57 protein-coding genes and 1 pseudogene (1 of these 58 running past the window's edge) are annotated in these 57,671 nt (G+C 43.3%); 22 read left to right on the forward strand and 36 right to left on the reverse strand.

What is annotated here, in order from left to right; genetic code table 11:
* Positions 1 to 414: 414 nt before the first annotated feature.
* The 5 genes and pseudogenes from HWQ23_RS27435 to HWQ23_RS33750 form a co-directional block, all read right to left on the reverse strand.
* Complete coding sequence (locus tag HWQ23_RS27435) at positions 415 to 660, reverse strand: DUF7219 family protein (protein ID WP_292835692.1); 246 nt, start codon at positions 658 to 660, stop codon at positions 415 to 417.
* Positions 661 to 1,168: 508 nt separating this feature from the next.
* Positions 1,169 to 1,735: an NADPH-dependent FMN reductase gene (gene ssuE / locus HWQ23_RS27440; RefSeq protein WP_292793726.1), complete on the reverse strand. Its 567-nt coding sequence runs from the start codon at positions 1,733 to 1,735 to the stop codon at positions 1,169 to 1,171.
* Complete coding sequence (locus HWQ23_RS27445; RefSeq protein ID WP_292835694.1) at positions 1,732 to 2,370, reverse strand: beta-class carbonic anhydrase; 639 nt, start codon at positions 2,368 to 2,370, stop codon at positions 1,732 to 1,734. The genes ssuE and HWQ23_RS27445 overlap by 4 nt, the downstream gene beginning before the upstream one ends.
* Before the next feature lie 27 nt (positions 2,371 to 2,397).
* Complete coding sequence (ssuD, locus tag HWQ23_RS27450; protein ID WP_292835697.1) at positions 2,398 to 3,558, reverse strand: FMNH2-dependent alkanesulfonate monooxygenase; 1,161 nt, start codon at positions 3,556 to 3,558, stop codon at positions 2,398 to 2,400.
* A 354-nt stretch (positions 3,559 to 3,912) separates the two neighbouring features.
* Positions 3,913 to 4,032, reverse strand: a pseudogene (locus HWQ23_RS33750) (IS982 family transposase); the annotation flags it as partial.
* Positions 4,033 to 4,347: 315 nt separating this feature from the next.
* Between HWQ23_RS33750 and msrB the strand changes: the two are divergent.
* On the forward strand, positions 4,348 to 4,842 hold the full coding sequence (msrB, locus tag HWQ23_RS27455) for a peptide-methionine (R)-S-oxide reductase MsrB (protein WP_292835700.1): 495 nt from the start codon (positions 4,348 to 4,350) through the stop codon (positions 4,840 to 4,842).
* A gap of 401 nt (positions 4,843 to 5,243) precedes the next feature.
* Here the strand turns inward: msrB and HWQ23_RS27460 are convergent, their stop codons facing one another.
* The 4 genes from HWQ23_RS27460 to HWQ23_RS27475 all read right to left on the reverse strand — a co-directional run bounded on the left by HWQ23_RS27460 (position 5,244) and on the right by HWQ23_RS27475 (position 8,128).
* On the reverse strand, positions 5,244 to 5,432 hold the full coding sequence (locus tag HWQ23_RS27460) for a hypothetical protein (RefSeq protein WP_292835703.1): 189 nt from the start codon (positions 5,430 to 5,432) through the stop codon (positions 5,244 to 5,246).
* A 127-nt stretch (positions 5,433 to 5,559) separates the two neighbouring features.
* Positions 5,560 to 6,198: a rod shape-determining protein MreD gene (mreD, locus tag HWQ23_RS27465; RefSeq protein ID WP_292835706.1), complete on the reverse strand. Its 639-nt coding sequence runs from the start codon at positions 6,196 to 6,198 to the stop codon at positions 5,560 to 5,562.
* A 25-nt stretch (positions 6,199 to 6,223) separates the two neighbouring features.
* Entirely contained in the window at positions 6,224 to 7,018 is a 795-nt protein-coding gene (gene mreC, locus HWQ23_RS27470) for a rod shape-determining protein MreC (RefSeq protein ID WP_292835709.1), read from the reverse strand.
* Between the two features lie 102 nt (positions 7,019 to 7,120).
* Entirely contained in the window at positions 7,121 to 8,128 is a 1,008-nt protein-coding gene (locus tag HWQ23_RS27475; protein WP_292835711.1) for a rod shape-determining protein, read from the reverse strand.
* A 372-nt stretch (positions 8,129 to 8,500) separates the two neighbouring features.
* On the opposite strand from HWQ23_RS27475, the gene HWQ23_RS27480 reads away from it, so the two are divergent.
* A complete protein-coding gene (locus HWQ23_RS27480) occupies positions 8,501 to 8,863 on the forward strand; it encodes a single-stranded DNA-binding protein (protein ID WP_292835714.1) in 363 nt (120 codons plus the stop codon).
* A 58-nt stretch (positions 8,864 to 8,921) separates the two neighbouring features.
* Here the strand turns inward: HWQ23_RS27480 and HWQ23_RS27485 are convergent, their stop codons facing one another.
* Positions 8,922 to 9,662: an SIMPL domain-containing protein gene (locus HWQ23_RS27485; RefSeq protein WP_292835716.1), complete on the reverse strand. Its 741-nt coding sequence runs from the start codon at positions 9,660 to 9,662 to the stop codon at positions 8,922 to 8,924.
* Between the two features lie 29 nt (positions 9,663 to 9,691).
* Here HWQ23_RS27485 and HWQ23_RS27490 point away from each other — a divergent pair, with 29 nt between their 5' ends.
* From HWQ23_RS27490 to murI, 7 genes are all read left to right on the forward strand, one after another.
* Positions 9,692 to 9,832, forward strand: coding sequence for a hypothetical protein (locus HWQ23_RS27490; RefSeq protein WP_292835719.1), 141 nt, complete (start codon positions 9,692 to 9,694; stop codon positions 9,830 to 9,832).
* Between the two features lie 57 nt (positions 9,833 to 9,889).
* Positions 9,890 to 10,351: an EVE domain-containing protein gene (locus HWQ23_RS27495; protein ID WP_292835722.1), complete on the forward strand. Its 462-nt coding sequence runs from the start codon at positions 9,890 to 9,892 to the stop codon at positions 10,349 to 10,351.
* 534 nt (positions 10,352 to 10,885) lie between these two features.
* Positions 10,886 to 11,059, forward strand: a complete 174-nt coding sequence (locus HWQ23_RS27500; protein ID WP_292835725.1) for a hypothetical protein — start codon at positions 10,886 to 10,888, stop codon at positions 11,057 to 11,059.
* Positions 11,047 to 12,525, forward strand: a complete 1,479-nt coding sequence (locus HWQ23_RS27505) for a cation:proton antiporter (protein ID WP_292835727.1) — start codon at positions 11,047 to 11,049, stop codon at positions 12,523 to 12,525. Before HWQ23_RS27500 ends, HWQ23_RS27505 begins: the two co-directional genes overlap by 13 nt.
* Positions 12,526 to 13,483: 958 nt before the next feature.
* The gene (locus HWQ23_RS27510) at positions 13,484 to 15,397 is read left to right on the forward strand and encodes an N-acetylmuramoyl-L-alanine amidase (protein WP_292835730.1); all 1,914 of its coding nucleotides are present in this window, start codon (positions 13,484 to 13,486) and stop codon (positions 15,395 to 15,397) included.
* A gap of 526 nt (positions 15,398 to 15,923) precedes the next feature.
* Positions 15,924 to 17,828 (forward strand): N-acetylmuramoyl-L-alanine amidase, encoded by a 1,905-nt coding sequence (locus tag HWQ23_RS27515; RefSeq protein ID WP_292835733.1) that lies wholly within the window; start codon positions 15,924 to 15,926, stop codon positions 17,826 to 17,828.
* 129 nt (positions 17,829 to 17,957) lie between these two features.
* A complete protein-coding gene (gene murI, locus HWQ23_RS27520) occupies positions 17,958 to 18,821 on the forward strand; it encodes a glutamate racemase (RefSeq protein ID WP_292835736.1) in 864 nt (287 codons plus the stop codon).
* 68 nt (positions 18,822 to 18,889) lie between these two features.
* Here murI and HWQ23_RS27525 read toward each other — a convergent pair whose 3' ends face one another.
* Positions 18,890 to 19,087 (reverse strand): hypothetical protein, encoded by a 198-nt coding sequence (locus tag HWQ23_RS27525; protein WP_292835739.1) that lies wholly within the window; start codon positions 19,085 to 19,087, stop codon positions 18,890 to 18,892.
* A 948-nt stretch (positions 19,088 to 20,035) separates the two neighbouring features.
* Between HWQ23_RS27525 and sds the strand changes: the two genes are divergently transcribed.
* Positions 20,036 to 21,007 carry a solanesyl diphosphate synthase gene (gene sds, locus HWQ23_RS27530; protein ID WP_292835741.1) on the forward strand — a complete coding sequence of 324 codons (972 nt, stop codon included), beginning with the start codon at positions 20,036 to 20,038 and terminating at the stop codon, positions 21,005 to 21,007.
* A 340-nt stretch (positions 21,008 to 21,347) separates the two neighbouring features.
* Here the strand turns inward: sds and HWQ23_RS27535 are convergent, their stop codons facing one another.
* Complete coding sequence (locus tag HWQ23_RS27535; RefSeq protein ID WP_292835744.1) at positions 21,348 to 22,472, reverse strand: THUMP domain-containing class I SAM-dependent RNA methyltransferase; 1,125 nt, start codon at positions 22,470 to 22,472, stop codon at positions 21,348 to 21,350.
* 320 nt (positions 22,473 to 22,792) lie between these two features.
* Between HWQ23_RS27535 and HWQ23_RS27540 the strand changes: the two genes are divergently transcribed.
* Positions 22,793 to 24,196, forward strand: coding sequence for a hypothetical protein (locus HWQ23_RS27540; RefSeq protein ID WP_292835747.1), 1,404 nt, complete (start codon positions 22,793 to 22,795; stop codon positions 24,194 to 24,196).
* Positions 24,197 to 24,544: 348 nt separating this feature from the next.
* Here the strand turns inward: HWQ23_RS27540 and HWQ23_RS27545 are convergent, their stop codons facing one another.
* Positions 24,545 to 25,435, reverse strand: a complete 891-nt coding sequence (locus HWQ23_RS27545) for a UTP--glucose-1-phosphate uridylyltransferase (protein ID WP_292835749.1) — start codon at positions 25,433 to 25,435, stop codon at positions 24,545 to 24,547.
* A gap of 10 nt (positions 25,436 to 25,445) precedes the next feature.
* Entirely contained in the window at positions 25,446 to 26,627 is a 1,182-nt protein-coding gene (gene hemW / locus HWQ23_RS27550; protein ID WP_292835752.1) for a radical SAM family heme chaperone HemW, read from the reverse strand.
* A gap of 251 nt (positions 26,628 to 26,878) precedes the next feature.
* Between hemW and HWQ23_RS27555 the strand changes: the two genes are divergently transcribed.
* A complete protein-coding gene (locus tag HWQ23_RS27555) occupies positions 26,879 to 27,955 on the forward strand; it encodes a PIN/TRAM domain-containing protein (RefSeq protein WP_292835755.1) in 1,077 nt (358 codons plus the stop codon).
* 299 nt (positions 27,956 to 28,254) lie between these two features.
* Here the strand turns inward: HWQ23_RS27555 and HWQ23_RS27560 are convergent, their stop codons facing one another.
* A complete protein-coding gene (locus tag HWQ23_RS27560) occupies positions 28,255 to 28,728 on the reverse strand; it encodes a hypothetical protein (protein WP_292835758.1) in 474 nt (157 codons plus the stop codon).
* Between the two features lie 207 nt (positions 28,729 to 28,935).
* On the opposite strand from HWQ23_RS27560, the gene hetZ reads away from it, so the two are divergent.
* The 3 genes from hetZ to HWQ23_RS27575 all read left to right on the forward strand — a co-directional run bounded on the left by hetZ (position 28,936) and on the right by HWQ23_RS27575 (position 33,744).
* Positions 28,936 to 30,141 (forward strand): heterocyst differentiation protein HetZ, encoded by a 1,206-nt coding sequence (gene hetZ / locus HWQ23_RS27565; protein WP_292835761.1) that lies wholly within the window; start codon positions 28,936 to 28,938, stop codon positions 30,139 to 30,141.
* Positions 30,134 to 31,111, forward strand: a complete 978-nt coding sequence (locus HWQ23_RS27570; protein ID WP_292835764.1) for a PatU — start codon at positions 30,134 to 30,136, stop codon at positions 31,109 to 31,111. Before hetZ ends, HWQ23_RS27570 begins: the two co-directional genes overlap by 8 nt.
* Positions 31,112 to 31,413: 302 nt before the next feature.
* Positions 31,414 to 33,744 (forward strand): transglutaminase TgpA family protein, encoded by a 2,331-nt coding sequence (locus HWQ23_RS27575; RefSeq protein WP_292835767.1) that lies wholly within the window; start codon positions 31,414 to 31,416, stop codon positions 33,742 to 33,744.
* 22 nt (positions 33,745 to 33,766) lie between these two features.
* On the opposite strand, the gene HWQ23_RS27580 is transcribed toward HWQ23_RS27575, so the two are convergent.
* The 9 genes from HWQ23_RS27580 to HWQ23_RS27620 form a co-directional block, all read right to left on the reverse strand.
* Entirely contained in the window at positions 33,767 to 34,117 is a 351-nt protein-coding gene (locus tag HWQ23_RS27580) for a DUF5615 family PIN-like protein (RefSeq protein WP_292835770.1), read from the reverse strand.
* 4 nt (positions 34,118 to 34,121) lie between these two features.
* Positions 34,122 to 34,451 carry a DUF433 domain-containing protein gene (locus HWQ23_RS27585; protein ID WP_292835773.1) on the reverse strand — a complete coding sequence of 110 codons (330 nt, stop codon included), beginning with the start codon at positions 34,449 to 34,451 and terminating at the stop codon, positions 34,122 to 34,124.
* Between the two features lie 101 nt (positions 34,452 to 34,552).
* Positions 34,553 to 34,891: a type II toxin-antitoxin system PemK/MazF family toxin gene (locus tag HWQ23_RS27590; RefSeq protein WP_292835776.1), complete on the reverse strand. Its 339-nt coding sequence runs from the start codon at positions 34,889 to 34,891 to the stop codon at positions 34,553 to 34,555.
* Positions 34,891 to 35,127, reverse strand: a complete 237-nt coding sequence (locus tag HWQ23_RS27595; RefSeq protein ID WP_292835778.1) for a ribbon-helix-helix domain-containing protein — start codon at positions 35,125 to 35,127, stop codon at positions 34,891 to 34,893. The genes HWQ23_RS27590 and HWQ23_RS27595 overlap by 1 nt, the downstream gene beginning before the upstream one ends.
* A 122-nt stretch (positions 35,128 to 35,249) precedes the next feature.
* A complete protein-coding gene (locus HWQ23_RS27600) occupies positions 35,250 to 36,047 on the reverse strand; it encodes an ABC transporter permease (protein ID WP_292835781.1) in 798 nt (265 codons plus the stop codon).
* 1 nt (position 36,048) lies between these two features.
* A complete protein-coding gene (locus HWQ23_RS27605; RefSeq protein ID WP_292835784.1) occupies positions 36,049 to 36,846 on the reverse strand; it encodes an ABC transporter permease in 798 nt (265 codons plus the stop codon).
* A gap of 4 nt (positions 36,847 to 36,850) precedes the next feature.
* Positions 36,851 to 37,807: an ABC transporter ATP-binding protein gene (locus HWQ23_RS27610; protein ID WP_292835789.1), complete on the reverse strand. Its 957-nt coding sequence runs from the start codon at positions 37,805 to 37,807 to the stop codon at positions 36,851 to 36,853.
* A gap of 83 nt (positions 37,808 to 37,890) precedes the next feature.
* Positions 37,891 to 38,409, reverse strand: coding sequence for a GNAT family N-acetyltransferase (locus tag HWQ23_RS27615; protein WP_292835792.1), 519 nt, complete (start codon positions 38,407 to 38,409; stop codon positions 37,891 to 37,893).
* Between the two features lie 80 nt (positions 38,410 to 38,489).
* Entirely contained in the window at positions 38,490 to 39,170 is a 681-nt protein-coding gene (locus HWQ23_RS27620; protein ID WP_292835795.1) for a uracil-DNA glycosylase, read from the reverse strand.
* 194 nt (positions 39,171 to 39,364) lie between these two features.
* On the opposite strand from HWQ23_RS27620, the gene HWQ23_RS27625 reads away from it, so the two are divergent.
* Entirely contained in the window at positions 39,365 to 40,063 is a 699-nt protein-coding gene (locus HWQ23_RS27625) for a phosphoribosyltransferase (protein ID WP_292835798.1), read from the forward strand.
* 372 nt (positions 40,064 to 40,435) lie between these two features.
* On the opposite strand, the gene HWQ23_RS27630 is transcribed toward HWQ23_RS27625, so the two are convergent.
* The 4 genes from HWQ23_RS27630 to HWQ23_RS27645 form a co-directional block, all read right to left on the reverse strand.
* Positions 40,436 to 40,957, reverse strand: coding sequence for a GrpB family protein (locus HWQ23_RS27630; RefSeq protein ID WP_292835801.1), 522 nt, complete (start codon positions 40,955 to 40,957; stop codon positions 40,436 to 40,438).
* Positions 40,958 to 41,160: 203 nt separating this feature from the next.
* Positions 41,161 to 42,186, reverse strand: coding sequence for a tetratricopeptide repeat protein (locus HWQ23_RS27635; protein ID WP_292835804.1), 1,026 nt, complete (start codon positions 42,184 to 42,186; stop codon positions 41,161 to 41,163).
* Positions 42,187 to 42,911: 725 nt separating this feature from the next.
* Positions 42,912 to 43,766 (reverse strand): cyanophycinase, encoded by an 855-nt coding sequence (locus tag HWQ23_RS27640; protein WP_292835807.1) that lies wholly within the window; start codon positions 43,764 to 43,766, stop codon positions 42,912 to 42,914.
* A gap of 405 nt (positions 43,767 to 44,171) precedes the next feature.
* The gene (locus HWQ23_RS27645) at positions 44,172 to 44,375 is read right to left on the reverse strand and encodes a hypothetical protein (protein ID WP_292835809.1); all 204 of its coding nucleotides are present in this window, start codon (positions 44,373 to 44,375) and stop codon (positions 44,172 to 44,174) included.
* 317 nt (positions 44,376 to 44,692) lie between these two features.
* On the opposite strand from HWQ23_RS27645, the gene HWQ23_RS27650 reads away from it, so the two are divergent.
* On the forward strand, positions 44,693 to 46,630 hold the full coding sequence (locus tag HWQ23_RS27650) for an acetate--CoA ligase family protein (protein WP_292835812.1): 1,938 nt from the start codon (positions 44,693 to 44,695) through the stop codon (positions 46,628 to 46,630).
* A gap of 489 nt (positions 46,631 to 47,119) precedes the next feature.
* Here the strand turns inward: HWQ23_RS27650 and HWQ23_RS27655 are convergent, their stop codons facing one another.
* The gene (locus HWQ23_RS27655) at positions 47,120 to 47,686 is read right to left on the reverse strand and encodes a PadR family transcriptional regulator (RefSeq protein ID WP_292835815.1); all 567 of its coding nucleotides are present in this window, start codon (positions 47,684 to 47,686) and stop codon (positions 47,120 to 47,122) included.
* 469 nt (positions 47,687 to 48,155) lie between these two features.
* Between HWQ23_RS27655 and HWQ23_RS27660 the strand changes: the two genes are divergently transcribed.
* Complete coding sequence (locus HWQ23_RS27660; RefSeq protein ID WP_292835818.1) at positions 48,156 to 48,569, forward strand: hypothetical protein; 414 nt, start codon at positions 48,156 to 48,158, stop codon at positions 48,567 to 48,569.
* 320 nt (positions 48,570 to 48,889) lie between these two features.
* Here HWQ23_RS27660 and HWQ23_RS27665 read toward each other — a convergent pair whose 3' ends face one another.
* From HWQ23_RS27665 to HWQ23_RS27685, 5 genes are all read right to left on the reverse strand, one after another.
* Positions 48,890 to 50,083, reverse strand: a complete 1,194-nt coding sequence (locus HWQ23_RS27665) for an NADH:flavin oxidoreductase/NADH oxidase (protein ID WP_292835821.1) — start codon at positions 50,081 to 50,083, stop codon at positions 48,890 to 48,892.
* A 119-nt stretch (positions 50,084 to 50,202) separates the two neighbouring features.
* On the reverse strand, positions 50,203 to 51,474 hold the full coding sequence (locus HWQ23_RS27670) for an RNA-guided endonuclease InsQ/TnpB family protein (RefSeq protein WP_292835824.1): 1,272 nt from the start codon (positions 51,472 to 51,474) through the stop codon (positions 50,203 to 50,205).
* Between the two features lie 685 nt (positions 51,475 to 52,159).
* A complete protein-coding gene (locus HWQ23_RS27675; RefSeq protein WP_292835826.1) occupies positions 52,160 to 52,876 on the reverse strand; it encodes a molybdopterin-dependent oxidoreductase in 717 nt (238 codons plus the stop codon).
* 7 nt (positions 52,877 to 52,883) lie between these two features.
* The gene (locus tag HWQ23_RS27680; protein ID WP_292835829.1) at positions 52,884 to 53,480 is read right to left on the reverse strand and encodes a cytochrome b/b6 domain-containing protein; all 597 of its coding nucleotides are present in this window, start codon (positions 53,478 to 53,480) and stop codon (positions 52,884 to 52,886) included.
* Positions 53,481 to 53,800: 320 nt separating this feature from the next.
* A complete protein-coding gene (locus HWQ23_RS27685; protein WP_292835831.1) occupies positions 53,801 to 54,109 on the reverse strand; it encodes a hypothetical protein in 309 nt (102 codons plus the stop codon).
* A 92-nt stretch (positions 54,110 to 54,201) separates the two neighbouring features.
* Between HWQ23_RS27685 and HWQ23_RS27690 the strand changes: the two genes are divergently transcribed.
* On the forward strand, positions 54,202 to 54,345 hold the full coding sequence (locus tag HWQ23_RS27690) for a hypothetical protein (RefSeq protein ID WP_292835834.1): 144 nt from the start codon (positions 54,202 to 54,204) through the stop codon (positions 54,343 to 54,345).
* Positions 54,346 to 54,733: 388 nt separating this feature from the next.
* Here the strand turns inward: HWQ23_RS27690 and rpmA are convergent, their stop codons facing one another.
* Both rpmA and rplU read right to left on the reverse strand, forming a co-directional pair.
* Positions 54,734 to 55,030 carry a 50S ribosomal protein L27 gene (gene rpmA / locus HWQ23_RS27695; protein ID WP_179068071.1) on the reverse strand — a complete coding sequence of 99 codons (297 nt, stop codon included), beginning with the start codon at positions 55,028 to 55,030 and terminating at the stop codon, positions 54,734 to 54,736.
* Positions 55,031 to 55,060: 30 nt separating this feature from the next.
* Positions 55,061 to 55,468, reverse strand: a complete 408-nt coding sequence (gene rplU, locus HWQ23_RS27700) for a 50S ribosomal protein L21 (protein ID WP_292835863.1) — start codon at positions 55,466 to 55,468, stop codon at positions 55,061 to 55,063.
* A gap of 200 nt (positions 55,469 to 55,668) precedes the next feature.
* Between rplU and HWQ23_RS27705 the strand changes: the two genes are divergently transcribed.
* The 3 genes from HWQ23_RS27705 to HWQ23_RS27715 form a co-directional block, all read left to right on the forward strand.
* Positions 55,669 to 55,800: a hypothetical protein gene (locus HWQ23_RS27705; RefSeq protein ID WP_292835837.1), complete on the forward strand. Its 132-nt coding sequence runs from the start codon at positions 55,669 to 55,671 to the stop codon at positions 55,798 to 55,800.
* Positions 55,801 to 56,032: 232 nt separating this feature from the next.
* Positions 56,033 to 56,266, forward strand: a complete 234-nt coding sequence (locus tag HWQ23_RS27710) for a Nif11-like leader peptide family natural product precursor (RefSeq protein ID WP_292835840.1) — start codon at positions 56,033 to 56,035, stop codon at positions 56,264 to 56,266.
* A 317-nt stretch (positions 56,267 to 56,583) separates the two neighbouring features.
* Positions 56,584 to 57,671, forward strand: partial view of a nucleotidyltransferase domain-containing protein gene (locus tag HWQ23_RS27715; protein ID WP_292835842.1) — the 5' portion only. Its footprint extends 1 nt past the window's final position; 1,088 of the gene's 1,089 nt are visible here — the first part of the coding sequence; it begins with the start codon at positions 56,584 to 56,586; the stop codon is cut by the window's right edge — 2 of its three bases fall inside, at positions 57,670 to 57,671.

A 57,671-nucleotide genomic window follows, 5' to 3' on the forward strand; every position in this document is an offset into this window, starting at 1 on the left:
CGTTAATATACTCCATCATCCCATACTGTATTGTACTCAAGCAGGAACCGCTATAGTAATCAGAAAACAGCGCGATTGTAGGGGATTAATCTGCTAGTTCCTTAGCGATCGCTTCGGCGTCAGTAGTAATCATAAGAAAATACCCAAAACGGATGGAAACCACGCTCGCTTAGACAGTGGAGGAAATCGGAACAGCAATTTTAATTGCTGTGATAGTAGCATACGTTTTTTGGTAAAATATAATCACAGTAAAATTAGCTCAACGCAGGAAGTTAACTCGTTTCCAAGGCTTATGCTAGTAGCTGAGTTGTCTAGCGAGTAGCAACGTAAATTGAGTCATGGGGTGTGGGAGTGACTCCCTACTCCCCGTGTGAGTCGTGGTCTAAATACCTGAAAATTGCTGTAAAAGATAATTCACTCAATTTCTAATGCCTTTTTGGCATGTTTCAACTGTTTCCAGAGAATATGAATTTGTTTGTAAGCTTCTTCTGGAGAAAGTTTGCCACCAGTTTGTAGGTTACAGATGTAGTTCACACGTTGAGCAAACTCTTGGAGATTAGCGTTGAATACCAAATACTCTGGCTTAAACTGCCCATAATATGAACTACGAGGATATAGAAAATCGCACAGTTCCGATAGAAAATCAGATTTCGGATTCATACAAGTTGAGATTTATTAGGTAATAGCAAAATTAAAAACACTCTCTTATATCATGATTGCCATTTTAAACTTTCAGAGGAAAAGTAGTAGATGAGTAAATTTCACTCATCTACTACAGGTAGAGTTAGGAGACAATTTGCATATTTATAACATCTTGTATGGGAAAAATCAGAAATTATAGCGGTGTATTTAAATAAACTAGAAAGGTTTGGAGACAGGTCTTGGGGTAGTCTATAGCGCTTATCATTTGTATGCAATACACTCTTGGCCTCTCTTTTATTAAAAGAGGAGGTTTGAATCTTACTCCCCAACGCTACAAGGGTTGGGGTTGGGGGTTAGGTTTCTATTGGACTGAGATGAGAAGCGGGATATTCAAATGAATATCGCTATAAAAGTCTAGATTTCGAGAATAATTTTATGTTGCTCTGATTAACTTTTAAAAAAAAGGTAGCACAGGGGTAATTTTTACCCCTCTGCTACCAGCAAACGGAGGTATAAACTTGACTATTTAATTGGCATGAACCAATTCTTGAGGCGCTGCGGCATCATATTCTACAGCTTTAACAAATTCCTTGAGAACATCTTTGAGTCTTTGCTCAATTTCCTCATCTAACAGGACGCTGTTATCAGCTTGTCGTTGAATTTGTTTGTCTACCGCATAAATAGTAGCTAGGATATGCCGCGCTCCTAATTCAGATAAGACAGGTTTAAGAGCATATTCAATTGCCAATAAGTGAGCGATCGTCCCACCAAGGGCAATTGGTAACACGGGTTTACCTGTCAATGATTTTTGGGGCAGCAAATCTAGAAATGTTTTCAGCACTCCTGTATAAGCAGCTTTGTAAATTGGGGTGGCAATAATCACACCATCTGCTTTTGCTAATAAAGCTTTTGGCTGTTCTAAAGCAGGGCTGTCATATCGTCCAAAAATTAAATCTTCAGCAGGCAAATCCCGAACTGAAATAATGTCTACATGCAAGCCTTCTTGTTGTAAAAGCTTGGCAGTGTATTCGACAACACCATAGGTTCTAGATGGATGGGTTGGACTACCAGCGATCGCTAAAATATGAGTCATTCAATTAAACTCCCAATTTCTAAAACGGGTTCAGTATGTTTCGTGGTTTTGGTCTTCATAGCTGATGCTGTATTAACCTTCTCACTCAGACGTTTGTAGGGACGGCGCAAACTCATACTCTCTACTTCCCAGATGTAGCCATGAATAACTACATCCTGGGGAATTAAAGCAGAATTACGCAGCAATTCAACCTGCTGTGTGCAGATTTCATCCACATCGGTAAACGTTTTGATCCATTTGGAAAAAACGCCTTTTGGTAGCTTCAACTCTGGCAAAGCAGGATCGACACTAACTTGATCCACGTCAATACCTTGATTTCGCAATACCTCACTGAGAAAGTCTCCTGATGCTGTCATCATGCCACATTCGGTATGATTAATAACGATGATTTCTTTTGTGCCAAAAAACTGTGTAGTTAACATCGCTGACCGAATAGCATCATCTGTAACTAACCCCCCGGCATTACGGAAAATATGAGCATCTCCTTCACCAATTCCTAATACTTTCTCCACAGGTAAACGTTCGTCCATGCAAGCTAGCACCCACAAGCGTTTATTGTTAGGTATCCCCAACTGACGACGCAATGCCCACGCTTCTTTTTCTGAGATTTTTTGGTCAATTTCTTGGTGCAACATGGCTGGTAATCTACTAGTTCTTAATTACTAGGATATGGACGTTGCTCTTTGTTGAGGCTGCTGCTTAGGGAAATCTTCATTTGCCACAATCTCGCCAAATGGACTCAAGACATGTTGTTTCTCCACTGGCGGCAGATTTTCTAATGGCAGATGGGGAAATAGAAGTTCTGCGACTCGATAAGCTTCCTCTAGGTGGGGATAGCCAGAGAGGATAAAGGACTCAATACCCAAAGCAGCATATTCCAACATCCTGGCAGCTACGGTTTGGGGATCGCCTACTAAGGCCGTTCCCGCACCACCCCGCACCAAACCAACTCCCGCCCACAGGTTCGGGCTTATTTCTAATGCCTCACGATTACCGTGGTGTAATTGAGTCATCCGCCGTTGTCCTTCTGAATCCATGCGGGCATAAGCTTTTTGAGCTTTAGCGATCGCTTCGTCATCCACATACCGAATTAAGTCATTCGCCGCATCCCAAGCTTCACTCTCGGTTTCCCGTACAATCACATGTAGGCGAATCCCAAACCGCAAAGTCCGCCCTTCTAATAAAGCAAGTCTGCGAACTGATGCAATCTTCTCGGCTACTTGCTGTGGTGGTTCGCCCCAAGTTAGATAGACATCTACATGCTTGGCAGCAATTTTTTGAGCAACCGCAGAAGAACCGCCAAACCACAAGGGCGGATATGGCTTCTGAACGGGTGGAAACAGCAGTTTACCATCCTGAATGTTGAAATAGTCGCCCTGAAGATTGGCTTGTTCACCACTAGCGATCGCTCGCCATACTGTCAAAAATTCATCTGTTAATTCATAGCGCTGATCGTGATCCAAATGCAAGCCATCTCCCGCTAACTCCACAGGATCGCCCCCTGTCACCACATTAATTAGCAACCGTCCTCCAGAGAGGCGATCAAAAGTCGCCGCCATCCGCGCTGCTACCCCAGGTGATACCAAGCCGGGACGAATCGCCACCAAAAAACGCATCTGTCGCGTCAGTGATACCAGCGTTGACGCTACAATCCAAGCATCTTCGCAAGAACGTCCCGTGGGCAGCAATGCCCCTGTATAACCAAGGTCATCCACCGCTTGGGCTATCTGCCGCAGATAAGGAAAGCTTACTGCCCGTCCGCCTGTAGCAGTTGCAAGGTAACGTCCGTCGCCGTGGGTTGGGATGAACCATAGTAGCTGCATGAGTCTTGTCCTTTTAAACTACGATAAGTCGATAGAAATACCGTGTTTTGTTTATAGTTCTGAAAGTAGCACATATTCTACTTAATTAAGCAAGAAGTTTTCAGAAAACTACGGTATCTCTATCAGACCAATGTATATTAAGCCGTGTTCAATCGGCTGGCGATCGGAAAAATTGGGTATCGGGCATTGGGTATTAGTTATTTCTTCGTCTCTCCCCTGCTTCCCCTACATCTATGCACGACATCTAACACACATCCAGGTGTACTGTCCAAAATCAGGTCAAGTTGATCGGATTCCCGTTCAGTATTTTCTTGAACGCATTGCGGCAGGTTAAACTAACGTGAGTTTGATCAACTAAAAAACGGCACAAGGAAGGGCAGGTAAGTCTTTGGGATAAATATCAAGTAAGGGTTTTTCAGGCAAATAAGTCTAAGCAGCTAAACCAGCCATCAAGTTGACCCCGAACCCAATAACGCAACTATCCACGTTGAATCACCCTCTACAGCCATCACGTTTTGATGCCTAATTAAAATCCCCATTACAAAACGTAATTGCGAATTGGTTTAAGCTTTATTGACATTGATCTACTCTTATTGACAAGATGCGCTTACCCTGAGATATCAACGAAGTAGGTCTGGGTAGTTCATAAATAATTTGTTGTTTCTTAGCTAATTTTAATCAGTTTATCAGGGCTAATTCAGGGCGATCGCTGATTATAGTTATGAATGTAGTGAATCCCGTACTGAAGTTGATTGCCCAGTTAAGGGGAAAATAGAAAATAATAGATATATGGACAAACGCTATTTTTTACAGGCTAGTGCAGTAATAGTCGGCACAGCATTGTTATCAAGGTATATCAATTGGGAGTCAGAAGCGATGACAACTTCTAATAGTGGATTTGAAATTACCAAACCAGAGTCAGAGTGGCGCACGATTTTAACGCCAGAACAGTTTAGTGTATTGCGTAAGCATGGGACTGAACGCCCTCACACTAGCCCATTGGATAAAGAATACGACAATGGGACTTATTTTTGTGCCGCGTGTGAACAGCCACTGTTTACATCTGATACAAAATTTAACAGTGGTACTGGCTGGCCCAGCTTTTTTAATCCAATTGAAGGTGCGATCGCTCTAACTGTAGATAAGTCGTTGTTTATGACCAGAACTGAAGTGCATTGTAGTCGCTGTGGTGGTCATCTGGGTCATGTTTTTGATGACGGCCCTGCACCCACTGGTAAGCGCTACTGCATGAACGGTGTTTCGCTGAAGTTTGTTCCTGCCTAATTTAGTTGCTTCGGCGTAGCCTGTCGTCAACACATCGCACGCACTAACCTAAATTATCAGATTTTGGCGCTTGACCAAGGGTGAATAAACTTTTGACAACAACTTCTCCTACTCAATGCTAGTGGACGAAGTATTGTCAATTTAAAGAAATGCAACTCTTGGTCTTCGCTAGAGCTATCTACCTAATTCGTCCTATTTGTTTGGGTCGTTTTTCTCCTTTTTGTCTTTGGGATCTTTTTTAGGTTTTTTAACTTCTTTATTACTTTTTCTTTCTTTCGACATCAGCGTTCTCCAACTAGGTTAATCAGTCAAAGCTTCCATATTGTACCGTCAGGAAATCAGGATATGACTTACCTAATATTCTTTTAAGGCAAAAAAGAAAGCATCAGACATGAATGCTACTAACTACCATGATACGGTGTTGTTTGATTCGCTGTCGCTTGAATCCATATTGCCAGAATTGCGGCTAGACAACAGATAGAGACGTTGCAGCCGCACAAGTCGTCCTCATCAGAGGATGTGCATCTGTCAGGCAGACGGTTAAGATGCTTGTTGTTCCCGTAGCGGCGCGTTAGCACAGGTAAATTCATTGGAATTCCAAAGACGCAAGAATCCCACGGCTTTTAGTTAAACTGAGCGAACGCGGTAGCGTGTCGTAAGACAAGCGATAGTTTAACAGCTGCGGGAGTGTCAATTAACCTATCCCCTATCCCCTTGTTAACCCCTAACTCCCTTTACTAATTGTTCCAACAATTTTATCCTCTGCCACCAACGATTTAGGGGATAATAGACTACAGGTGCCCACAGACTACTAAGAATGGCAGAAGCTAGGGCGACACGCTGGTAATATGTCCAAATATCTGTTATTTTGCGCTGATCGCCGAGCAAAGTTAATTGCAACCCAAAGATAGTTTCTGCCAAAACTGCCATACCAAAGACAATTACTGCAATCGAAATAAAATCTTCTTCGATAAAACGCTGTTTCTGGAGCAGACTAGTTAAAATTCCCACTATACCTAAACTAAGGGCATGAGTAGGGTTAAGTGATGTCATTGAATCTTGAAGTAGCCCCAGAACTATACCTGCCAATGCTCCAGAAAACACTGGGCGCTTCACACTCCAAGCCACCACCCAAATTAACAGCCAATTAGGGCCAATTCCCAATAATTCCATCCCTGGCAGGCGGGTTGGCAATAATAATAAACATAACAGTACAGATCCAACCGTCACTATCCAACCCAACAACTGACGTATACCGGGATGCCAACGAGAAAGCGGCGGGATTTGGAATTTCGATTTTCGCTCTGACGATTTTGGCTTTCTCTGCCTGCTGTTACCAAATGCAGGAATCTTCATTTTTCTATAGATTTGCTCAAAAAATTTACTTAGACTTTTGCGGCGCTTGATTTTCCGACTCTTGGTTTTCTGGCTTTGGATAAACAGCTACCCAATCGAGAGAGTTGATTGGCGGAAACAGCTCAATTTTCGCCACTGATGCGGGAAGTTTCTTTAAATCCAGCGATTTAATTCGTCCTACAGCCAAGCCAGATGGAAATTTCTGACTATAAGTAGATGTGGAAACTAAATCTCCTACTTTGACATTTGGGACTTTTTCATAAAACTCCAGCACAGCTTCTGCAGAAGAATCTCCTCGCAAAACGCCTTTAGCTGCCGTGCGGCTAACTGATACACCCACTTGACTCTTGAGGTCACTGATTAACAACACGCGGCTAGTATTGGGAGTTACACTCTCCACTAGACCGACCAATCCGCCATCTGCCTTGACTATGAAGCCTTCACCAATCCCCACATTCGCACCGCGATTCAGGGTAACTTGTTGCCACCACTGGTCAGCACTACGTCCTATCACCCGTGCTGGAATTGGCCGTGATGCCAGTGGCTCTTTTTCCACATAGCCCAATAAATCTTGTAGCTTTGTCTTTTGACTTTCCAAATCTACTATACGGGTTTGCAATTCTAATATCCGGGCATCTCTAATACCTTCTTCTGGAGTTGGCCCTGACTGCAACATCTCTAACGGACGGGTAATTGCCTGGTATGTTTCAAACACCAGTTCACCTTGAGTCTGTCGCAATATCCAAGCACTACCAACTACTAGAGCTAACAACCCGATTTGTAACCCTTTACGATCCCACCAACGCCGTATTGTAACCATATATACCTTTGTATACTTATACAAATTAAGTTCTACTTGGATTCTATTTATATAGAACCCAAATAGAACTCAAATAGAACTCAAATATGATATTTTCTTTTGCTACATATTGCGAGAGCTTTCGGTGACAACTCGTTCCAACTGTTTGAAGTTTTCTAACACACGGCCTGTTCCCAGCACAACACAGCACAAAGGATCGGCAGCAATGTGGGTAATAATTCCTGTTTCATGGCTAATCAGGGTATCTATGCCTTTGAGCAAAGCACCGCCACCAGCTAACATAATACCTCTGTCAATAATATCTGCTGCCAGTTCTGGAGGTGTGCGTTCCAGTGTCCGCTTCACAGCTTCTATAATTACTGATAGTGGTTCCAACATGCTTTCACGGATTTCTGGGGCTTTGATTGTTACAGTTCGCGGTAGACCAGAAAGCAGGTGTAAGCCTCGGACTTCCATCATGGCTTCATTATCATCATTAGTAGGATAGGCAGAACCAAGCCGAATCTTGATGTCTTCGGCAGTACGTTCACCAATGACTAAGTTATGAACTTTTTTAATATACTGAATGATCGCTTCAGTCAGTTCATCTCCAGCAATGCGTACTGATTCGCTGATTACCGTACCCTGAAGACTTAGCACCGCAACTTCTGTTGTACCACCACCAATATCGATGATCATGTTGCCAGTCGGTTCAGCAACAGGTAGTCCTGCACCAATTGCCGCAGCTATAGGTTCATCGATTAAATATACTTTTCTTGCTCCTGCTTGATGAGCTGCATCCATCACAGCTCGCCTTTCTACTCCTGTGACGCCACTGGGAATACCAATGACAATCCGGGGTAAAATTAGGGATCTGCCTTCATTTACACGCTGAATAAAGCTTTTCAGCATCAGCTCGGCTATATCGAAATCAGCGATTACACCATCACGCAAGGGGCGGAGGGCAATCACATTTCCAGGTGTGCGACCGAGCATTTTTTTGGCTTCTTCTCCCACTGCTAGTGCTACCTTTTCGTTGACATCGATCGCAACTACAGAAGGTTCTTGCAGTACAATACCTTTACCAGATACATAAACCAGGGTGTTAGCGGTACCGAGGTCGATACCCATATCCCATGATGTGCGAAAGTTCCTAAAAATACCCACGCGTCTCTAAGCCCCCTATGTGCGATACTTTTTGACTACAACGGAAAGAGTTAATCGTGCCGGATTTGATGAAGTTTTTATCCTGAGTTGAGTAAACTAGACTATATTTTTAGATGATTCCCAGGAATATTTACTATCTCTCAAGCTTCAATTTTTTGATATTCTCTGGTTAACTAAGTATATCCGTATACTTTTATGTGTTTCTCCAAGTAGTATGTATAATTTTTCAATTAAACTATATTGTTAACTGTTTAACACATTATTTTCAAGAGTTTCACAATTCGCTATGATAAAAGTCGGAATTAATCAGTACTCCTGTACTAAGAGGTAACGCATATGAGTATCAATATTGTCACCCTTGTTGGTCGTGTAGGTAGCGACCCTGATATAAAATATTTTGAATCAGGTAGTGTTAAGTGTAGATTGACACTAGCTGTTAATCGTCGCACTAAAGAAGGCGAACATACCGACTGGTTTAATTTAGAACTATGGGGAAAAACGGCGGAGGTAGCAGGTAATTATGTACGCAAAGGCAGACAAATTGCTGTCAAAGGTTCCTTAAAGTTTGACACATGGAGCGATCGCCAAACAGGAGCAAACCGATCCTCTCCAGTTATCCAAGTAGATCAACTAGATTTATTAGGCTCTAAGCGCGACGGAGAAGGCGGTACAGCAGATACGTCTTCAGAACATTTCTAATTTATCATTGGTCATTAGTTCTTAGTAATGCTAATGACCAATGACCAATGACTAATGACTAATAACTAATTTGCAACGTCACCGATGCTTCTACTTCCTGTTCACCGCCAATTACAGGGGTGGAAGCATCAGCTGACTTGGCAGCCTCAGCCCGTAAAAACATGGGTGGTCGAGGTGGAGTCGGATTATTAACTTGAATGCTCACTATTTCTTTGGATTTGAAACCCAAGGCACTGAAAACAGCATCAGCTTGCTGCCGCGCGTCTTGAGTAGCTTCTTTTAATGCTTGCTTTTGAGCAGCCGCGATCGCTTGATCATTCGCAACAAAACTAATGCCGTTAATTTGTGTTGCACCGGCTTTCACTGCATCATCCAATAATGTACCAGCTTGCTCGGTAGGAATACGAAAACTCACGGTGTTATTGGCAGCATAGCCTGTAATCCTCTGCACATTATTGGTGTAGCTGTAAACTGGGTTGAGACTGATACCAGTAGTTTGTAATTTTTCGACATTTTTGCTTTTGAGAAACGCAACTACAGCAGATGACCTCCGGGCGGCTTCTTGCTGTACCTCCTGTGCTGTTTTCCCTTGAATCTCCACTCCTAAACTTACTTGCGCCAGGGTTGCAGGAGTTGTTTCCACTCCGCGACCACTGACACTAAGGGTTCGCCACAATTTCTCCTTTTCTTGTGCCAACGCAGGTAGTACAAAAGTTGCACATAAAAGCATTGCTAAAGGCAGTATTTTCCACAAGTTCCCATTTGGAAACTGAAAACCGGGTAAAGCGGCTCTAGTCATCAGATTTGCACTCCTCAAAGTATTCACAGATGTTTTTAACAAGCGTATGTAACAATCTTGCAGTGGCCGTTGAGAGTCAACGGCTACCCCAAGTTTTTCACAACTTAAGTGCGATCGCACTTATCCGATTTGTATGTTCTTACTTTGACACTGCGATCGTCAAATGCTGAAATGGTTACATTTTTGGAAACTCAAAAAATTACACTAGCCTTTTTGGAGATTTTGCCGTGGCGTATTGGCTGCTGAAAACTGAGCCGGAAAATTATTCTTACTTTGATTTGGAACGGGAGGGCAGTACAGTTTGGGATGGAGTCAACAATTCTCTAGCGCTAAAACATCTACGTACCATGCTTCTTGGTGACGGACACTTTGCTCAACGGGGGGAACCCCCGCACGCAAGTGTCCTCGACTTGGCGTTAATTTATCACACAGGCAAAGAACGGCAAGTCATCGGTTTAGCAGAGATAGTTAGTCAACCCTATATCGATCCAGCACTCAATGACAGCAAACGGGCAGTTGTAGATGTACGGGCATTACGAAGAGTACACCAACCCGTTACCCTAGCCCAAATCAAACAGGATGGTAAATTCACAGACTTTGATTTGCTGCGACTTCCGAGACTGTCTGTAGTCCCGGTTGGGGAAGTCTACTGGCAGCCCTTGATTGAGTTGACAAATGGTACAAATTAATACCAGGTTAAAAAAACAATGGGACAATTCATAAACATTGGTGTCAACTTAAGCCTTGGCGAATAGAATTCGCGGCTATACAAACGAACGCGAACAGCGTCTGGCAGAGAAGTCCACCTCCGTGGACTAATACAAAATCAAACCGCAACGCGAGAGTCATTAGTTATTAGTAAGAAAGTCCTTGCTCAAGGCAGGCAAGCTCAGTGACCATCGTAGACATCGCATTCAAAAAAATTTACTTAATTTCACCTGGATTATTCTGAAATTTCCGGTAGTAAATTAATTCATAAGCTCATTACAACAATTGCTGCAATCATTTAAGCGTTTCTTATACATGGAAGAGGATTTGTTGCAAAGTATTAACCATTTGCAGCAACTGCTTATAGATTTGTAAGAAATGCTTAAGGGTTTCTTATATATGGAAGAGCATTTGTTGCAAAGTATTAAGCGTTTGCGGCAACTGCTTATAGATTTGCAAGAAATGCTTAAGGGTTTCTTATATATGGAAGAGCATTTGTTGCAAAGGTTTAAATTTTGATAGATAAAACTAGGGTGCATTACGGCTTAAGCGATCGTAGTCCTACCGTTACTGCCACAGCATTAGCTTTGACTATTGCCAATCACCTCTCCATTGGCACAGATAGATGTTTTTCAGAAACGCGTCAGAATCAAAGAGAAGGATTTTCACAGAACCCATGCATTTGTTAGATCCAATCAGCTTCACTTTTCCTCTGCTGGCCAGCGCAACACAAGCCGCAGACAGTTCAATGGTAGTCGCAGCAGTGCTACTAAGCTTAGTAGTCATTTATCTTGCTAGCAAAGTTGGTGGAGAGTTATCAAACCAAGTGGGTTTGCCGCCTGTCTTAGGCGAACTCGTAGGTGGTGTGGTAGTTGGCATCTCTGTTTTCCACCTTTTGGTGTTTCCAGAAGGCGGCACAGACAGTTCTAACTCTTTGATCATGTCCTTCCTTCAAATCACTGCTGGTTTAACCCCTGAAGCCACTCCAGCCGTGTTTGCAGCGCAATCCGAGGTGATTTCGGTTTTGGCAGAATTGGGTGTGATCATTCTGCTATTTGAAATCGGCTTGGAGTCGAACTTAAAAGACTTAATGGCAGTTGGTATCCAAGCTACCGTCGTCGCAGTAGTGGGGGTAGTAGTACCCTTTGCAGCTGGGACTGTGGGACTGATGACTTTGTTTGGTATCGATGCTATACCCGCAATTTTTGCTGGGGCGGCTTTGACTGCCACTAGTATTGGGATGACTTCCAAGGTGCTGTCAGAGTTGGGGCGACTCAATTCTAAAGAAGGGCAGATTATTTTAGGTGCTGCCGTAATTGACGATGTGTTAGGAATCATCGTTTTAGCGGTAGTTGCCAGCCTAGCTAAAGATGGCGTGGTGGATGTAAGTAAAGTTATTTATTTGATTATCAGCGCCACTGGTTTTATCTTGGGAGCAATCTTACTGGGGAATGTTTTCAATAAGTCCTTTGTGGCGATCGCTGATCAACTCAAAACACGCGGTGGACTGGTAATACCAGCATTCATCTTCGCTTTTGCAATGGCATACCTTGCCGCCATCATCCACTTAGAAGCAATTCTAGGAGCTTTTGCGGCAGGTTTAGTCCTAGAAGAGACAGATAAGCGTAAAGAACTGCAAACGCAAGTCTGTCCCATTGCCGATATGTTAGTGCCAATTTTCTTTGTGACTGTTGGGGCAAAAACCGATTTGGGAGTATTAAACCCAGCAATTCCCGACAATCGTGAAGGTCTAATTATGGCAACTTTCCTGATCACAGTAGCCATTCTCGGTAAAGTAATCACAGGTTTAAGCGTGTTTGGTCAACCGGAAATCAACCGTTTAGCGATCGGTGTAGGGATGATACCTAGAGGCGAAGTCGGGTTAGTGTTTGCTGGTGTCGGCGCTGCCAGTGGCGCTCTCTCGAAACCATTAGGGGCAGCAATTATCATGATGGTTATCTTGACAACCTTTTTAGCTCCTCCTTTGTTACGATTTGTATTTCCAGACCCAAAAACCGTAGACGGAGGCTCAGAGCAACTAATTTTAGATGGTTCCTCTGGGACATCGTTAGTAATTGAACCACCTCCGTCGAGGGTGCCAGCATCAAATGACAGCGGCAATTTGGAAGTAACCCCAGATTCTGGCGATCGTTAATCATTGGGCAAACAGGGCAATTCAATGCAAGGATTTTGGTGAAGCAGCGCGGTCTTGGGGGTTTCCCCCATGAGCGACTGCTGAACCCGAAGGGATTGACGATAGCGCCACGGAGAGCGAGTCCGCGTACTCCTGCGGAGGACAAGCTAGCAAGAGCGTCTGTCTGCGACACGCTATTCGCGTTCGTAGAGAGCTTGGATTAAATTTCAATTCTTTAATCCAAAATCCGTCTTAAAAAGTTTGCTCAACGGGGGGAACCCCCGCACGCAACTTTTGTCTCCGACACGCTCTTCGCGTTCGCAAAATCTAAATTCTAAAATTCTCATTCTCCCCCATCTCCCAAAGGCTATCTCAAGTGCCTTGGGATGCTGCCATTGTGCAGTGGAAACTTCTCTCCCCAAATCTCCGTCCCGTGTGATTGTAGAATAATCGTTTGTTTGTAATTTCTACCAGCATTCAGAATGTTACTTATTTCCGTTTCAGTTGTCAGTCCTCGGCTTGTGGAACTTTATCTGAATATTTTCTAGGTAATTGGGAGTAACACCCGTAAATTTTGCTAGATCATCTGACAGTAATGGGAATAATTTACTCAGTGCATCAATGGCAACAAAGAACAAATACTTATCAGTGAACGGCTATCAGTTATCAGTTTTCTAGCTTTATTGGGAGTCAAAGTCCCCCACCTCTACAGGTGGAAGGTTTCACATGGGGATTTAGACCCAATATGAAACTTGATAACTGATTTAAGTGTCTACTTACAGCAGTTTTCAAGTATTTAGACTACTACTGAGACGGGAGTGGGGAGTGGTGTAGTTCAATTACTTGAAAAGTACTGTAATAACAGCTTAAAAATCAAAAAAGGCATCAAAGGTCAAGTTGAGGTGGTGACAGTGTGGATGATTTACCAATAAGTTGAGATATTGACGGCTGCCATGAACGTGAATTAGGAGAAAGGACTGTGAAATTACACTGGTTACTAGCCAGCACTATTGGAACTATCTTCATGCTATCGTCGCCAGCAATGGCTGCGAGACTTGAATCTTGGCGCTTTGATGCCAATCAAAACAGGCTGGAAATTAATACTGTGGGAACAGTTCAACCCCAGGCACAGCTAATTTTCAACCCGACTCGGCTGGTAATTGATTTGCCAGGAACCACATTTGGGCGTCCGCAGCTAACCCAACAGGTGGGCGGTGGAATTCGCTCGATCCGTGTTGGGCAGTTTGATACAGATACAACACGTATAGTCATCGAACTGACTCCTGGTTATACTCTTGACCCCAAACGAGTCCAATTTGTTGGTACAGGCGAATCCCCTGCGGGGACAGTTCCTGAACGCTGGACGGTGCAATTACCTAAGCCAGAAGTCGATAAAGTTGCCTCATTTCCCAGAAGTGCTTACAGTGTTGTTACTCCAAACTCTGAGCCTCAACCTGGTATTTCAAGGGTTGCCACTACTACACGAGGGGCGACTCAACTTGAGAACTTACAAGTAACAGGCGATGGGTTGTTCATTCGCACCAGTGGTGGTAATCCTCGGATTCAGGTAATTCGCAGCCGCGATCGCGCTACCATCTTCATGGATATCTCTGACGCATCTTTATCACCACGTCTGGCGCAACAGAATAATATACCCGTTAACAAATATGGTGTTAGCCGCGTTGAATTTACCTCATTACAAACCCAACCTCCTGGCGTCCGCCTGGCTTTGCGGGTAGATAAAAATAGCCCAGACTGGCAAATAACTAATAGTAACGGCAGTGGTTTGGTAGTTCTACCTAGTCGCGTTGTCAGATTGCCTGGAAGTAGTAATTTAAACAACCTACCGGCCAATCAGTCAGAACCCATTTCCTTTGGCAGCAGACTATCTGCCAACAACTCGCCAGCAACAATTGAGTCTGTGCAACTAGCTGATAATGGCAGACAACTGCTAATTAGAGGCGATCAACCTTTATCTGCTACGGGAGTCTGGGATAGAGCCTCTGGTCTGTTCCGTGTCACAATTCTCAATGCTAACCTAGCTAAGAGAGTCACAGGCCCTACCTTTGCTGCCAATAGCCCCATTCTCCGGGTACGTCTGCAACCCCAAAAACCCAACACTGTCATTGTCTTAGTTCAACCAGCAGCCGGAGTGCAAATTGGGCAACCCAAGCAAATCGGCGGCCAGCTTTTGTCTCTACCCATACAAAGCTCTCGGCGTGTTGTCGCCCTCCCTGGAAGACCCCCCTTTGCTTTACCTGGGCTACCACCGCCAAACCGGGGGCCATTCCCAGACTCAAATAATCCCAATCCCCAGCCCCTATTTCAACCACAGCGCCGAGTTACCAATGGGCGAGTGGTAGTTATTGTTGACCCAGGACATGGCGGTAAAGACTCTGGAGCGCTTGGACTTGGGGGGGCACGCGAAAAGGATGTTATCTTGCCTATTGGTAGGAAACTGGCTCAGATTTTGCAGCAAAATGGCATACAAGTAATTCTGACGCGGGATTCTGACTATTTTGTTACTCTTCCGGGACGAGTGCAATTAGCAGAGCGAGCTAACGCTGATGTATTTGTTAGCATCCACGCTAATTCAGCAGGTGCGAGTCGTCCAGATGTTAATGGCTTGGAAGTCTATTATTACGACAGTGGTTTAGGTCTAGCTCGCATTGTCCGCAGTAGTATTCTCCAAAGTATTGGTACTCTCAAAGACAGGGGAGTGCGACGAGCCAGATTTTATGTCCTCAGAAAAAGTTCTATGCCCTCCATCCTTGTGGAAACTGGTTATATGACTGGTCGAGAGGATATGGCTAGGCTGAGAACCTCAGCTTACCAAAATCGAATGGCAGAAGCGATCGCTCGTGGTATCCTTCAATATCTAAAGAGAAGATAAATAATTTAGTCGAAATTATTTAGTAAATACATCTAATCTTTACCATTTTTATGCAATTTAGTAGTAAAACAATTTAAGTATTCTTGCTGCGGGGCAAGAGTAGTTTCTTTGCTATTGTCATCTGATAGCTTGCAAGTCAGCAGATTTTGGATTTGAGATTTGAGATTTGAGATTTTAAATTTTGGATTTGTGTCACCCCCAAGGGGTGTTAGTGTAGCGGGACTAACGTCCGGCATAAACCTAAAAGACGCTCCTCCAGCGTTCGCGACTGTACGTAGCGTCTGACTCGCTCTTAGTGGCGCTATCGGTTTTTCTTCAATCGGGAATCTAAAATCTAAAATTGGCAGTCAAATTTATATAGGCTAATGGCATGGCAAAATCAGAAGAGCGTGCTATGTTTTACGCCATTAGCTGTGTCTTAATAAAAGCACAAAACTCAAGTGTGTGCGGTGATGGTGTGAGGATTTGCCAACCAATATGTTGAGATGTTGACCGCTGCCATGAATGTGAATCAGGAGAAAGGACTGTGAAATTACACTGGTTACTATCCAGTACTATTGGAACTATCTTCATGCTATCGTCGCCGGCAATGGCCGCGAAACTCGAATCTTGGCGTTTTGATGCCAATCAAAATAAGCTGGAAATTAATACTTTAGGGGATGTTCAACCCCAAGCACAATTAATTTTTAACCCGACTCGTTTGGTAATTGATTTGCCAGGAACCACATTTGGGCGTCCGCAGCTAACCCAGCAAGTGGGCGGTGGAATTCGTTCGATCAGGGTTGGGCAGTTTGACGAACAAACAACGCGCATAGTCGTTGAATTGACTGCTGGCTATACTCTTGACCCCAAAGGAGTGCAATTTGTGGGCACAACTGGCGATCGCTGGACAGTGCAGTTACCTACGCCAGAAGCCGAAAATGTCCCCTCAAAAAATACTGAGGGGCAGCAAGGAGAAGTTATAGCCAGAGAAACTTCACCGAAAACATCTACACCAACGTTCTCCCCAAGGAATATTTACAATGTAGTGAGAACTGGCACTGTCAATCCACTTAACAACAGAATGGTTGTCGCCAGAGTTACTCAAATTGAGAACTTACGGGTAACAGGCGATGGGTTTTTCATCAGTACAAGTGGTGGTAATCCTCAGGTTCAGGTAAATCGTAGCAACGATCAAAAAGCAATCAACATCGACATTGCTGGCGCAACTTTATCACCAAATCTAGAGCAGCGAGATTTGTCGATTAATCGCTATGGTGTCAGCCGTATCCAGTTCACCCAACTGCAAACAAGCCCATCTGTTGTTCGCCTGACTTTACGGGTAGACGAAAATAGTCCAAATTGGCGAGCAACCACTAGCAGTGGTGGTGGTTTTGTGGTTCTACCCAATCGTGGCGTTGCCCAGTTGTCTGGAGGTAATAATCCACGCCCTATACAACCTGCTAATAGCTCACTTGCTAGGATTCAGTCTGTGGAACTGGCTAATAATGGCACACAACTGTTGATTAGAGCCGACCAAACTTTATCTGCTACAGGCGGCTGGGATAGAACTTCTGGTCTGTTCCGCATCACTATTAACAATGCTAAATTAGCTCCCAAAGTTATAGGCCCTGCCTTTAGTGCTAATAGCCCTATCCTGCGGGTACGCCTGCAACCACAAGAATCCAATACTGTCATCGTCTTGGTTCAACCAGCAGCCGATGTGCAAATTGGGGAACTCAACCAGGTTGGCGATCAGCTTTTAGCTCTAGAATTAAAACGCTCTGGTAGCATCATCACACCCCCCATTACTTTACCTCCCCTACCATCAGTAAACTCAGGACAATTCCCAAACCCCACAGATAATCCCCGTCCAATCTCTCAGCCACGGACACACGCCTCCGTTCCCAGAGGGAAATTGCTAGTAGTTATTGACCCAGGACATGGTGGAAAAGATTCAGGTGCTCCAGGTCTGGGCGGACTTTTAGAAAAGGATGTAATCCTGCCTATTGGTAAAAGGGTAGGAGCAATCTTAGAGCAAAATGGTGTACAAGCGGTACTAACGCGGGATGCTGACTTTTTTGTAGAACTTCAGGGACGGGTAGAGATTGCTAAACGAGTTAATGCGACTTTGTTTGTCAGCATTCACGCTAATTCGGTTGATAATCGCCCTGATGTCAATGGGTTAGAAGTCTATTATTATGACAGTGGTTATGCTCTGGCTGAAGTAGTTCGCAATACCATCCTCCAGGACATCGGTACTATCAAAAACCGGGGAACCCGCAAAGCCAGATTCTACGTTCTCAGGAAAAGCTCTATGCCCTCGATTTTAGTGGAAACAGGCTATATGACTGGTTACGAGGATAATCCCAGATTGGGAACACCAGAGTATCAAAATCGGATGGCAGAAGCGATCGCTCGTGGCATCCTTAAATACTTAAAGCAGAGGTAATATAGTACAAATTACTAATAAAAGAAGTAGTATTTAAACTTCTTTTACGTGCAGAATTTAGTGGTCAATTTGGAGATTGTCTGCTAAATTCTGTATTCTAAATCCAAAAACCTAAATCAACATCTGCCTGTGTATTCATCTTCAATCTTTGAAGGAAATCTTGACGATTTTTGTGATCAAGAACCCCAGCGCGCACCAATTGGCATCTTTGATAGTGGTGTGGGTGGACTGACTGTACTGCGACAACTATATCGGCAACTCCCCAATGAATCAATTATTTACTTTGGGGATACAGATCGACTTCCTTACGGAATTCGTTCACAAACAGAAATTTTACAATTTACGCGTGAAATTATTACCTGGCTACAACAGCAGCAGGTAAAAATGGTGATTATGGCTTGCAACACCAGTTCTGCCCTCGCCCTAGAAACCGTGCGTCAAGAATTCAGCATACCCATTTTGGGAGTAATTCTACCGGGTGCAAAAGCTGCGGTGCAGCAAGGAAAACGCATTGGTGTAATTGCCACTCCAGCTACGGCTAAGAGTAATGCTTATAAGCACGCCATACTCGAAATAAATCCTAATGTCCAAGTCTGGCAAGTTGGATGTCCAGAGTTTGTGCCACTCATCGAGCAAAACCGCATTCACGACCCCTACACTGCTGAAGTAGCACGAGCCTACCTAGAGCCTCTATTAGAGCAGGAAATTGACACCTTAGTTCACGGCTGTACCCATTATCCTCACCTCACGCCAATACTGCGATCGCTCCTCCCCTCTCAAGTCCAGTTGATTGATCCAGCTGTTCATGTTGTGGCAGCTTGTGCCCAAGAGCTAGAGTTACTAGGCTTAAGAAATACCCACCTCCCACTGCCAACTCGCTTCGCCGTTAGCGGTTGTCCGCAACAATTTTCCCAGTCAGGAGTGCAGTGGCTAGGCTATACCCCAGTCGTTGAAGAGGTTTGCTTCACTAATACCGCTATTTCCCAACTCTAATAAAACTAATTTGTCCTTATCCTTAGCCCTTTAATGAAAACAAATGACCAAGGATAAAGGACAAATGACTATTGACTATTTACTGCTTGAGTCACCTTTGCCCTTACTGACATCTCCTGCTTGTGTTTCCCTTTGGCAGATGAAGGCAAACTTGTAGGAACAGTCTTTGTGCCCGTTCGCTTCGCCAGTGCTAATAACAGGTAGACTGTAAACAAATATCCAGACGCTAAAATAAAAATCATCATAGACATACTTCCGTAAATCATTGTTCTACTAGCACCTTTTCAAACAAATATAAAATTCCATAAAATTAGTAAAACCTCAGCCAACCAAGTGCATTCTTGATGGCTGTATCTGACTATGGTAAAATTACCTATAGAGATAAAATTATCTCCGGACAAAGAATTTATTATCTAATGCGACTTCTTGCAGACCATAGATCCCACAGTAGCTAGCTTGTCGTTTGGCAATCTAAAACTACGATTCTCACCGGTCTACTTTATCTGCTTTATTTTTGGTCAAACTGCTGTGAAAAGAGCAATGCTTGCGCTCAACGTGCGCTGAAAACGTGTAGCGGCTTCCCATAGGGGATATCGCATAGCTCCAAACCAGGAGTTTCGCTTATCGGAGGAAAAATAAAAGGAATTATTCCTTTAATCTAAGCTACGACTAGTTATTTTAGACTCACATCACCAAGCCAGTAAAATCAACTAGTAGATGACTTACTTTTGGGATGTGAATATCTGAAAAATTTAAAATTCCTATATTTTAGCCTAACACAACGACCCTGAATTTTAAGCCCACTCGGCTGCTAAATTTCAAATTTTTTGAATAGCTGCACTTGAGTCTTGGGGAAATTTAGTCTTACTCATTGGCAACAAATTTAAATCGTATCCATTTTGTCACTAAGTAATATTGCTTAGAATATCTTTTTAACTGTGGCGAGAAACGTGGACAGGGGAACTACCTAAGACAATTTAAGCTTATATTTATTCCCGTCTACTGAGAATTCATGTTTTAAGTGATTTTAAAACCGGAATTTGGAAAAATTAAGCATAATTGCTTATTGACATAACCACTATTAAGCTTAATTATCACCCATAGACTGATGAATATGGGATTACTTTATGAAAACTTTGCGCTGGCACATGGTTATCTTAAAATGAGTATAGGATATGTAAACTTTCGTAACCTAAGTCAGAGTCCGCCCATCCATGACCCCAGCCACCTCCCTGTTTACCCCTGTGGAAGCAGACCTGCGACTACTAGCAGATAACCTAAAACAGCTAGTTGGAAATCGCCACCCCATTTTGTTTGCAGCAGCCGAACATTTATTCGGAGCTGGGGGAAAGCGTATCAGACCAGCAATTGTCCTGTTAATATCGCGGGCAACAATGTTAGAACAAGACATTACGCCCCGTCACCGCCGCCTAGCTGAGATTACGGAAATGATTCACACAGCAAGCTTGGTACATGACGATGTGCTAGATGAATCAGACGTGCGGCGAGGCGTTCCCACGGTTCATAGTTTGTTCGGTAACCGCATTGCCATATTAGCAGGAGATTTTCTCTTTGCCCAATCGTCGTGGTATTTAGCAAACTTGGACAATTTGGAGGTGGTGAAACTGCTCTCAGAAGTGATTATGGATCTGGCTACTGGGGAGATCCAGCAGGGGCTGAATCGTTTTGATATTGGTATCTCTATTGAAACTTACCTCCAGAAGAGTTATTACAAAACAGCTTCGTTAATCGCCAACAGTTCTAAAGCTGCTGGGTTACTCAGTGAAGTCTCACGAGAAACTGTTGAGCATATGTATAGCTACGGTCGTCATTTTGGTATAGCATTTCAAATTGTTGATGACATTCTAGATTTCACCAGTACAACAGATGCCTTGGGTAAACCAGTGGGGTCGGATCTCAAAAGTGGTAATCTGACTGCACCCGTTTTATTTGCTTTAGCCCAAAAACCATCCTTGGAAGCGCTGATTGATCGAGAGTTTGCCCAAGAAGGGGATTTAGAGCAAGCACTGGAACTAATTCAAGATAGTCAAGGTATACAGCAGGCTCAAGAGTTAGCTGCTCACCATGCTAAGTTAGCAATTGAACATCTTGCAGTTCTCCCACCCTCAGAATCCCACCAGGCATTGATTAACATAGCTGAGTACACATTGAGTCGCCTCTATTAAATCAGTTATCAGTTCTCAGGTAGAAAGCAAAGATTTAGGTGTAGGGTGGAATGGTACTTACTTAAGCAAAAGTTGCTGCCCAGATCGCCGACTTCTTCAAGAAGTCGGGAATCTAAATCCAGCGATTTAGTAAGCGACAATCCACCCTACTAAGGAATTTCCAACAAATAAATTATCCAATTTTGTGGGGTATTTTTTTATCGTAAATTAAAGGGTTTAAATAAGAGTCTGTTGGCTATAGCGTGCCGTAGGCAAAATGCCTTTAATGCGTGAATGCGTGAATGCGTGAATTGTTATTTGTCAGTCTCTAATATCGAAGAATTTATTTTTTCGGATTCCCTTAGTACAGCTCATATTTCATTAACTGACAGGGCAACGTTCCATTGAACACCGCAATCCTCTGGGATGATTTTAGTCCAATGGATTGAGATAGTTCCTTGTTGCCACTCAGCACAAACGCAGTCCAGCCTTTGAAGCGTTGTTTTAGGACATCGCCCAAAAGTTTATAGAACGCCCCTAAATCACTATCTCGCCCCAGTCGTTCGCCATAGGGTGGATTGCAGAATAAAACCCCACTGTCTGCGGGGGCGACAACATCGGCAAGCTCCATTTGAGAAAACCATACATGGTTATCAACGCCGCAGTTTTGAGCATTGTTAATCGCCTGTTCAATCACATTTTCATCGCGATCGCTTCCCCAAATAGGCGCGGTCAGGGTATCGAGTTGGCTGTCCTTAGCTTCTTGGAGCAGCTTTTCTAAAAGGGACAGATCAAAATCGAGCCAATTTTCAAATCCAAAGCACTCACGAAACAGCCCTGGTGCTATGTTCAGCGCCTTTAAGCTAGCTTCCAGGGGTAAAGTGCCAGATCCACACAGAGGATCATAGAACATTTGGTCTGGCTGCCAACCCGAAAGTTGAATCAGGGCAGCAGCTAGAGATTCCTTTAGAGGGGCTGATCCAACCGCAGGACGGTAGCCTCGGCGGTGCAGACTATTTCCAGAACTGTCGAGTTTAACGGTACAAAAGTCGCGTTCAATATGAACATTGATCCGCACATCTGGTTCATGAAGTTCTACATTTGAACGCTCACCCAGATTTTCCTGTTGCTGGTCAACGATCGCATTTTTGACTTGGAGAGAGGTGAAGTGGCTGTGGTTGAGGTGATCGTTTTTCCCTGTGGTATTCACCGCCAACGTCATGTCTGGCGTGAGATAGTTTAGCCAATCGATAGTCTGGATGCCGCGATAGAGATCCTTGGCATCAAGGCAAGGAAACTCATGGATATTCACCAAGATTCGGAATGGCAGCCTAGCCCAGAGGTTGACGCGATAAAGCAGAGTGCGATCGCCTTCAAAGGCGACACCGCAAAACCCTGGCTCTACGGAATGGGCACCGAGTTGCTCTAACTCCTGAGCCGCGAGGGTTTCTAATCCGCGAGCAACCGTTGCAAAATACTGATTCATCCTCTAATCCAAAGCATTGTCTTCACTGCTGGCCCATTGACGCACTTTAGCCTAACTCATATCTTATGACATTCTCTCTCGTTAAGTCTGCGACCATGACCTTAGTAGGGTACAACGAAATTAAGTAACTCAGCATAACTTGCCCCAGACAAACGTAATTAAGGCTGAGTCAGGACACAGCAAATATTTTTTGAAAGAGATTATATTTCATCAGTTTAAGTACTATCTTAAATCAATTAACACTGCTAATATCAAGCTGAAATAGTGTTTAGCCACTTTGTAATACAACCCATTAAGCAAAATACTCAGAGGGATAAAATATGACTTTAGTATCTGATATTATTCTGCTAGAAGACTTAACAGCGTCAAATGATTACCAATTGGGCGAGCTAAAAGCCGTACTTCCTGCAATGGTAAATCGGTTAACCAATCCGATTTTAGCGAGTATCTTTGGTAATGACCTGAAATTTGGTATTGCCTCTTTTAAGGATAAGCCAATTCCGCCTTTTGGAGGTTATGCTGACTATGTATATCAAGCAGAAGTCCCTTTGACAAATGATGTCACAACAGTTAAAGACAAAGATTTTGGCTTTAAAGCTTTTGGGGGCAATGATGATTCCGAATCACAATTAGACGCACTCTTGTATGCAGCTTTAGATAGCGGTGGCAGTCTCGGTTATAGAGTAGGTTCATTTCGCATTGTTTTCCTAGCCACCGATAGTATTTATCACGTTGCCGGAGATCGTGCAGCAGTTAGTCCAAGTGATACTATTGCCAATAATGGAGATAGTGCAATTGATCCTAATGAAGATTATCCAGAGATAGAACAAGTAAAAACTGCGCTGGAAGCAAATAACATTATTCCAATTTTTCTAGCTACGAGTGATGTTGTAGTCGATTACGAGGGACTAGTTGCCAAGCTTGGTCGAGGTGGTGTAGTGACTTTTGGTTCTCAAAGTGAGAATGTTGCTGATGCCATAAAAGAGGCAATTGCTCGATCCAGAAATGTGATAAGTAATGATGTTGCTACAACAAATGGAGATGATACCTTTAGTCGGGGGGATTTTTCGCCTAGCGATCAGGTTATTTTTGCTGGGGGCGGTGATGACAGTATTTCGCTTTCTGGTGTTGCTGGCAACCATTACATCGATGGGGGGAGCGGTGATGACATCCTTTTTGGTGGTTCTGGTGCGGACAGAATAGATGGGGGTAGTGATGACGACAACCTTGTGGGGCGCAACGGTGATGATACTCTCTTTGGTAGTAGTGGAAAAGATATTCTGAGCGGGGACAACGGCAACGATTACCTACAAGGAGATAGCGGGGACGACATCTTAACAGGAGGCGCCGATTCAGATAAGTTTGCATTTGCAACAGGATCAAAGTTTGATATTAGGGAACTCGGAGTTGATATTATTAATGACTTCACTCCTGATCAAGACCAGATCCAACTATCGAAATATACTTTTACTGCTCTAACTAACTCGGCCTTCCCAACTACATTAGATTCCGCAGACTTTGCCACAGTCACGAACGATAGTTTCGCAGCAGCTAGTAGTGCGGTGATTGTTTATAACAGCGTAAATGGTAGTCTCTTTTATAACCCCAATGGTTCGGCGGATGGTTTTGCTGATACTGATATTAATTTGGGGGGTAAATTTGCCCAATTGGGTGCTACCTATTTTCCGGCTCTAACTACCGCTAGTTTTGAGGTAGTTTTATGATTGATTTAGTTTTCTTTTCAACTTCCCACAAAGCTGATCGCTCTGCTTACGAATTGCTGTCTGCTTGAGCCACCTTAAAAAGTGAGATGCTCCCAGGCAAATGAATTGAACTGAAATTAATCTAAATAAGTCGGCGTTAAGATTTCAAGCTATGTTAAAAAATTTCAATGTAGGATGCGTTAGTCTACGGCATAACGCATCCTACATTGAAATTTCTATTTCTTCATATAGATTGAATTTTTCTCGCCGACTTACTTATCGAAAGTAGTTATTTTCCAAACCATGATTTAACCTCCGATTTCTTTAGACCGAAAAGTTTTCTGTAAGCCTTCCAACCGTTGATTCGAGCTAGGAAACGCTTCTAAAATCAATCATTGTTTGACGATAAGTATCTGGCAAACCTGTATCAAAACACTTACCTTTAACAACATATCCTGTCATTCCCTCTTCCTGACACAATCTATCAAGACAAGATGTTAACTGAAATTCGCCTCGTTCTCGGAAATTTTGGTTGATGTGTTCTGCGAGAAAGTCAAAAATCTTCGGCGTTAGTAAATACAAACCAAATATACATAAAAACTCATTTTCTGCCATTCCCTCTACACGCAAATGCTGCTGTGCATAATCAATGGTAGGCTTTTCATAGAGTTGTGTAACTTTCAAAATCGAGTTTAACTCTTGCCAAGCTCCTGTTACACACCCAGCTTTATCAATAATCTCTGCTGGCATTGTAGTTAAACTCACAACGCTTTGATTAACTTGTTCGTAAACATCTAAAACTTGACTAGCACAAGATTTTTCAATATCAGATGCATAAATGTGGTCGCCCAACATTAGCAAAAACGGCTCATTTTGCACCCAATCCTGGGCACAAAATACCGCATGACCATAGCCTAATTGCTCCTCTTGCAATAAAATAGTAATTCTGCTTCCTAAATCTTCGAGATATCGGCTATATTCTTGATTTTGCGGTGAAAGTTTATCGAAAAGTTCTTTTTTAGGTGGGTTTTTCAATAAATCTTCAAATATTTCTTTGTCATCCGGCTGTACCACGATCGCTACTTCGGCAATTCCAGCACTAATTGCCTCTTCAATAATTGCTAAAATCACAGGTTTTGCCCTACCATCTCGATCAATAATCGGGAAAAGTTCTTTTTTCACAACTTTGGTAGCTGGAAACAACCGAGTCCCGAAACCAGCTACCGGAATCACAGCTTTTCTAACTTTATTTTTCTGCATAAGCAATTCGTCACCCCAACTTCTCAAACAACTTTGCCAACACCACATTAGAAAACAAAAAACCTTGTGGATCAATCAAACGCAACCTTCCCCCACCAACTTCCACCCAACCTTTATCAATGTACAGTTGCAAACACCTGCAAATTTCCTCTACCTTCTCTTCCCCATAAGCTTCCGCCAACGTCGCCAAACTTACACCCTCTGCCAAACGCAATCCCAACATTAACGTTTCTAACAATACTTCCTTTGGGGGAGTCACATCACAATCAATCACACCGCCAGCTTGTACCCACTGGTAATACTCTTTAGTTTTACGCGGACGAGTGAAGCGCTTCCCTTCAAGATAACTCGCGGCACCCATACCAAAGCCATAATAAGGGCGGTTTTGCCAATAAACTCGATTATGCCGACATTGATGACCCGGTTGAGCATAATTGGAAATTTCATAATGCTCATAACCTGCGCTAGTCAAAACCTGCTGCCCCATCTGGTACATTTTGACTGTGGCTTCATCCGTGGGCAAAGGAGTATCACCGGGTTTGTAGTAACGACCAAAGGCTGTACCTGGCTCAATGGTAAGATCATAGATGGAAATGTGAGTCGGTGCGATCGCTACCGCTTTTTCGAGAGAATCTTGCCATTGAACCAAAGACTGATGCGGCAACCCAGAAATTAGGTCTAAGCTAAATTCGGGAATCTCGACTTGGTGGATTAGTTTTACCGCCGCAAAGATATCTTCAACTGAGTGCGATCGCCCCGCCGTTTGCAATAATTCTTCCTGAAAGGCTTGTACACCCAAACTTACCCGGTTCACACCTGCACTGCGATAGCCTGCTATATGTGCTAAATCAAAGGTGCCCGGGTCGATTTCCATAGAAATTTCTGCCCCAGACGCAATCCCAAAATGCTTCTCTAGCTTTGCTACTATACGTTGTAACTGCTCTATTGATAGCAGCGAAGGAGTACCACCACCGAAGAAAATTGTCTTCAGGGGTTGACCAAATGCTGGTGTAATCGCAATTTCTTCACATAGCACCTCAACATATTGGGAGATAGTACCAGATGTTTCGCCCCGCAAGCGATCGCCCACAACAGACACCGGGAAATCACAATAAAAACACCGCCGTCTGCAAAAGGGAATATGCACATAAGCAGAACTCGCAATTCCAGAAATACTAAATTTTTGACTCATTTTGAGAAAAGTTTTAAGTTAAGCTAACTGCGAATTAGAGATAATGAAAATGAGCCGTTTATTTACAGGTTTTTGTCGTTTTACAACGAAATAATGAAAAATATTAAGATAAAAGCCTTTCGTTATAATAATTGCAGATATTGCCTTACTAAACCCTTAGTGTAAGTCAATATTGATTAGTTTATCTTACCGATGAAATAAAAAATACTTAACTTTATCGGTTAACACAGTTGCAGGAAAACAAGACAACCATGCTTGACGCCATTATTATTTTCTCATTTATCCTAGCAGCGTCGGGAATAGGGTTCTACAGCATTGAACTACTACCCAATAGCACGCTGGATCAGGTAACAAACATTGAAGCTTTACGCTTAATTGTTGCCGTCTTTGCCGCTATTATTGGTGGTGCGATCGGGCTGAGTTTCCAGACGACATATCGTCGCCTAGAATCACAAATCAAAGAAATGCCTCTGGAAGTGATCTTAACTCGTGCCATTGGCTTAGTGATTGGGCTATTACTAGCTAACCTGATGCTAGCCCCACTATTTTTGCTACCTATCCCGGCAGATTTTGGATTTATTAAGCCACTGGTGGCAGTTGTCGGCAGTATTATCCTCTCCGTCACTGGCATGAATTTGGCAGACACCCACGGGCGAGGCTTACTGCGGTTCATTAATCCCAACACCGTCGAATCGATGGTAGTGGAAGGAACGCTAAAACCCGCCAATACCAAAGTTTTAGACACCAGTTGCATTATCGATGGTCGCATTGAAGCCTTACTAGAAACAGGGTTTTTAGAAGGGCAAATTCTCGTGCCGCAGTTTGTCTTGCAAGAACTGCAACAAGTAGCCGATGCTAGCAAAGACCAAAAGCGAGTGCGGGGAAGACGAGGGCTAGAAATTCTCAACCGGATTAAGGAAGATTACCCCGATCGCATCCTGATTAATACAATTGACTACGAAGATATTCCCACAGTGGATGCCAAGTTAGTGCGCTTTGCCCAAGAAATTAGCGGCACACTGCTAACTAACGACTACAACTTGTCTAAAGTTGCCAGTGTTCAAAAAGTACCTGTTTTGAATGTAAATGATTTAGTGAATGCCGTCCGTCCCAGTTATTTACCTGGTGACAACCTTGATTTGAAAATTCTCAAAGAAGGTAAAGAACCCAGCCAAGGCATTGGCTACCTAGATGACGGCACAATGGTTGTTGTTGAAGAAGGTAGCAATTATGTGGGCGGTGAACTGCGGGTAGTAGTCACCAGTGCTTTACAAACTACAGCAGGACGGATGATTTTTGCCAAACCCCAAGCTTCAGCATTGGCGTGAGGAAAGAAAATTCAAAGCCTCTCTCCTTTTAGGAGAGAGGTTTAATATTTTTTATTTGGAAGTTCTTAAGTGTGAAACTCTGGTTAAGTGAGAAACTAAAACTTTAAAATGGAAAAATGTTCACTGATAACTGTTTTTTAAAGAATTTTAGGTTTAACCGAGAGTTTAGTTAGTCGGGTGGTGTTAGGGAAAGAAAAAATTTCTTTTCTGCCTGATTTAGAAAATTTTTTTAAAGGAATGTGAGATTTAAAATTTTGGATGTGGGATTGTATCTAAAAAATCCTACATCCAAAATTTTTCTATGCAATATCAGGGGGTACCTGTTTAGGCGATCGCTGTTGTCGCAACTGTTTCTGTATGAGTTTTTCTAGTTCAGTTCGCCGAACTTCAACGGTATGAGTGGTCTGACCCGGCGTTTCCAAAAAAACGATACTATCTACGGGTTCCAATGCCACCATTTGGAACAAAATATGGGTGACGGGAACAATTTTAGCTAGCATTTGAGGGTCAAGCCCAGCAGGGGAAATTAGAGAGACATCTTGTATGGTAGGGAAAGCGTAAATCACACGCTTTTCCAATCCTGGATTAGTACGATTGCTCAATGTAGTTAAAACCCAACTTTCCTCTGAATTTTGGAGAATATAGTATTGGGAGTAACGTAATTTTTGAGCGATCGCTCTAAGGGCAGGAGCAATTGCTGCAACAAGATATGGTGTCATACCATCGCGGGGTGCATTGTCAATCAGCAATTGAATTTGTGCTTCTAAATCCATAATGACTTGTATACGGCTCCTGGGTAATGGCAATAATATCTATCAAAGTGTGAACAATCCCATCGAAGTTGGGAATAATAAAATCAGCCACATTCTCAATGTTGTAGGATTGGTCTGCGTTTAGCTTATACGTAAAACCGAAAAAGCCAATACCCACAGTCGTACAGGTTGTATTTAAATACTTAGGGTCTTTTGAAAACCGAGACTATGAATTCAGCCGCAACCGTAACTATTCCATCTGCAAATATTCTGGGAGAAAATTCTAAAGGCGTGGAGGTGATCTTTCAACTCCTGTCCAGGGAGTTTCAACAATCAACCAAAGCTTCGGCACAGAATTGCCACGACGTCGCAACACGTATCACTACCGAAGTCTACCGGATTTGTCATGAAAGCAAACGTATCCAAGCTTCTGGGTCTGTAGAAAGCTCGGCAATGACCCTGGCGAGGCATCGGCTGCAACAGTGTCTCAGGTACTATCAGTTGGGTTCAAATCGGGGCAGGGTAGAATTACACAGTACTCTGAGTGCGATTGTTTATCGATACATTAATCCCCCTCAGAAGCAATTGAGCTATCAAGGGCGGCTGACTATAATTGAAGATTTCCTCCAGAGTTTTTATCTAGAGGCGTTGAACGCTTTCCGGCGAGAAAATCAACTTGATGCCACTTATCGCCCTCAGACACTTTTGGAATTGTCCGAGTATATGGCATTTACCGAGCGCTACGGCAAGCGACGCATTCCCTTACCAGGCCGTCAGCAGCAGCTAATTATCCTCCGGGCGCAAACTTTTTCCCAACACCAGCCCCCAGAAACCAGCGTAGATATAGAACAAGCCGCAGAAGGTAGCAATAATGAAGGTGATGGTTCTTGGGAAGAGCCAGCAGTTCACCAATTGCGCTCCACAATGGCAACGCAAGCCGAACCCGAACCCGAAGAAGACACCTTGCGTTCCGTTGTCGTTACCGAATTAATGAATTATCTCGAACAACGACAACAATCTGACTGCGCTGATTACTTTTCCCTGCGCCTCCAGGATTTATCAGCACAAGAAATTGAGTCGGTTTTAGGCTTAACTCCTCGTCAGAGAGATTATTTGCAGCAGCGCTTTAAGTATCATTTAATTCGGTTTGCCTTGTTGCACCGTTGGGAATTAGTTCACGAATGGCTGGAAGCTTCTTTGCACACCAATTTGGGCTTAACTCCCCAGCAATGGCAAGTATACACAGCACAACTGGACAATAAGCAACGATCTTTATTAGAGTTGAAGCAACAAGGACAACCTGATGAAAAAATAGCAAAAACTTTAGGGCTGTCAATGGCACAACTTCAAAAACGATGGTTTAAGATTCTTGAACAAGCTTGGGAAATTCGTAACTCATTAGTGTCCGGATCAGGTGCATCTACTCATGAATAGTGACTCAGAATCCTTACAACACCAGTGTCTCGATTGGTTATTGACAGATAATGTCAAAAATAACGAGCAATCGGTAGAATGTGAGGAAAATGACGGGGCAGAAAACCTCCTCAACCAAGCCACTGCTTCAAAAAGCAGTCAGCCAAAATTGGGAGGAACGCCCCAGACCTTTCAACTGGGAGAAATTCCTACTGTGCAAGATCGTTTTCAAGCTGTCCTTAAGCGTCGGCTACAAATCCAAGTCCAAGAACACCCACCGTTGTTTCCTTGGGAAACACAATTAATCGATTATCCTGATTTTGTTGATGAGCCGTCAATGACACTCGTTCCCAGCTGGGGATGGATGGTACAACAGTCGAAGTTGAACCTGCCGACTCGCTTACCGGAGAGAGTTTTCCAGCAATTGCTAGAACAGTGTCAGGCGTTGGTGACATCTTCAGTGCCGTTGGGGGCAAAATTAGTTCAAGTGGTGGAGAACTTTTTTCCCAATGAGTCTCAAGCACTAAATGACATAGCTGGAATGGTGCTAAGAAGCACCTATCGGTCTGTAAATACTGTGGAGACAATGCCCAGTATTCAGAGCGATTACTCGGATTTACAACCGCGTCAACAGATGGCTTTGTCGTTGCTAGCAGCTAAACAACTGCTGGAAAATTTGACTCTACCACTTTCAGCAACCAGCCCAGTGGTAGAAAGACAATGGCTAACCAGTGTTGGTGCTTTGAACATCAGAGTAGAGTACCAGTCTCTAGGTAAACTTACGAAGTTACTTGTTCAGGCTGAGTTACCTGTTAAAGGAACTTTGACGCTGCGGGGAAGTGGCACCTTAGCAATGACAACATCTTCGACTTCGGGATACTTAAGTGTAGAGTTAGGCTGCGAACAACTTCACCCAACTTATACCCTGGAAGTTGAGTTTCCAGAAATAGACCAACAGTCGTTGTTGTTTGTCATTAGTCCGACAATTTAGTTTAAATTTCCACCGCTAGCACACTACGTTGATCAACGCCGATATATATTAAGAGGATTTTCCTGGTTTTGAAGCTTATTCTATTTTTCAACAAGTGGTCATTAGGGCGTCTACGAAAAGCAGTTATTACACAGACACAGGGACACGGAGAGAGTAGATAACTTCTCCGCGTCTTTGCGTCTTGTTCCCTCTGCATGTCTGTTTGTATCTATGATTTTTTATTTGACACAGTAGTAGGGTAGGCAATTACGTCTTTGCTATTGTGTCCGTTGCATCTACACCATTGCTTCGCTTAGGCTCAAATGTTTAACTTATCCAGGATAAATCGGTTTTGGCCTCTTCCTGTAGGTAATTTCTGGCGGCGAAATCCCCAGAGGTCGCCTTTGATAGAAGTGGAAGATTCAATTTCATTGCGGGTGCTGGTGCTAGCGTTGGTTATTTTGGGAATTGTGGCGACGGATATCGCCGCCGAGACTTCATTCAGTTTTTGGGCGTTCCCCCTGAGTGCAGTGGGTGCGATTTGGAGTTATTATCGTCGCCGCGATGCCAATGTTGCAGTTAAGTTCTGCATCGCCATCGGAATGTTAGTAACACTGGGTGCTTTCTTTGGGCGATTAGTGGCAGAGTTGAATGATACGCGGTTGAGTTTGGCAGAGTTATTGATTCAACTCCAGGTGTTACACAGCTTTGATACGCCCCGCCGCAAAGATTTGGGCTATTCGATTGTTATCGGATTGATTTTATTGGGTGTGGCGGCAACGCTAAGTCAGACTTTAGCATTTGCGCCTGTGCTGCTGTTATTTTTAGCGATCGCTCTGCCGACTTTAGTATTAGATTATCGCTCACGCTTGGGTTTGCAGCCATTAAAAACTCAAAAGGAAAAATCCCATCAGAAGAATTATTCAACTCTTAATTTTAAATTTTTAATTCTGAATTTTTTGCTAATTGTCGGTCTGGGTCTGGCAATTTTTGCTATTTTACCCAGATTCCCTGGCTATCAATTACGAACGTTTCCTGTAAGTTCTGCTATTCAAGTAAAAGGTAATTTCACAGGACGTAGTATCATTAATCCCGGTTATGTCCGCCAAGGTAAAGGTAATAATCAAGGCAGTGGTAGCGGTGGTACGGGACAAAATAAAACTGGCGAACCAGGTAAAGTAGATAATAACTTTTATTACGGTTTTAATAGCCAAATTAACCAAAATCTGCGGGGCGAGATGAAACCCAAGGTTGTAATGCGGGTGCGATCGCAAGTTGAGGGTTTTTGGCGAGTGCTAGGATTTGACCGTTATACAGGTAAGGGATGGGAGGTTTCCCGGAATGAAGATGTTACGACTGTCAAGCGATCGCCTTGGTCTTACCAGATTTTTCTTTACCCACCTGTGATTACTGGTAAAACTCAAGAGGTAGTACAAACTTATACAGTGGTGTCGGATTTGCCTAACCTAATTCCAGCGATGGCTTATCCCAAAGAAGTTTACTTTCCGACACCACTAATCGCTGTTGATCAAGAAGACGGATTGCGATCGCCTGTGGAATTATCAGAAGGTCTGACTTACACAGTAATTTCCGCAGTACCATACCGCGATCGCACTTTATTAGGTCAAGCTTCTACTAAATATCCAAAACATATTAAAAAGTATTATCTGCAAATCCCTCCCGAAATTGCCGAAAAAGTCCGGCAACGCACCGAAGAAATTCTCGCTAACTACAGTCAAGAAGGAGTCACCAAGTTTTCTAAAAGCCTGGATTCACCCTATGAAAAGGCTCTCTACTTAGCTCAATACCTCAAGCAACACTACTCTGTTCCCCAAAATCCCTTAGAACTGCCTTATTTGAGTGAAAAAGAAGACTTGGTAGAAGCATTTTTGTTCAAGCAAAAAGGAGGCTATCCAGACCACTTCTCGACAGTTCTCACGGTGATGCTGCGTTCCATTGGCATCCCAGCGCGGTTAGTCGCAGGGTTTAGTGCCGGAGAATTTAATCCATTTACAGGGCTGTATGTTGTCCGTAATACTGACGCATACGCGATGACGGAAGTGTATTTTCCTAAATCTGGTTGGTTTGCCTTTGACCCTATTCCTAATCATCCCCTGATTCCGCCATCTGTTGAAGACACTCAGACTTTTAGTGTGTTGCGCCAGTTGTGGCAATGGGTTGCTGGGTGGCTACCTTCTCCGGTGACAGGTTTGTTAAATAATGTATTTGGGACAATATTGAGTTGGGTGATTAGAGCGATCGCTTGGTTTTTAGCTTTATTCTCTCAAGGTTGGTTTGGCGTATTGACTGGCTTAATCTTGGCAACCACAGCAGCTTTCTTTGGTTGGCTGGGTTGGGGTCAGTGGCGAGAGTGGCGCAACCGTCGATGGTTAAAGAAATTGCCAGCAATGGAAAGCCTTTATCAACAAATGTTGCAATGGACAACCCAAAAAGGTTTAGGCAAACATCCAGCCCAAACACCCTTAGAGTATGCCAGAGGATCATACCAGCATCATGCCCCAGCAACTGCTGAGGTAATAGATGAGATTAGCCAAGCCTATGTTAGTTGGCGTTATGGTGATAATAAGCCTAACTTGAAGCGACTGCGAGAAAGATGGCAAGGTATCAAAAAGACTGCTAAAACTGCTAAGTAATTCAAGACTTCGGATAAATTACTCACAAAGGTAAATAGAGTACAACTCCCTTCCATTCTGTTTGCTCACTACAATCAACAAGGAGTAGCAATTCATCAATTGCCTGTCTAATGGGCATCCGGTCATTAACTACAAATAATCCTGACATCGGTTTTCCCATTATCAATCGCTCGTAAACAAAGTCTGGCATTGTTGCACGGTCATGGGTTAAAATAATACGCTCATTGGTTGCTGCCCAATCTAGAATCGCTGGATCGTCTACTTCCCGTAAATCAACATCTTGAACCCGAAGTAAATCAAGATTGGGTTGACGCAGAAATAACCCTCGAACGATATCACCATTAAAGTTTTCATCGCTTAAAAAGCTCAACATCACCTTAATATTGTTGTTGAGCCAACAAGCGAGAACGAATGAGATTCAAATCAGGTTGAACACTGGACAAACGTTGCTGTACAGATTCAGCTAAATCTTCTCTGTGATTAAGGTATGCTTCTACAGTATTTTGATGTCGCAGATAGTAACCAATAGTGCTATAAACATCAGACAATGATAGCGTCGAGTACCGTTGGACAATAGACTCAGGGGATGCGCCATCCTGAAAAGCTCGGATTACGACCTCTAGCAAGACCCTTGAATTGCCAACTCGAATTGCTCCGGTTTCATCTTCTCGAAGAGGGGGTGTCTCATGTTCTAAAACGAGGCTCATGGGCTAATTTCCCTAACTGACTTGAGGTAATGGTAACTTAACTTAGGTGTCTATCTTTATGACTATCAAAAAACTCCTGCTCCAAAAAATTGAATCCTCACTTAGAGGTACAAAATTGTTCGCAGTCCTTGGTCTATTTCTTCTTGTAGATGTTCTGGTAATGAGCCAACGCGCTCTACTAAAAACGTTTTGTCAACAGTAAAAATTTGAGACACATTAGCTACAGAATCTCTGGGTAAACCTGTAGCTTCATGCGGTAACAAAACATTGCCTGGTGCTTGTGCTAACTGAGTGTTAGAGGTAATGATTACGACGATTACGGTGCTGATCCGACTTTGAGTAAAAATATCATCTTGAACAATCAAAATAGGGCGACGATACCCAGGTTCCCAAGCGAGTGGATCAGGTAAATTTGCCCACCAAATTTCTCCGCGATACACTACCAATCCTCACAGGGCAAGGACATAAATTGTAACTTTGCCAATACTGGATCTAGTTCAGAGGACTCTTCAGCATAAACTTTATTCAGTTGGTTCAACATCTGATTCCGGTTGTATTTCCGCAAATATGCTTTCAAAGCTTTTGTGTAAAGTTCACTACGAGATACCCCTAACTCTCTAGCCAGTGCTTCTGCCTCTTCAAAAACTGAATCTGGAAGCGAAATTGCAGTTTTCATTGCTACTTTTGTTGTGATTACTAGCTTTGGTTATACGATAATTGCAAAAATTGTGACCAATTAAATTACAAACTAAACCGTTCAGTTTGGTTTAACGGGTAGAAAAGTCGCTAATATTGAACTCAACCTCGCATCTGCATCAAATTTCCTGAGGAGTAGCGACGCAAACCGTGGTAAAACACACCTGCACCAACCAACAGCACGGTAGTTGATCCAGCCACAGCTAGCACAGCATGAATCAAAGATAGCGATCGCAATGCCTCAATTGGCAAATAAGTCACAAATCCAGCCGGAATAAGTGTGTACAGCAGTAGCTTCACTGTTCCCTCAAACAAAGTGGCTGGATAGGTACTGAAGGTAAGCATGGCATTTCGCCACTGTTGTGTCAGTCCTTCGGAATTGCCCAAATAAAAGCTGAGGCTACCTGTCAAAATATTAAAGCCCACAAACAACGTCGCCACTGAAACTGTCAACCCAGTGAATAACGCCAAATGCACTGCATCAGGCTTGACAAAAAACACATAAACCCCATAGCCAAACAGCATATCTCCCCAAGATGTCGCATTCATCCGCCCTAGTAGTAGGTGCGGTAAAAGCGCACGAGGGTACAACATCCACACATCTAACTGTCCTTGGACAATTAAACTTGTCAGTTGCAGAGCGTTACCGCAGATAGTATGAGCCAGACCAAATCCTGTTGCGGCGATCGCCCAGAGGGTAACTACATCCTGCACCGTCCAGCCGCGTAGCACTGGAAAGCGCGTAAAAAACAGCCCCCAAAATGTCACCCACACTAGGTTATTAAGTATCATTGCCACCACTTGCGTCAGGAACGCGCCGCGATATTCTAAGTGAGCGTTCAGATTCAGGCGAATATAAGCGCCAGCTAATTGTAGGTAGGAAAGTAAACGCCAGAACATCTCAACCTCCATGTGCGTGGATACGTTTAACTGCCGTGCGGTACACAAGGGCTACCAAGAAAGCCAGCACAGCTATAGCAACTCCCTGGCGCACTAACAATTGACTGGCAAAAGCTAGGTCGGGATGCACAAATAAACGCGCCGGGCCATACAAAATACTGGCAAAGGGTAGAGCTTGTAGTACTGGCTGCCAAGCTTCTGGTAGCAGTTCCAAGGGAATCAGCATCCCACCCAAAATCATCATCAACCGAGAGTAAATCAGCATTAGCCCGGTGGTGTTTTCCAGCCAGAAAGCTCCTAAGCCCACCAAGAAGGTTGCCAAAAAATCTAGTACAAATGCCAGTGGTAGCGCCACTATGAATAATAAAATTCCTCCTAAATTTAGAGGAATTGTGCCGACAAACATTAGTGCAACTAGGGATGCGATCGCTATATTTAACCCAAAGCGCACTGTCCGCTCTCCCAAAGTAGTCCACAGGCGATACAAAGGGTAGGATAGAGGGCGTATTAGTTGCACTGCCAGCGCCCCCGTCCGTACATCTTCATCCACCTCTAAAGCAACCTGGGGACTGGAGAGGACAATAGACTCTGTGATACCCAGATACCAAAGCATCTGAGCCAGTGTTAAACCCCCCAACTGTTCAGCATCCGTCTCGGCATAAGTGAGCCGCCACAGTTGTAGGAAGATGTAGAGAATGACAAACAGGAAAATTCCTCTGGAAGCAACTTCTCCCAAATAAGCCAGGTTGGAGCGAGCTGCCGTCAAGCCAATCCAGGTATATTTATTGAGACTGTTCACTGAATTATGACGCTGCCTGAGCATAAATGTGTGCAATTACCTCTTCTAGCGGTGGGTCTTCAATCGCAATATCAGCCACCGAACCCGCCTGGAGAATTTGAGTCATCACGGTTTCAATTGGTGTGATGCGGGTATTAACCTCCAGTTTCAGGCCATATTCACCGGCTTTGAGTTGCGTCACTCCTGGGAGGCTGATTTCGGCGGGGGAGGTATGGAATTTCACGCTGAGAATCTTTGAACCAAGGTATTGGCGGCGCATTGCCGAAACTTTGTCATCAAGTACCACATGCCCGTGATTAATTACCACTACTCGCTGCGCGACTTGTTCAATGTCGCCGGCATCGTGGCTGGTGAGAAACACCGTTACCCCCTCATTGCGGTTCCACTCCCGGATCAGGTCGCGTAATTCCTGACGAGCAATTACATCCAGTCCAATTGTGGGTTCGTCGAGGAATAGTACTTTAGGTGCATGGAGTAAGCTGGCTGCTACTTCTGCCCGCATTCGCTGACCTAAAGATAATTTACGTACTGGGGTATTCCAGAACGGGCTGAGGTCAAAACGCTCAACGAGTTGGTCACGACGTTTGATGTATTCTTGCCGATTAAGATTATAGATTCGCGCCAGTAACTCGAAGGTATCGCGCGGAGGTAGGTGATACCATAACTGCGATCGCACTCCAAACACTACCCCAATCTGATAAGCCAGTTCGCGCCGATTTCGCCAAGGGTTTAATCCGAGTAACTGTGCTGTGCCAGATGTGGGCTGTAGTATGCCTGTCAGCATCTTGATTGTAGTGGACTTCCCCGCGCCATTGGGGCCGATAAAGGCGATCGCTTGACCATCTGGAACGCTCAGACTAATGCCATCTACGGCGACAATCTCTTTGTGAGTGCGGTTGCGTCCCCAACCCCTACTCAGAGTAAACCTCTTGGATAAATTTTCCAGTTCTACGGCTGCCATCACCGATGAACCCCTTCAGGTGATTTTTGTACTACAAGTATAATACAATAATTGACAGCATGATAAATAAATTGCTCATATCACTACTGCACGCTATCAGTATTGTCGAAACAGTGTATCGTTCCTCGCCAATCGTCAATCTCCATTACCGTTTCTGTGAATTTTCCGGCTGTGTACTCTGCAATCACACGACGCCAGAATTTTCGAGCTACTGTATTTGTTGTCAACTGATGGATCTCCCATTTCCCGCAGAATCTATCAAAGATTTGAAAGGCGACATTTTTACCAATCCCTTGTTGTCTGTACCTTCGTAAGATAAAGAATTCTGCGATTGAATACTGACTGCCTGGAATGTAAGTGTACTGATTCACCAAAACGAATCCGACAAGCTTTCCCCCAACCCGCACAATGAAGGGGTAGCGATCGCGAAGCGTGTGCGAAGTACTCTCGCTCTCAACCCAGTAGTAATCTAGGTATGGATAGCCAAAGTAACCATGCTCATTAAGATGCTTGTTTTCAAACTCTGAAAAGTCATATTGGTAAAGCTCCATCATCTGCTGGATGAGTGGTTTGTCGTCTATTGAAGCTGATAAAACTTCCACATCCATTATCAATGGAGCTAATACACTATTCTTTCGACAAACTCAATGCCTGGCTAGATATTTTCAGCAAGTTTACCAAATTAGCTGTTATTTTGGATTTCGTCTAACTTGGCACGCACTGCCCGGATATCCTGCCACATCAACCATTTAGGCGCACCTTGTTCCTTAGAAGGGTTACGCAGTAAGTAGGAAGGATGAAAAATTGGCATACATAAACGCCCTTCCCATTCCAGCCACTGTCCGCGAATTTTCGTAATCCCCCGCTTATCGCCAGTGATACTTTTGACAGCAGTTGCACCTGTTAACAAAATTATTTTGGGGTCAACTAGGCGAATTTGTTCTAATAGATAGGGTAGACAAGCCGCCACTTCTACAGGAGTGGGAACTCTATTATCTGGTGGGCGACATTTATTAATATTGGCGATGTATACATCCTGCTCGGTAGTCAGATTCACAGATGCCAGAATTTTCTCTAGCAATTGCCCTGATCTGCCCACAAATGGTAAGCCAGTTTCATCTTCATTTTGACCTGGCGCTTCCCCTATAACCATAATTGGGGCTTTGAGATTACCGCGTCCGACAACAGCATGAGTACGAGTGTCTCCCAATGCACAACGGTGACAGCGATCGCAATGCTGTGTCAACTCCGTTATGCTGGGATAAGTTCCCGGAGCGATCGCAATTTTCGCGTCTGTAGGAATCAGTTCTCGTTGGTTAAAGGTTGAGTCGTCGAAGAGGCTGAGTTGGGTTTCGCTGCTCATGAAAATCAGGATTTTGACATCATCAGCGCCAGCTATCTTATCTGAGTTAAATACTGCTCTGGTTGGAGATTTATCAGAATAAATAGACTTTTGCTGAATACTTATTATTTATACAAATCTGATTGTATCAGTTAATTTGAAACAAAATTCAGTCATCATAAAAGCAGTGCCGTCCTAAAATGCTGGGGGAAACCATGTCACATACCCCATTTTTCGCCGATCGCACCCATGCGGGTGAGGAATTGGCGCGAGTGATTCATGATGTTTTGACTCAGCAAGCGATTGATTCTGGGGTAAAGCCTGTACCAATTGTTTATGCTTTGCCAAGAGGGGGTGTACCAGTAGCAGCACCAATAGCACGTCTTTTGGATTGTCCGTTGACAATCGTTGTGGCGAAAAAGATTAGCCATCCAGAAAACCCAGAGTTAGCAATTGGTGCAGTCACTACTTTTGGAAATGTTCTTTGGGCTGATCAAAAGCTATTTCGCCCTAAACATGATGCGCGATGGCGGGAAGTGGCTTTAAATAAAGCGATAAACCAAGCTAAGTCTCTTGAAGCTCAATTAATTTCGGCTTGTCCGCAGGTGAATGCAAAGGATGCCACACTTATCTTAGTTGATGATGGCATTGCTACAGGTATGACAATAGCGGTAGCGGCAACTGCTCTCAAAATGCTTTCTCCAGCAGCAGTTTGGTTATGTAGTCCAGTAGCGCCACAAAAATTGCTACCCTGGTTAGAACAGTGGGGCGATCGCACAATAGTCTTGGAAACACCGGAACCCTTCTGGAGTGTGAGTAATTTTTACGCCCAATTTCCCCAAGTAGATACATTAGAAGCTCTCGAATATCTCCAGCAACAAAAGACAATGAGGGGAATAGACCTGTGCGAGTAATTTTGAATTTTGAATTCAGAACTAGCCCTTTCAAGGTGACTCGTAAAATCTCTTTTTTTCCCTCTGCGCTACGGACACTTTGCTCAAGTCGGGAAACCCGCCCATGCAAGTGTCCTCCTCTGTGCCTCTGCGGTTTAAAAGTAATTTATCTAACTACAACAGACTCAGACAACACAGACTTGCATAGGTTAAAAAGGAATTATTGGCCAACATTTTTACCCACTTTGAAAGGGCTAGTTTTATGGTTGTCACTGAGCAGCAGAAAGAAAATGCAATTTCTAGTGTGGTTTTTTAAGGAAGTGTTATTATGAATATCCCACTTGTAAATCAGCCAAGAAAAGAAAAATTGATAACTCTAAGAGATGTTTCTTGCTAGCATTGCCAGCCGCCATCTTCTAACGCTCGTTCAACGATCATTTGAATGTATGTAGTTTTAGCATTAGTATAGGCTTCAATGTCATTTATAAACTTGAGAGCGAGTTCTCGTTTTAGGCATCCATATCTTTGCGCTTCATTGGGATGTTTAAGAAGATAGTCTCGGAATAATAGGTGGAGTTGGAGTGCCTCACTATCGCGTGGGCAGACATAAAGATGGTGGCGTGGCTTGTTTGGTGGCCAAACATAGGCTTCCCGCCCTCTAATGCCTTTATCACCTTCATACACATACCCTAGAGTAGCGAGTAGCTCACTCACCTTTGGGATGTGGGCAGATGTCTCTACAACCACGTCCATATCGATGATTGGCTTTGCCGGGAGTCCAGGCACAGAGGTGCTGCCTACGTGTTCAATGGCCAATGCTAAGTCACCAAGAACCTCGGCCACGGAAACCCGTAGTTCCTCGAAGAGAATTGGCCAGTGGGTATCGTAGTCAAAGATGATGATTTGCTCAGGCAAGAGATTTCACTCCCTCATAACATTATGTAACAACATTCAATACCTGAGCCAATTTACGCTATGCATTACTCACATCTTTCTTAATAAAAGAGAGAAAAGCTAGGAAGCGAATACAGCATAGGTTTGGAGAATTAAGGGGTAGTAGTCAGAAGTTGAGATTAGCCGATCTAGCTCAAAGACTTGACCTGTGTATCACATCAAGTTTAACTATTTGGAGATGTCCCCTGCTGGTATTGCATAGCTTTAGCATAATCACCCAAAGCGTAGCAAGCGACTTTTAGACTGGCGAGAGCTTGTTCTTCACTGCGACGGTCTTTGATATTCCTAGCTAACAGCAAACGTTCTTCATAATATGTAATTGCTTTGTTATAGTCACCCAAAGCTTCACAAGCAACTCCTAAACTACCTAAAGACTGTTCCTCGCCACGCTTGTCTTGAGTTTCTTTGGCTAATTGCAACCGCTCTTCATAATATTTAATCGCTTTAGCATAATCACCTAAGGCATAACAAGCATTTCCCAGATTCTTTAGTACCTGAGAAGCACTGCGAACATTTTTTAAGGAGCGTGATATTACTACACATTGCTCATAATAGGCGATCGCTTTTGGGTAATTGTCCAAAGCATACCAAGCATTACCCAAATTCTTGAGTACTTGTTCCTCGCTCCAGTTATCTTTGAGTTCCCGGACAATTTCTAGGCTTTGCTGCTGATACTCAATTGCCTGTGTAAAATTACTTAAAGCTTTATACACCAATCCCAAATTATTCAGTGCTGCCACTTGACTGCGTTTATCTTGCAGTTGCTGCGTTATTTTCAAACATTTTTCCAGAAACTCTATTGCCTTTTGATAGTCATTCAGATGACGGTATGCATTGCCTAAATGGGAAAGTGCTTGCATCTGCAATGCTAAATCTGAGGTGTCCTCGCTCAAAGACAGACACTGTTGGCAGTAGGAAATAGCACCTTTGTAGTCTCCAGCGCTGTAAGTTACCAATCCTAAAAAAGAAAGTACCTGTGCCTGTTTTTGCAAATCCCCAACTGCCTGAAACAGCCCCAAGGATTGTTGTAAAGACTTCATCGCCACGATTAATTCACCAGCTTGCTGCTGTTCAATTCCTTGGCGTAGTAGCTTGGACGCTTCTGAGAAATGGTCGTCACTTTCCTGTGGAGGTAGTATTTCTCCTTGCCAACCAGAGTCAAATTCATGGGTAATTGTATTACGCTTCACTGGTTTTAAGTATGTTATGGGTAATTGCAGGGGAACTGTATTTTTCGAGATGTTATTTATTCCATCCGCCTTTAGACATCAAATCCTTCTTGGTAAGTCTGGTGCTAAATCTAGTGTTCCCAAAACCAGAATGTATCTTTCATCAGGCTGGTTTACCACAGCGTAGATTTAGCAGGAGACATCAACAACAGACCCCCCCCGCCCCACCACAGCACGGTTTGTTCAGATAAAGAAATTTTAGATTTGGCTAACCAGTTGTGAGGTATCTAAGTATAAATAAACCTTTCCTACTTACTTATTTGTAGGAGTTTGCTGAAGGTAATATTAATAATTAATCCCCCCATATCCTCCTGAAAAAGCGGGGCTATGTCCCCTATTTCTGAGAGTACTTGGGAGGATATTCAAGAGATTAATGTCACTAATCTACAAGTATTAATTATAGGACTTACGCATCAAGTAGGAAATGTAGGGGCAATACCCTGCGGGAAGCCCTTCGGGTTCGGGGGTGACGCTACGCACAGTCGCTACCGCTAGCGCTAGCGCAATCGACGGAAACCGCCTTCTCTACGAGAGGCTTTGCCAACGCGTAGCGTCTCGTAGAGAAGACTGCGACCCCCTCACCGCTTTGCGTCTACATGAATTGCCCCTACTGTAAATCAAGGCTTTCACTGCTTTTTTGCGTAAGTCCTAAATTATTTATTCAATTTAAACGCACCTGCTCAAAGTTAGGTGCTGATTGAACCAACAGGTACAGAGACATTTGCCGTAGAGCCATTATTTAGGATAGGCTGGCGGGTTTTCAAGTCAAACTTGAAGCCATGTGGCAAAATATGAAGCTTTGCTCCGCAAATAGCCAAAGCCTCATCTTTCAAAATTTCGCCCATATTGTTGTATGTAGCATCTGATTCATCAACAATCGTGACAGCGCCTTGGCCAATCACTTCAATTTGGTTATCTGTCACTACCATAGCGGTATTCTCGTCAATACCAAATCCCAAAACAGCAGGCTGTAGTATCAATGCTGAAATTAAGCGTCCCAAGCGTCCGCGCTGGGAAAAATGCTGGTCAATTACTACCCCTGGTAGGAAGCCTAGACCGGGGCCCATTTCAACAGTTTCAATCCGAGGATGTGTTTCTGAGTCGCCTTCGACAATCATTACGTCTGGCATCACAGCAGCTCCAGCGCTTGTGCCTCCGATAACTATACCTTCAGAGAAGCGTTTATGAATCCCCGCATCAATTGCGGTATCCTTGAGGATGCTGGTAATGCGAGCCTGGTTTCCCCCAGTAAAGAATACCCCAGTTGCTTTATTAATTGCTTCCAATGCGGTAGATGAAGATGCATCTTCGCGGGTTTCTGTATCAATAATGCGAACATTCTCGGCTCCCAGGCGCTCAAATACTCTAATATAATTTTCTCCCACTTCTCTTGGTAATTCTGTCGCCGCCGTGATAATTACAATGTATGCCTTCGTACCTCCAGCGCGTCGCACAAAGTCCCGCAGAATTAGGCAATCTCCCTCCTTATCTTCAGCTCCCCCAATAATTATCAACTGCCCTTTGGTATTACTTTCCGACATGACGCCCCCTGTTTTGAGTTAATAAATTTCACTAAACCATGACAATTAAAACTATCAAAACATCCCTTTGGTAGATTACTTGATAAAAGGTAGTATTAATATTTGCCTAGACGCATTCGCGGAGCATCTCCTTGGCGCAGCCTCTCGTAGAGAAGAGTTGCGGCTTGTCGTTAGACATCGCAATTAGACCAAAATATTTTTCCGGAAAATTAGATAAAAAATAGCTGTACTATCTTCATTAATTTTCCTTGACTTAATAAAAGCTACAGCGTCAACTACCTCTAGAGAGATTTTCTAGAGGCATTATTGACTATCTTGCTAATTGCCGATTGGAAATTTCTCGTGCGATCGTGAGTAATTGGTATTAACTCTAGCTGGGTGCAATTAGATATCTAATAGCAAGTCCTAATGAATGTGACTTCTGTAAAGCAAGTTAGTTAAGAAAAAACGTGCTTGTTCTAGTGGGAGATGCCTGGGTTTGCCTTGGTAGACAATTTGATACTCATTCGTGTCTGGGCCATCACCATGCCCAGAGATCAGCTTTTGGTGAAAAGCTTCCTCAGCAAGTTCTCGAATTTCATCTCTTAGAGCAGCTTCTGTGCTATTCATACTTTGCTGTCTTTTTAATACCCGATATTTATTTATACAAGTTTTTGGCTCGGTGTTGCACCCTTCAAAGGTTATATCTTTGGCTAACCATGAGGATGAATTGACTGTTCTTTATTATTTGCTGAAGAAGGGGGGTTTAATTATGCCTTGAGATAGTTGAAAATGCTTACTAATAGAGTTAACGTAGGTTCTGAATTAGCTCAATGGCTTTGCCATCACTCTCCAAAATCCATCTAAATCAATCTACAATTAACAAGTCTGAGTAACCATAACTCAGCATTTAAATTTCAGGGTCTTTAGCCAAAGGTTCGTAATCAATGGTTCTACAAAAAAGCAGTGATTTAGCCCGCATTAATGCTAGAAGAACGGACGTATTCGATATTTTCAACTTCAAGCATTATATTGGGCCCAACCCCTATTTAGATACAGGGGCGCTAGTATTTGACTTTGCTCTAATTGACTCTAGAAAGCCTTTGCCCATTGAAGATTATATTGCAAGGATTGGCGTAGAAGCGGAGCGGCTTGTCGAGAGACATCGCTATCCACAGCTGGGTAGCCAAAGCTACGAATCCCATGCCCATCTATTTGCCCAAGTTGTATCCGAAGTCGGAAAGCTGGATATGGATTTGCACCTTAACCATTGGAGTGTCAAGCCATATCCAAATTGCACGCGGATTAGCGTCCAATCGCTACATGAACGCACAACTAGAGAGGTAGTTTATTTTGTTTGGGATTGGTTTGAAGCGATTACCCAAGACGAAGACTTTGCTTTTGATGAGCAGCTAGCGAAGCTGCAAGATAGATTCCGCGCATCTGTCTATGGTGGCCCGACGGTTTACGCCCTATTGCGAACAGCCTACGAAAAAGGTATTCCCGCCTTTTATTTGTGGGAAGAAGGATTGATGCAATACGGCTTCGGAAAAAAACATGTCCGAGGGGTAGCAACAACATTTAACTGTGATAGCCATCTAGATTCGGAGTTCACCACCCGCAAAGATGACTGCAAGGCATTTTTGAAAACCTTGGGTTTCCCAGTGCCTGAAGGTGATATCGTCTTTTCCGAAAAGGAAGCCTTGGCCGCAGCCAGACAAATTGGCTACCCGGTGGCAGTTAAGCCAGTGGTAGGTCACAAAGGAATTGGTGTTACGGCTGACATCCAGGACTCAAAAGAACTGGAATCTGCTTATAATAGGGCACTGGCAGCGATTCCCGAAGATCAGGTAAATCGGATAATTGTTGAGAAAAGTATTTCCGGATCAGATTTTCGCTTGTTGTGTGTCAATGGTAGATTTGTTGCTGCTACAGAACGCCGTCCAGCATCGGTTGTCGGTGATGGCTACTTAACGCTTGCAGAGTTAATCCGCCAAGAGAACCGCAAACCTGCACGTTTAGACTCACCCACCTCGCCGATGAGTAAAATTCAGATAGATGAAGCGATGGAACTCTACCTAGAGGAACAGCGCTTATCATTAGAGAGCGTGATTGAGAAGGGACGCACTGTTTACCTGCGTAAAGTCGCCAATCTTTCAGCCGGAGGTATAAGCATTGATGCAACCCCGACAGTTCATGATGACAATATTATCTTGGCGCAAGATATTGCCCAACATTTCCAGCTGACTTGCCTTGGGATTGATGTCATTACCAAAAGTCTCTCAGAATCTTGGAAGTCGAGTAACTTTGCTATCCTAGAAATCAATGCTGCACCAGGCGTTTTAATGCATCTTAAACCTTCTGTTGGTGAAAGCGTTGATGTACCTTCTCATATCTTAGAAACCTTTTTTGAGTCGGGTACAGATGCCAGGATACCAATTATTACCTTTAATAAAATCTCAGTTGAAGAACTGCAAGCAACGATTGACCATATCCTTTTGCAACATCCCAACTGGACAATAGGCGCTGTTTGTCGTGATGCAGTTTTTGTGAATCGCTCGAAAAAAGTATTAAGCAAAAATTACAACAGCAATGTCCAAACTTTGGTGCGTCATCCCAAACTTGATTTGCTGATTGCCGAGTATGCGGAAGAAATTCTAGATGAAGAGGGTATGTTTTACCAGAGTAGTAATATGGTAGTTTTGGATAATCCCACCGAAAGTGAGATGATGCTGGTGCGGGATGTCTTCGATGGTTCGACTGTGGTAATTAGAAAAGGCAATGACATTTCTATTCGTCGCAAAGGGTTGATTGAAGATTATACTTTGGCTGAAGATGAACCATTTACACGGGTTTATTTGAAAGAAACTGGAGCGATTTTCTGAGCTAAGTAAATAGACGCTCAACCCAATATTTATTTCTGAATCCAAGGGTAAATGACACTATGAAATATTGGTGTATCAACCTTCTCGTTTGAATGAGATACAAGGTTTTGTCATTACCCACATTTTTGTAACAGTCAGATTGTCGCTAAACCCATAGTTAGCTTGCGAATAAAATCCTGGGCTGGATAGCACAAGTAAGTTTTAAGGGACTCTAATAAGTAGCGGGACAAAAATATTTAGAGTCATAGCGTACTCCTTTGGAGAACCCGTAGGGTACGAAGTGTTCGCGGAGCGCGTCTACGCTACGCGAACGTTTTATATCATGTCCGCTTGATTACTTACTAAACCTCAAGAACTCCAAAAAGCCAAAGCTACGCAGCGATCGCCGTAGGCATCGTTCTTCTCTTAAAATTTTTTGGTTTAGTAGATCGATCATTCTAGAGAAGACGGTTGAAACAGGAATGCCCGTAGCTTTGCTGCTAGGGAGTGTCAAAGAATCTGGTAATGTGATGCATATGGCTTTTGATGATTGATAACATCGATCGCTATCTTCAGCCAATCAATATAAGTCTGTTCTCTTTGGATCACCAACTCTAGCACGAGCCTTTGCATTACCTGCTGACGGTTGGCAGACTCATCAGCGATTGATGGCAAATCGATGGTTTCACATTCAGCAAGCTTTTTGCTTCGAGCCGCGACTTGTTGCTCCAGTAGGTGAATAATGCTTTCATTCGACAACTGATCTGCAAAATGCAACTGGACTAGCATTGGTTCTCGGATAGTCGGCAAAGGGTGATGAGTCCCAAGCCATCGGGCGAATTCGGCTTTCCCTGGCTCCGTCACACTGTAGACTTTGCGGTTGGGGCGATCGCGCCCAATCTCAATCTTACAGGTAATCCAGCCTTGCTCAACTAGCTTATCGAGAGTTCTGTAAATTTGTGCCTGGTCTGCTGGCCACAAATGGGCAATACATTGATCAAAGCAGCTCGTTTTGAGGTCGTAGCCCGTCATTTCTTGCTGCTGAAGAAGACCTAGAATTACATATGCTAGGGACATGAAGACAGTTTTCCCATAATTGACATTTTCTCGATCGGTTCTAAACTATGTACTTCTTATAAGTTTATGCTAATATATGATTAATCCAATATAAGATATGACGGTTATAAAAAGATATGTTGATTATAATGCTTCTTAGCAAGGAAACCAAATACATGAACTGAGGTTGGGCAGATGGCTAATGGTGCTGTTTGCACAAGAGAGTGAGGAATGGTGATCTATCTTAAGTGGCACTACCGTACTACTACGGGGAATCAAGCTAGGTGGAGCGTCTTCAAGAGAAGGGAAGGAGAAGTTATGACAACGGCAGCAAGCCTTCTAGCGAGTGTCTACGCTACCATTGGATATGCTATTTCTTGCTAGCGGATCACTCAAAAACCAGTTTTTCGCTACAGTCTATTCGTGATCAATATCGAGGCAGAAATTATTTCAGTTATCGAAGACTATTGTAACAAGAGGATGGGTAACATTGACTTCTAACATACTTTTACAAAGAATACGTCAACATCAATATCTGCGTGATTTACGAAACAAATTACTCCACCTTCACAAGATGTTGCTGGAGACAGAACGCATTGCCTACGAACAGGTTAGTGGACGAGTATCAAGCGGAGAACTTCTTCAGCTTGTCATCGCTCATGAACAATTTGCTTGGCTACATCGCATTTCTGAAGTGGTTGTGCAAGTTGATGAAATGCTCGAAGCAGATGAACCGATAGCGCTGGACGATTTCCAAAAGTTGATTGCTGATGTCCGCACGCTGATTGTACCGTTAGAGACGGGCAATACCTTCGAGAGAAAGTATTACAACGCTCTCCAGCGCGAACCTGGTGCTGTGTTGGCACATGCGGAGATATCAAAATTTCTCATGTCTGAGGTTTAAGGGTCAATACACTTGGTGTTAGTGATATTTTGCCCCGAATGAATGTAGAGACGTAGCAGTGCTACGTCTCTACAAGGGTTTCAGGTAACGCATGATTAATTTCACCAGATGTTTAATAACAAACTATTGGCTGTAGTCTACGCAATTGAAAACTGCTGTAAGGCAAGAGGCGGGAATTGCAGAGATATTTGCCCAAGCACGAGAGGCTGTGATTCGCAGTGAAGCATAATAAAGCGATCGCTTGTCTTGAGGCGATCGCTTTATTATCATCTGCGCTGAAACACAAGTCAATTGCGATCGCAACACCTGCCGTTTAGATTTTATTTCCCCCGTCTGTGCGGTTTAACTGCATACCCGTAGGGCAAAGCCCAGTTGGGTTCCTCATCCAAGTGGCAACGGGCACGAATCGACCAATATGGATCGCGGAGCATTTCTCGACCGATGAGAACCAAATCTGCACACCCACGAGTAATTACTTGGTTGGCATACTCAGCCTCCTTGATCATCCCCACAGCCCCTGTCCTAATCCCAGCCTCTTCTCGGATTTTGGCAGCAAAAGGCACTTGATAACCTGTCTGCACGGGAATCCTGGCATGAGGGACTAAGCCTCCTGTGGAAACATCGATCAAATCAACGCCTAATTCCTTTAGTTCACGGGATAATATGACTGACTGCTTGAGATCCCAACCTCCCTCTACCCAGTCGGTAGCAGAGAGGCGCACAAAAAGCGGCATCCCGCTTGGCAGAATCTCTCGGATTCGTCTTGTCACTTCCAGTAACAAACGCATTCGGTTTTCCAACGAACCTCCGTAACGATCTGTTCGTTGATTACTTAGCGGCGAAAGAAAAGAATGCAGTAGGTATCCATGAGCCGCGTGGATTTCGATAATCTGAAACCCCGCTTCAAGGGCACGCCCGGCTGTGGCAACGAAGGCTTCAATCACCTCTTCAATCCCAGCCTCATCGAGGGGTATGGGAACGGGGCCGCCCTCTTGAAACGGAATTGGGCTGGGGCCGACTACCGGCCAACCGCCTTGTTCAGGTGTTAGTGGTGTACCACCCAGCCAGGGAAGATTGCAACTCGCTTTCCGGCCAGCATGGGCTAATTGAATCCCGGCGATCGCTCCTTGTTCACGAAGGAAGCGGACAATGCGAGCTAGTGGCTCGATGTGCATTTCGTCCCAAAGACCAAGATCGCCGGGGGTGATTCGTCCTTGGGCAGTCACGGCTGTAGCTTCCACTACAATCAGGTGAGTACCTCCAGTAGCCCGACTCCCCAAATGGACAAAGTGCCAATCATTTGCGAATCCATTCTCTGCCGAGTATTGACACATTGGTGACATCGCTATGCGATCGGGCAGAGTGATATCTCGAATTTTCAGTGGACTAAACAAGTCCACTTCCGGTACATCCGAGTCGTGCAGACTTGTTGATTGACAACCAGGGGAATCTATGAATTCTAATTCCGTCTGGGCTGGGGATGATGGCAAGGTAGTTAGGTTCTCTGTAGTCATGCTGTTACTTTTCCATGCTTTGTGGACTAACATAAACGAATTTTAACTAATCCGCTTGACACTCCCCGGTTTGAACAAGTAACGCGAGTGCTCACAAGCTTTTGAAAAACCGGGGATTCTTAAGACCAAATGAACGATCTTAACGGCGATATCAATGCGCCTCTACTGATTCCGCTAAGATTTAATCCTAGTTTTATCGCTACTTTTCTTGCAATGTTAGCTGAACCATTGCAATCAGCATTTATTTTTGTTCCATCCAAGGAACGATATAAACCACGCTTAATTCTTAAACCGCTTGACTTCCACCCTTTGGGTTTTTCACCAAATTTAGGCAGAATATCATTATCTAAAAACGAAGCTTTTGACGTATAGCTTTCTTCGGTTTCAACAAATCTAATACCGTATTGCTCACATAACTGGGTTATTCGATTCTTTAACCATGCTGTTGGAATTTGAACAAATTTCTGATTAGTTTTAGACCCAAGATTAATAGAATCTTTCTGTTTTTCATTCCAACCAAAAACCACAGTTCCTATTTTGTTCTGGACGCAATGTTTTAAGACAATTCGAGCCGCTTTGTTTACAGCATCGCGCATTTGACGATTACGTTTTTCAGTTATAGCAGCAAGTTGTTTACTCCAAAATCCTTGAGGCTGGTTTTCTTTTAATACTGAAACCCGCTTGTTATACCATTGATTCATTGATTTTAGCTTGCGTCCATCTATCAAGAAAGATGTACCAATATTGCTAACACAAGTTAGCCAATTATTTAATCCGTGGTCGATTGACAAAATATTGTCAGCTTCAACTTCCGGCTGAAACTTAGCTACTTTGTAAACTAACTCTAGATAAAACTCGTTATTCCTGGGAAGAAGACGATACTCTTTAATATCTTTGTATTTTAGATTAGTTGGCATTGAGATATAGAAAGCATCAATCCCAAACCAAGTTTTTACCTTATTCCCTAACGGAAATCTAAGTTGATCATCTTTTAGTTTGACTGATTGACTAGGAAAAGTTGCTAAATTTAAACCTTTTTTCCTGTATCCTGGAAATTTAGCTGTTTGAGTTACAGTCCCCTTTTTAATACCCTTAAGCAGCCCAATATAAGATTTAAAAGATTCGGCAACAGTAGTTAAACACTGTTGGGCAACTTGAGAGTACATTGCCCCAAAATGCGGATTATTAGCTAACTCACGGTGTAGATGATATTTTCCTGCTATTTTGCCTGTCTTAAAAAATAGCTGTCGAGCATAATATGTTGCACAGTTAGCAAGTTTGTTAGACTCACCACAAAGATACTCTAAGATAGCTCTTAGTTCTTTATTGGGGTTAATCCTGATCTGCTGACATCCATACATTTGTTTTACCTCCTCTTGATATGTTACCATAAATGCACAAACAATAGTAGTGCGTTATGAAAACAAAATCATTAACAGTTAGGCTATCGCAGCGTAGAAGAGAAAAATTAGAAGTATATGCAGTCCAAGAGGATAGAACAATAACTAGTCTTCTTGAGGAGTGGATAGATAACCTGAAGTTAAAAAATATTGACTGCGGTTAAAACCGCTTTCGGTCGTTTTTCATCCCTGCTCTAAAGAGACAGGGCGCTCATTCTTCCTCTTTTATTTCTTGTAATTCCCCATCCCTCTATAGTATGCAGGGCTGATTCATTCCGTTTCAAACAGGATTTGTCAAGATGGTTAGCAAGAAAATTGTAAGTAAGCGTGACGAAGAGATGAACATTTAAGCACTGAAATATCAGTAAAATAGTTGGTTTCATCGGCACGTCGGTAACAAAATAACTAATTTTTAATCGCTAGAACCCTTGATTTTTAAAGCTCTTTGGGGAATGAATCAGCCCTGCTCTATAGTATGGGGATGTAAGGAACTTCCAAATAAAAAAATATCCCATTAGACATCTCCAGAAATTAAATATGCGTTACCCAGAACCCTTGTAGAGACGTAGCACTGCTACGTCAAAACAATTCTTTTTCACTCCTATGTCTATTGCAGAAGAACAAACAGGACAAGGTAAAATTATCTCCCTCATCTCCCTCATCTCCCCCATCTCCCTCATAACCCTGCAAACCACTCATAGCCCTGATCCTCCCAATAGCCTTTACGAGGTAACAAATTGCTGACGAATGTAATTTGAGTCACCCACTTACTTTGCTTATAGCCAAGTTTAATTGAAGATGCTAAACGTATGGGCGCACCATTATCAACTGATAATGGTTGTCCATTCTTTTGATAAGCCATGAGAGTTTGGGGATGTACAGCAGAGGCAATATCCCAACTTTCATAGTAGCCATCAGCAGATTTGAAGTAGACATAGCGGACGTTTGACTTAGGCTGTACCAGCGCTACTAAGTCTCGTAATCGCACACCTCCCCATTGAGCGATCGCAGCCCAGCCTTCAACACAGACATGGCGAATTACCATTGAAGTCAAGGGAAGTTTTTGAATATCTGCCAGACTCAATTGCATCGCGTTACTAACCTCACCATCAATCGTCAGGCGGAACTGCGCCGGATCAATTTGCGGGGTGAAGTCAAAGGTATTAATCAGCAATTTGTCTGCTTCTATAGCACTGACAGGAAATTCTGGAACTGGTTTTTGACTTAGCAGGAGTGCTTCAAGACGTTGGTTTAGTGGTTCAGATATTTGCCGCAGATTATCTGAGAACAAATTTGTCCCACAGCCACCTAAAAGAAAACCTACCCCTGAAAGTCCAGATACTTGCAGTAACTGACGACGGGATAGGGTGCGTTTGGGAAGAATCAGACTCATATTACCTCTACAGGAACATAGACTTAATTAGACGGATGCTTCCTACTTTCAGCGCAAGTAAGGAATGAGTAATTGTAAACAGTATCACAGTGGGAACAGTGATAAAGTGAACAGTGCGTAAAGTTTGCCAATTCCCAAACAGCCCGGAAAGCCAATGCAGTTGAGCAGGTTTGTACATCGACAGACCACTCAAAATTGCCAGCAGTAGCACTGGAATGATCGCAGTATAAACTACTCGATGCCATGCGTAATTCTTGCGCTTTGGGTTCTGGCTGACTTGCAATGCTTTTAAGTCACCGCGATCGGCAAAGCGACGCTGCCAACGACGAGTTACAAAGATATAGATTCCATACCAAAGTAAGTTCAGCGAAAATAGCCACATAGCAGTAAAATGCCAGTTTCTGCCACCCGCTAGCCAACCTCCTAGCAACAGAAAATCGGGAAAATGCCAACCTGCACGTCCGCCAAATACCGGATTAGCATTATAGATTTGCAGTCCGCTACCGATCATCAAGATGAGACTGATGATATTAATCCAGTGAAAGGTTTTTGAGAGGAAAGTCTGACTTGGTGTTGAGCGGACTTTGCGTTTTAATGAAGTCATACCAATTTTGGATTTTATAGCGGTTCCAAGTTATACCAATTTGAAAAATGATTTTGGCAGACGGATTCACACAAGCTAGAACCAGAAGGCGATTCCCTATCCCAAATCTAAAATGGTATTAGACTTTCGGATTGGGTCTTCTAATCCAAAATCTAAAATTGGCACAGTTATGCCTATCTCACAGACGTTGAGTGCAAAAGAACAGAGCCAGCCAAAGTTGTATGTTAAAGCGCCAAAGTATAGGGATTGGAATCAGGTTTTTCCTGGAACCAGTCCCTAGTACTCAGTAGAAGAAAACTGAGATGCAAAGCTAGTTGTGGCTAGGGCTTGGTGGAAGCGGGCGATTGCTTCATAGCATCGCCCGCTTTATCTTTGCCCATCGCACCGCCAGCTTTATCTTTGCCCATCGCATCGCCAGCTTTATCTTTGCTCATCGCATCGCCAGCTTTATCTTTGCTCATCGCATCGCCAGCTTTATCTTTGCCCATCGCATCGCCAGTTTTATCTTTGCTCATAGCAGGAGAGGCTTCAGGAGCAACTTGATTGTTGGTTGCAGGAGTGCCAGAGCAAGCAGTGAGACTGGTAGTTAAAATCAGACCGGCAATTAAAAAAAGTGTTTTCCAGTTCATACTTTTGTTTCGTCCTTTGGATAGTTCTTTTTGTATTGATCAGAGGAAACTAAACTACAGGCAGATTCATCAACGCTATTGAGGTCAAGAGGATGCCTTCTTGGAGAAGACTCCATCAGATTGCTACTGCGATCGCTTCAGTGCGTAGCTTGCCGCCTTCTCTACGAGACGCTCCGCGAACGGCATCGCATTTACGTTGCAATGAAATAACGCCTTTGGTTCTAACACAACTTTGAATAATAGTAGTAATAGCGATCGCATCTCTTGTTAAAGGTTATTTTTGATACTCCAGCCCCCGGTGCGCCAGAAGTCAAAGCATTTATGGGCAGCAGGTTTAGGAACATTCAGCAAGACCAAAAAGATGGTTTATCTAGTCAAGTTGAACAAAAATTGATGCCTAAGACTTCATAGGCGATGCCATTCGCGGAGCGTCTCGTAGAGAAGGCGGCAAGCTACGCAACCCAATTTTCTGTGTAATATTTTGTTATTGAAGAATATTTGCGCTTTGATGTTCCTGATACTAATCTATGGCCAACAGAGGAACAAAGCGACTTTTAAGCAACTGCTGGGATATGCGATCGCTAACTAGCGATTAGGGTGGGCACTGTTACCCACCCTCACACTCTAACTTGCTACTGCCTCAGCAGGGGCTGCCTCAACAGCAGCTACGGGTAAATAAACACTAACTTTTTTACGGGTTTTGCCCTTTCTCTCAAACGTTACAACACCGTCGATTAAGGCAAACAGAGTATCATCGCTACCGATACCGACGTTGTTACCAGGGTGAAATTTGGTGCCGCGCTGACGCACGAGAATGTTTCCTGCACGTACAACTTGACCGCCATAACGCTTCACGCCCAGACGTTGGGCATTAGAATCACGACCGTTACGTGTACTACCTGTTCCTTTCTTATGAGCCATGATTTCCTCTTGTGTATCTACTTCTTTTTATTATTCAGCAACGGTTTCAACTTCTTCGGCAGAAGTGTCATCGACAACAGGAACTTCTTCCTCTGCGGGCCCTTGGGCAGCAAACACTGCACCGTTAAGGGTGATGGAGTCAATCATCAGCCTGGTAATTTCCTGACGATGCCCCCGCTTTTTGCGGGTTTTCTTTTTCGGCTTCATTTTGTATACCAGGACTTTACGACCTCTGTAATGTCGCAGTACAGTCCCTTCTACAGTCGCACCTGTCACTAGTGGCTGTCCAATACTAACTTCGCCGTCGTGCTGCACGAGTAATACGGAGTCTATTGTAACTTTTTCATCTGGTTCAATCGCAAGCAGTTCAATATCGTAAAACCGCCCTGGCTCTACTCGTATTTGTTTGCCGCCAGTTTCAATAATTGCGTAGGTCATGGAATTGTCCTTGAGGTTGCCGTACAGGTAGCTGGTTTTTATCTCCATGTAGAGACATGCTTCTGCCAGCTTTTGTAATATGTCTACCTGATCCGAGCAGGAATTAGACAGACAATCTAACATACTATTTTATTAATAGGTGTCAAGTCAAGCTCTAAGAGGATTTTTGGATTTGGCATTGGTGTCTGGTCAGCCTGAAGATGAAAAATCAGCTAATTCACTACTTTGCTTGCGATCGCACATTTTCCAATAGCGGTAAAGAACTAGCCAACAGTCTTCATGGGCAATCATCCACCAGCACGAATGTAAATTTTATTTACAAGTCAGAATAAATGCTTTTTCACTAAAAATTGCTACTATCTTAGGGCTGAATTTTACAAAATAGTAATAGCAGTATTAGCCTACAAGTTATATTTTCTTATCAAAATCAACACATTTTTCCTCTTTGTTTTAAGATCAAACTTATAGATGCTTAATCTAGAAATTATTTACAGAAGTTAGTAAATCCCCAGGAGTTAATTTACCACATTCAAACCTGATATTTCAAACAGGAGATGGATTGTCATGACACAGGAAAATGCTGCCCGACTTTTTCAAGCCGTAAAACAAGATCAAGCATTACAGGAAAGACTCAAAGTAACAGCTGATCCAGAAGCCTTCATCAAGATTGCTCAAGAGCGTGGCTATGATTTCACCGCCAAAGAACTGGACAGTGAGATCAGCAAATTGTCTGAAGAAGATTTAGCCACCATTGTGAATCCAGGATGGGGGACTAGACGCCACATTAATCCTAGATAATTCCTGCTCTAGGAAACCGAAAGTATAGGAACAACTCAATTGACAAGTTTTGCTCCTGAAGGGGATAGCGTTGTATCATCTCCTTTAGGGGCATTCCTATTAAACGCAAAGCTCAGATCCCCGACTTTTCTAAGAAGTGGGGGATCTCGTTGTTGACGAATGATATAAATAGGGCTATATGTACCGATCCTCGGCTATCTTTGTGCTGTGGCAGTATCTATGCAATATCTCAAGAGAGTTAAAAATTCTGGTTCTACTTCCCATTTCCCCACCTGCTTAACTCATGAGTTAGGATGACTATATTTTCATCAGGTTATATGAAAAGAATAGAAGTAGAGCAAAGAACTATTTTAATTGGTTTGGCAGGTAGCCACGGCTATGGTTTAAATCGTCCTGATTCAGATTTTGATTATCGGGGAGTATTTATCGCACCCAAAAGGTACTACTTGGGATTTGATCGGATAGAACAAAAAGATGATGGCTGGGATGAACCAGGAATATTTCCATTCGTTGATGGCAACAAAGACACAGTTATATATGAATTAAGAAAAATCCTCCAGTTATTAGCGGGCGCGAATCCCAATGTTTTAGAATTGCTGTGGTTAAATAACTATCCTTTTTTAAGCGCAGTCGGGCAGCATTTAATTAATCATAAGCAGTTATTTTTGAGTAAAAAGGTAAAACATACTTACACTGGTTATGCCTTTGCCCAAATCAAAAAGATGGAAACTCATCGTAAATGGTTGTTAAAGCCACCGCAAAAAAAACCAATACCATCTGACTTCGCCATAGAAGACGAAGCACCCCTTAGCAAAGATGAGCTAAATGCTTTTCTGGAGTATCTTTATAACTTAATCAGAGGACGGATTGAGTTTTTGGAAGAAGCGGAACAATTATACCAATTGCTGACAGCAGATATTGATTTTAAAGGAGTGTTAAAACAATATACTTTACCCGATGAAACTTTGGAATATACCCAAAAGTTAAGCAATAGTCGTAGAGATTTTATCCGCCTGCTTCAGAAAAGTCAAAGCTATCAAATAGCTTTAAGAGAATGGAAGGCTTACTTATCTTGGCAAGAGAATAGAAATCCTGCTAGGGCAGAAATGGAAAGAAAGTCGGGTTTTGACCTCAAACATGGGATGCACTGCATTAGATTGTTACGCAGTGGAGTAGAAATATTGCAGCAAGGTGAAGTGATTGTAGATAGGAGAATAGCTGGTGATGTTGAGGATTTAAAAGCTATTTTAAAGGGTGAGTATTCTTATGAGCAGGTGATGAAAATGGCAGAAGATTTGGTCGCCGAAATGGAAATTGTTTACGAAAAATCTGCCCTACCTCACAAACCTGATTTAGAGCAAATTAATGAGTTGTGTATGGAATTGGTGGAAATGCAGAATTGGTA

This window comes from Nostoc sp. JL33 (genome assembly GCF_017114985.1).
In the GTDB taxonomy this organism is placed as follows: domain Bacteria; phylum Cyanobacteriota; class Cyanobacteriia; order Cyanobacteriales; family Nostocaceae; genus Nostoc.

Excerpts from the sequence above, each read along its gene's own strand:
- HWQ23_RS27435 (WP_292835692.1), bottom strand. The coding sequence starts at position 660 with ATGAATCCGAAATCTGATTTTCTATCGGAACTGTGCGATTTTCTATAT.
- ssuE (WP_292793726.1), bottom strand. The coding sequence starts at position 1,735 with ATGACTCATATTTTAGCGATCGCTGGTAGTCCAACCCATCCATCTAGA.
- HWQ23_RS27445 (WP_292835694.1), bottom strand. The coding sequence starts at position 2,370 with ATGTTGCACCAAGAAATTGACCAAAAAATCTCAGAAAAAGAAGCGTGG.
- ssuD (WP_292835697.1), bottom strand. The coding sequence starts at position 3,558 with ATGCAGCTACTATGGTTCATCCCAACCCACGGCGACGGACGTTACCTT.
- msrB (WP_292835700.1), top strand. The coding sequence starts at position 4,348 with ATGGACAAACGCTATTTTTTACAGGCTAGTGCAGTAATAGTCGGCACA.
- HWQ23_RS27460 (WP_292835703.1), bottom strand. The coding sequence starts at position 5,432 with ATGAATTTACCTGTGCTAACGCGCCGCTACGGGAACAACAAGCATCTT.
- mreD (WP_292835706.1), bottom strand. The coding sequence starts at position 6,198 with ATGAAGATTCCTGCATTTGGTAACAGCAGGCAGAGAAAGCCAAAATCG.
- mreC (WP_292835709.1), bottom strand. The coding sequence starts at position 7,018 with ATGGTTACAATACGGCGTTGGTGGGATCGTAAAGGGTTACAAATCGGG.
- HWQ23_RS27475 (WP_292835711.1), bottom strand. The coding sequence starts at position 8,128 with ATGGGTATCGACCTCGGTACCGCTAACACCCTGGTTTATGTATCTGGT.
- HWQ23_RS27480 (WP_292835714.1), top strand. The coding sequence starts at position 8,501 with ATGAGTATCAATATTGTCACCCTTGTTGGTCGTGTAGGTAGCGACCCT.
- HWQ23_RS27485 (WP_292835716.1), bottom strand. The coding sequence starts at position 9,662 with ATGACTAGAGCCGCTTTACCCGGTTTTCAGTTTCCAAATGGGAACTTG.
- HWQ23_RS27490 (WP_292835719.1), top strand. The coding sequence starts at position 9,692 with ATGTTTTTAACAAGCGTATGTAACAATCTTGCAGTGGCCGTTGAGAGT.
- HWQ23_RS27505 (WP_292835727.1), top strand. The coding sequence starts at position 11,047 with ATGCATTTGTTAGATCCAATCAGCTTCACTTTTCCTCTGCTGGCCAGC.
- HWQ23_RS27525 (WP_292835739.1), bottom strand. The coding sequence starts at position 19,087 with ATGATTTACGGAAGTATGTCTATGATGATTTTTATTTTAGCGTCTGGA.
- sds (WP_292835741.1), top strand. The coding sequence starts at position 20,036 with ATGACCCCAGCCACCTCCCTGTTTACCCCTGTGGAAGCAGACCTGCGA.
- HWQ23_RS27535 (WP_292835744.1), bottom strand. The coding sequence starts at position 22,472 with ATGAATCAGTATTTTGCAACGGTTGCTCGCGGATTAGAAACCCTCGCG.
- HWQ23_RS27540 (WP_292835747.1), top strand. The coding sequence starts at position 22,793 with ATGACTTTAGTATCTGATATTATTCTGCTAGAAGACTTAACAGCGTCA.
- HWQ23_RS27545 (WP_292835749.1), bottom strand. The coding sequence starts at position 25,435 with ATGCAGAAAAATAAAGTTAGAAAAGCTGTGATTCCGGTAGCTGGTTTC.
- hemW (WP_292835752.1), bottom strand. The coding sequence starts at position 26,627 with ATGAGTCAAAAATTTAGTATTTCTGGAATTGCGAGTTCTGCTTATGTG.
- HWQ23_RS27555 (WP_292835755.1), top strand. The coding sequence starts at position 26,879 with ATGCTTGACGCCATTATTATTTTCTCATTTATCCTAGCAGCGTCGGGA.
- HWQ23_RS27560 (WP_292835758.1), bottom strand. The coding sequence starts at position 28,728 with ATGGATTTAGAAGCACAAATTCAATTGCTGATTGACAATGCACCCCGC.
- hetZ (WP_292835761.1), top strand. The coding sequence starts at position 28,936 with ATGAATTCAGCCGCAACCGTAACTATTCCATCTGCAAATATTCTGGGA.
- HWQ23_RS27570 (WP_292835764.1), top strand. The coding sequence starts at position 30,134 with ATGAATAGTGACTCAGAATCCTTACAACACCAGTGTCTCGATTGGTTA.
- HWQ23_RS27575 (WP_292835767.1), top strand. The coding sequence starts at position 31,414 with ATGTTTAACTTATCCAGGATAAATCGGTTTTGGCCTCTTCCTGTAGGT.
- HWQ23_RS27580 (WP_292835770.1), bottom strand. The coding sequence starts at position 34,117 with ATGTTGAGCTTTTTAAGCGATGAAAACTTTAATGGTGATATCGTTCGA.
- HWQ23_RS27585 (WP_292835773.1), bottom strand. The coding sequence starts at position 34,451 with ATGAGCCTCGTTTTAGAACATGAGACACCCCCTCTTCGAGAAGATGAA.
- HWQ23_RS27595 (WP_292835778.1), bottom strand. The coding sequence starts at position 35,127 with ATGAAAACTGCAATTTCGCTTCCAGATTCAGTTTTTGAAGAGGCAGAA.
- HWQ23_RS27600 (WP_292835781.1), bottom strand. The coding sequence starts at position 36,047 with ATGTTCTGGCGTTTACTTTCCTACCTACAATTAGCTGGCGCTTATATT.
- HWQ23_RS27610 (WP_292835789.1), bottom strand. The coding sequence starts at position 37,807 with ATGGCAGCCGTAGAACTGGAAAATTTATCCAAGAGGTTTACTCTGAGT.
- HWQ23_RS27620 (WP_292835795.1), bottom strand. The coding sequence starts at position 39,170 with ATGAGCAGCGAAACCCAACTCAGCCTCTTCGACGACTCAACCTTTAAC.
- HWQ23_RS27625 (WP_292835798.1), top strand. The coding sequence starts at position 39,365 with ATGTCACATACCCCATTTTTCGCCGATCGCACCCATGCGGGTGAGGAA.
- HWQ23_RS27640 (WP_292835807.1), bottom strand. The coding sequence starts at position 43,766 with ATGTCGGAAAGTAATACCAAAGGGCAGTTGATAATTATTGGGGGAGCT.
- HWQ23_RS27645 (WP_292835809.1), bottom strand. The coding sequence starts at position 44,375 with ATGAATAGCACAGAAGCTGCTCTAAGAGATGAAATTCGAGAACTTGCT.
- HWQ23_RS27650 (WP_292835812.1), top strand. The coding sequence starts at position 44,693 with ATGGTTCTACAAAAAAGCAGTGATTTAGCCCGCATTAATGCTAGAAGA.
- HWQ23_RS27655 (WP_292835815.1), bottom strand. The coding sequence starts at position 47,686 with ATGTCCCTAGCATATGTAATTCTAGGTCTTCTTCAGCAGCAAGAAATG.
- HWQ23_RS27665 (WP_292835821.1), bottom strand. The coding sequence starts at position 50,083 with ATGACTACAGAGAACCTAACTACCTTGCCATCATCCCCAGCCCAGACG.
- HWQ23_RS27670 (WP_292835824.1), bottom strand. The coding sequence starts at position 51,474 with ATGGTAACATATCAAGAGGAGGTAAAACAAATGTATGGATGTCAGCAG.
- HWQ23_RS27675 (WP_292835826.1), bottom strand. The coding sequence starts at position 52,876 with ATGAGTCTGATTCTTCCCAAACGCACCCTATCCCGTCGTCAGTTACTG.
- HWQ23_RS27680 (WP_292835829.1), bottom strand. The coding sequence starts at position 53,480 with ATGACTTCATTAAAACGCAAAGTCCGCTCAACACCAAGTCAGACTTTC.
- HWQ23_RS27685 (WP_292835831.1), bottom strand. The coding sequence starts at position 54,109 with ATGAACTGGAAAACACTTTTTTTAATTGCCGGTCTGATTTTAACTACC.
- HWQ23_RS27690 (WP_292835834.1), top strand. The coding sequence starts at position 54,202 with ATGCCTTCTTGGAGAAGACTCCATCAGATTGCTACTGCGATCGCTTCA.
- rpmA (WP_179068071.1), bottom strand. The coding sequence starts at position 55,030 with ATGGCTCATAAGAAAGGAACAGGTAGTACACGTAACGGTCGTGATTCT.
- rplU (WP_292835863.1), bottom strand. The coding sequence starts at position 55,468 with ATGACCTACGCAATTATTGAAACTGGCGGCAAACAAATACGAGTAGAG.
- HWQ23_RS27705 (WP_292835837.1), top strand. The coding sequence starts at position 55,669 with ATGAAAAATCAGCTAATTCACTACTTTGCTTGCGATCGCACATTTTCC.
- HWQ23_RS27710 (WP_292835840.1), top strand. The coding sequence starts at position 56,033 with ATGACACAGGAAAATGCTGCCCGACTTTTTCAAGCCGTAAAACAAGAT.